The following is a 51,074-nucleotide window of genomic DNA, read 5'->3' on the forward strand; positions in this document are numbered from 1 at the left end:
GGTTCCCAGCGCCCGACTTTTGCACGGCCTCGTGGACCACAGTGCGACGACGTCGGCAGGCGACCTAACCCGATTTTCACCCCTCACCAACCCGCCCGCCAGGGCGGAAGACCGACTTTTGTACAAATTGCCCTCGTTGCAGGTTCAGTGTGTCAGGGCGCGGACGTCCCAGAGCCAGACGCCGTCGACGACGGTGGCGGGCTTGCGGAGCAGCAGTTCGACGGTGGTCCGCAACGCGTCGTCGTCGGGGCGGGGGATCAGCACGAGGACGTCCGCGCGCCAGTACCGCAGGTCGGCGAGGGCGCTGGCACGGTCTGTGTCGGACACCGGCGCGGCAGTGCCGGTCTGGTGGACGTTGTCGAGCATGGTCGCCAGTGGCCGCCCGGAGGCGCCATAGCGGCCGCGTTTGTCGGTCGAGCTGGTCGGGCCGACGAAGTATCCCTCGGGCATGCTGAACCCGAGGCCGGCGTCCATCTGCCAGTGCAGCGGTTCCGATTCACCACTGCCCGGCAACGGCACGGTGACCACCGTTCCGCCCGGTTCGACGTACTGGCGCCACGTGCCGTCCGCGAAGAACTGCGGAGTCTGCGGACGATCTTTCACCAGGTAGGCGGTCGGCGCGATCGGCAGCAGAACCGCCACCACCGCGCCAAGCCAGACCAGCCGAATGGGCAGCTTGCGTTCGTCGAACTCCTTGGCCGCGGCGAAAACCCGCTCGGTCGCGATGGCGAGTAGCCCGCCGATGGCGAACACGCAGCCCATGGCCAGCCGGGATTCCAGCAGCGACTCGAAAAGCGGTTTGTCGGCGAGGAGCTTCCACGGCCCGGGGAAGCCCGTCTGGTTGTGCGCGACGACGAGCTGCACGCCGGTGGACAGCCAGGCCATCAGGAACATCGAGATCGCCAGTGACCGCGCGACCACCGACCGCCACAACCAGATGCTCACCATGATCATGAGCACGATCAGCGGCCAGCCGAAGAACGCGTTCTCCTCGGTCCGGTTCATCGAGATGTCGGCGGCGGCGGTGGGGTCACCGGCGATCGACGCGGTGGCGAACCGGGTGAACGCCGCGGTGTCGTTGCCCGATGGGCCGTGTTGGAGCGCTTGGTAGCTCTGCGGGCCGAAGAACTGCCACCACAAGGGATACGCGACGATCACCAGCGCGACGGCGGCGGCGATGGGCAGCCCGATCGCGGCAGGCCGCAGCATCGCGCGTACCTCGACCCGCCTCGAAACGAGGTACGCAACGCCGAAGATCACGAAGGCCAGGACGCCGATGAGGAGCGGTTCCTCGCCGAGGAAGATCTGATAGGCCACCAAGAGGCCCAGGATCACCCCGTCGCGCACCGGATGCGCGCCCTGCACGAGCCGGATCGTCCGCACGATGATGAACGGCAGGACGAACCAGGCCACGAAGTTCGGGTGCGCGTTGCCGTGCGAGATCATCGACGGCGCGAACCCGCAGAACGCCCCGCCGATCCCGGCGCCCACCCTCGACGACACCAGATGGCGCGAGAACACCCAGTACCAGGCCGCCGCCGTCCCGGCGATACCGCCGGTGAGCGCGATGGCCCAGGTCACCGTCGGCCCGAACAGCAGTGTGATGGGGGTCATCGGCACGCTCAGCCCGAGCATGGCGGTGTTGGCCATCATGTTCACGCTGAGCGGGTAGTTCTGCAGGCCGGTGGTCAGCGGGTTCTGCCAGTGCGCGACGTTGCGCGCGGTGACGTCGAAGAACCACTCCCAGAGGTTCTGGTCCGACGCGCTGTTCCACAGGTAGCCATGGCTCAGGTTCAGCCAAAGCCCGCTGTAAAGGACCAGCGCGAAGAACAGGTACCCGGCCATGATGCCGACATCCGACGCCGTCCAGCGGCGGCCGGCCCGCTCGGGCGCGGGCTTCGCGGGATCAGCGAGAGGCGTGTCGGGGGCGTCCGGCTCCAGCAGCGCGGTCAGCTCGTCTTCGTGCAGGCTCACGTAGGAAAGGCCCTCACTGCGGTCTCCACTGGGTGTCCTCACGGCTCGACTACACGCGCGAAGAAGTAGACCATACCGGTGGTGGCGTGCCGCACCAGCAGCAGGAAAGGCCGGTCGACCACGACTTCGACCGGGTCGGCGCTGGTCATCGACATCGCCCGGAACATCACCGCGGTCGCGGCCGCGCCTTCCAATCCCTGCTCGTCGATCTTCAGCACGGCCTGGTGCAGGATCGCCGAGACGTAGACCCGCGGATCAGGTGTGAGCCCGGTCAGATCACCGCCGCGGGTGAACACCTCCCGGACACCCAACCCCTGACACACCTCGGTGAGGGGGGTCGACACGTCGAGCGAGAACTTCGGCAGCGACAGCCCGACGGTGTGTGTCTTCGGCGAGCTCAGCAGCGCCGCGAGCGACCGCTCGTCCAGTGCCGACTCCGCCTCGGCGAGGTCGCCGTCCGGTAGCAGGACGACCGCCTGCACTCCCCCGACCGCCGGCATCGCGACCACCTGCCAGCCGTCACGGGCGCCGTAGCCGAGCAGCTCGGACTGCCGCATCATGGGCACCTTCCGGACCCCGCCGGGCGCGTGGAAGTCGGCCGGTTCGGTCGCGCCGTCGGTGAACTTGTGGACCCACGCCGCGCGCAGGTACAACGCGTTGACCAGGCTCGCGACTGTTTCGGCGTCGACGGAGTCCGGGGGCAGCAGCTCGGGGATGAGACCGCGGGTGCGCTCGGCGACGTCGGCGTTGATCATCAGGCGGGCGCCCTCAGGATCGGCCGCGAACGGCGCGGAGGCGACCTGACCGCCCGGCCACGCGGCGAGTTCGGCGCGGAACCCGTCCTCGATCGGCAGCTCGTCGAGGGCCCAGAGCGTGTTGGACACGGCGAGCACAGGCTCGTCCCTGCCGTGCGGCTCGTCCAGCGTCGCGGCGCCGCGCAAGGACACCGCCAGTTTGCGCAACCCGTCGAAGTTCCGTGCCAGCAAGGACACGAGTTCGTCGGCTGTCTTGCCGCGCGCGGCACGGCTGAGCAACCCGAGCGCGCTGGCCACCGAATACGGCGAGAAACACGAGTTCTGCCCGTCTCCCGCCACCGCCGCGTGCAGCGTCAGGCAGAAGAGCAGATGGTCCGATGTGTTTTCGTCGAGCTCAGCCACACCGAGACGGTACCGGTTCCCCACCGCATTCCGCACTGCTCAGGGACGGGCTCAGCCATGACGTCCGGTATGCCATGAATGCCAGGCATGGGCCTGGGCGTCGGTCAGCGAAGCGACCTGGTCGACGACGACCCGCAGCCGTTCGGCGTCGCCGGGGGCGGTGTTCCAGGCGGGCAGGAAAATCGGGTCCAGCGCTTCCGGCGCCCGTTCGGTCAGCGCGTTGACCAGCTCGGCGAGCACCTGGCGCTGGCCGTCCTGCATGGCCAGCCGCCGCCGGTCGCTCATCACGTACCGCAGCGCGAGCGCCTTGAGCAGGGCGACCTCGGCAGCCACCTGCGCGGGTACCGCGAGCCGTGCCGAGTACCGGGTGAGTGGGCCTTCGCCGTAGGCGGCGCGGGTGCCCGTCACCGCGGCCGAAGCGAATCGGCCGACGAGCTCGCTGGTAAGCCGCTTGAGCGCGACCTGCGCGCCCAGTGAGGTGTCGTGGCTGTTCCCGGCGAGCGCGGCGACTACCGGCAGCTCCAGCAGCTCGCGCGCGGCACCCTCCAAAGTGGACACCGACTGGGCGGAAAAGTGCTTCGCGGCAGCCTCCGCGATGGCGGCGCGCTCCTGCGGGTCGGCGAGGACCCGCAACGAGATTCGTCCGGCGAGCATGCCGTCCTCGACGTCGTGCACCGAGTACGCCACGTCGTCGGCCCAGTCCATGATCTGCGCTTCCAGACAGGGAACGCGCTCCGGCGCGCCCTCGCGCATCCACTCGAACACGGCCGCGTCGTCGTCGTACGCGCCGTACTTGACCTGCCCCGGGCGACGCGGCCACGGGTACTTCGTGGTGGCGTCGAGGCAGGCTCTGGTGAGGTTGAGCCCGGCTACAGTGCCGTCCTCGGTGAGGACCTTCGGCTCAAGCCGCGTCAGGATCCGCAGTGTCTGCGCGTTGCCCTCGAACCCGCCACAGGCTTGCGCGACCTCGTTGAGCGCCTGCTCCCCGTTGTGCCCGAACGGCGGGTGCCCGATGTCATGTGCCAGCCCCGCGGTGTCGACGAGGTCGGGATCGGCGCCCAGCTCCTCGGCGATCCCCCGGCCGATCTGCGCGACCTCGAGTGAATGGGTCAACCGTGTGCGCGGGACACCGCTGACCTCGGCGCCTTCGCCGGGACCGACGACCTGCGTCTTGCCCGCGAGCCGGCGCAACGCGGCCGAATGCAGGACCCGAGCCCGGTCCCGCGAGAACGGGCTGCGCGCGTCTGACCGCGACCCGGCCAGTACCGCGCCCTTGTCCGGCTCGGTCACCAGGCGGGCCCGGTCGTGCCCGGAATACGCGTCGTCCACCCCACCAGCCTAATCACCCCCACCGACAGATTTCTCCCCGCCGAGTGCCACCGTTCGGCGGTTGGTTGTGGTGTCGGGGTGGTGTCGGTGTGACTGGTGAGGTTCTCGAGATTCGTGGGCCCGCGAGTCCCACGTTCAGATCGCCGAGTCCCACCGGACTGGGGCGGGCGAGTAGTCCTTGGCGGGCGCGAAGGCCGGCCGGGTTGTGTCGGTGTACGGCGAAAGCCGGTGTCCGGAGCTGGGTGTCGCCTGTGGTGTGGTCAGCCGACGCCGGTGCTGCCGAAGTCGTCGGCGGGGGTCATCGTGAGCCGGTAGAACAGGTACGCGCCGGTCTCCCGGATGATGTAGCGGGCCTGGATCGCCCTCGTCTGCACGATCGGCCCAGTGTGCGTCGGCGACGCCCACGCGTCGAGCCCGACGTCGTCGGCCATGGTCAGCGCCCGGAACTCGTGCCACGGGTCGCTGACCAGCACCGCGGTGTTCCAGCCGCGCTGTCGCGCCACGTCCGACACCGCGCGGAGGCTGCGCAGGGTGTCGCTGCCCTCCGGCACCGCGAGCGTGCTGTCGACGGGGACGCCGTGGCGCTGCAACCAGTTCGCGCCGGTCTGGCCCTCGGTGTAGTTGTCGTTGGTCTTCTTGCCACCGGTCGTCACGATGGTCGTCGCGACGCCCTCGTCGTAGAGCTCCTTGGCCTTGGCGAGCCGGGCTTCGAAGATCTCCGACGGCTTGCCGTTGTACTGCGCGGCGCCGAGCACGACGATGACGTCGGCGTGACCGCGGTCATCGGCGCGGCCGACCTGCCAGACCCGGAACCCCGTGCCGCCGATCACCAGCAGCGCGATGAGCACCGTCCCGGCCAGGCCGCGGCGCAGCCAGGTGCGCAACCCCGGCTTGGCGACCTCTGGCGTACTCACCTGGCCATCCTCGCAGAGCGTGCCCGAACGGCGACGCGGGGCGCGCCCACCAGCCGTTGCCGGATCTAGAGCCAGCCGCGTTCTTCCGCAAGTCGCACGGCCTCGGCGCGGGTCCGGGCGCCGGTCTTCCCGATCGCGGCGGACAGATGGTTGCGCACAGTTCCCTCGGACAGGTGAAGCGCCCGGGCGATGTCGGCGACCGTGCTGCCGTCCTTGGCGGACTTCAGCACCTCGTGCTCCCGCGTGGTCAGCGGGCTGGCGCCGGTGGCCAGCGACTCCGCGGCGAGCGAGGGATCGACGACCCGCAGCCCGCTGTGGACGCGGCGGACGGCGTCGACGAGCTGCTCCGGCGGGGCGTCCTTGACCACGAACCCGGACGCGCCGGCCGCCATCGCCCTGGCCAGGTAGCCCGGCCTGCCGAAGGTGGTGCAGATGATGATCCGGCACGACGGCATCGCCTTGTGCAGCTCGGCCGCGGCCTCCAGGCCGTCCTTGCCCGGCATCTGGACGTCGAGCAGCGCGACGTCCGGGCTGGTCTCCTTCGCCGCGGCCAGCACGTCGTCCCCCGAGCCGACCTGGGCGACAACCTCGATATCGGATTCCAGGCCGAGCACGGTGGCCAGTGCGCCGCGCACCATCGCCTGGTCGTCGGCGAGCAGGACGCGGATCAAGCGAGTCCTCCGGCGACTTCGGCGCGGGCCGTGACCGGCTCGGGCCGAGCCGCGGCTTCGACGGGCGCCTCGGCCCGCACCAGGAAGCCCCCGCCGGGCCGCGGTCCGGCCTTCACCGTGCCGCTCACCAGTGCCAGCCGTTCGTTCAGGCCGCGCAAGCCGTTCCCCGAGACCACGCCACCGGACGAGGACTCGCCGTCGTCCTCGATCTCCAACCAGGTGTCGCCGAAGCGCACCTTGACCCGGTGGGCACTGGAATGGCGGAGCACGTTGGTGACCGCCTCCCGCAGCACGTAACCGAACGTCGGTTGCAGCGACGGGTGCACGTTGTCCACCGCCTGCGGCAGGTCGAAGTCGATCTCGGCGGCCCGGAGCGCGGCCCGCGCGCCGACCAGCTCCGCCGACAACGACACCTCCCGGTACTCCGACACGGTCGCCCGGACGTCGGACAGCGCACTGCGCGAAAGCCCCTCGACCTCGCGGATCTCGAGGATCGCGCGGTCTTTGTCCGCTGAGCTCTCCAGCACCCGGCGGGCGAGTCCCGCCTTGACCGTGATGGTGGTGAGGCTGTGTCCGAGGATGTCGTGGAGGTCCCTGGCCATGCGCTCCCGTTCACCGGCGACCGCGAGCGTCGCGATTTCTTCGTTGGCCTGCCTGAGTGCGCGCATCGCCCTGACGAGCCTGCCCATGAAGAACAGCGCGCCGGTCACCGCGGCCACCGTGGTCAGGTTGCCCTGTATCCGGCCGAAGTTGCCGAGAAGCAGCTCGACCACGGCGAACAGGCCGAGGCTTCCGCCGTCGAGCACGACCACCCAAGCGGGTGGCAGGGCGAACGCGATGACAGCCGTGGCGTAGATCAACCCGTACAGCGAAGCGAACCCGAACATCGCGAGCACGCCCCAGCCGATTGCCAGCATCAGGACGCAGAACCCCAGTCGTGTATCGAACCTCGTCCTCGGCAGGACCAGCGGGAACGCCACGTAGCAGACGCTGTAAGCAGCGAGGAGAACCACGGCCAGCGTCTTCCACCACATCGCGTGGCCACCGGAGAACACTTCGTCGACCGCCGGGGTCAGGAGCGGCAGCAGGAAGGCGACGCTGATCAGGTACCACCGCCACAGGGACGACTGCGGCCCGTTCTCGCCGAAGTCCTCCTCGCGCCACGTCCAGCCGCCCGACGCCCAGCGCACGCTCTTCTCACTCACCGCCATCGCCTTTCGGTCTTCAGACCCGAGCCGAGTCTTTACGGTAGCGCCTGGCGACCAGCGCCATCAGGACCACGGTCCAACCGCCGAGCACCATCGCGGCGTGGCCGAAGCTGACGTTCAGCTCGTTCGTGACCACCGGCCGGACCAGCGCGGTGAGCCAGTAGCTGGGCAGGAACTGCGCCACGTTGTGTACCCAGGCCGCCGTGTCGATCGGGATCCACAGCCCGCCGAGGAAACCCATGCCCATCATCACCAGCATATTGACCGGCTGCATCGACTCCGGAGTGCCGAACTGGCCGAGCAGCAACCCGATCAGCACGAGTGGGACGGACCCGATCCAGATCCCGGCGATGATCTTCACCCAGCCGATGGCGTCGAGGTGCACGCCTTCGGCCACCCCGGCGATCAGCGGCACGAGGATCAGCGCGGGCAGCCCCACGAGCATGCCGGAGACCCCCTTCCCGCCGAGGTAGCCGGGACCGGACAGCGGGGTGAGACGCAGTTGCCGCTGCCAGCCGACGGAACGTTCGACGGACAGCCTCGCGCCGGTGGACATCGACGCGGCCAGCGTGCCGAACACCATCATGTTCACCATCACCACGCCGACCGCCGACGCCTTCTCCGCCGGGGTGACGCCGCTGAGGAAAAGGTTGGCCTGCAACAGGAACATCAGCACCGGGAAGGCAATCGCGAAGAGCACGAACCGGGTGTTGCGGAACGTCCGCCGGATCTCGGTGCGCAGGTAGGTGACACTCATCGCAGGTTCTCCTGGATCTGGGCGGCGGTAGCGGCAGCGGCGGCAGGGTTATCGGGGCTGGTGAGGGAAAGGAACGCGCCTTCGAGGCCGACCGCGGCGATCTCGATGTCGCGGGCACCGGGCTGGGTCGCCAGCAGTGCGCGCAAGGTGGCGTCGGAGTCGGTGCTGGAGATGGCGACCCGGTCGCCGCGGATTTCGAACTCGGCGATCGCGGGCAGACCCGCGATCGCCGAGCCGGTGACCCCCGGCACGACCGCGCGGACCGTGCGACCCCCTGCGAGCGCACGGACCTGCGCGACCGAACCGTCGGCCACGATCTTCCCCGCCCGCATCAGCACGACGCGGTCGGCGAACTCTTCGGCTTCCTCCAGATAGTGCGTCGCGAAGAGCACTGTCCGTCCGGTCGCCGTGTACTCGTACATGGACTTCCAGAACTCGCGTCTGGTTCCCACATCCATCGCGGCGGTCGGTTCGTCGAGGACGAGCAGGTCCGGGTCGCTGACGAGCGCGACCGCGAACCGCACGCGCTGCTTCTGACCACCGGAGAGCTTGTTGGCGCGCCTGCCTGCCAGATCGGCGATACCCGCACGGCTCAGCGCGTCCTTGACCGGCATCGGCCTGCGGTGCAGCGATGCCACCATCGTGACCATCTCGCCGACCGTGGAGTCGTCGAGCAGCGCGCCGCCCTGCAGCATCGCGCCGATAGCGCCGTGGGACACCGCGTCGCGCGGTGTGGAGCCGAAGACGGACACCGTGCCGTGGTCGGGTTCGGTGAGCCCCAGGAGCATGTCGACGGTCGTGGACTTGCCGGCGCCGTTCGGGCCGAGCAGCGCGACGACTTCGCCGGGCGCGATCGTCAGGTCGAGCCCATCGACGGCGCGCACGTCCCCATAGTGTTTGCGCAGGCCAGTGATATGCACGGCCGCACCGTCGGCGACCCCGGCGCCGGCGTTCGAAGTCTGCGTCTTGTTCATACCCGGAACTCTGCCGCCGGGAGGCCCGGCGCCCCTGGGCCGAGCGTCACGACGTGGCCATGACAAGTGTCAGGGGTCGGAAAACGGAAACGGGCCGTCCCCGGCGAAGTTCGCCGGGGACGGCCCGTTTCCGTGTCTGCGGTGAGCCCTGGTCAGCAGCCGATCAGGCGGGCAGCCAGGTAGGACTCGAGCTTGTCGATCGCGACGCGCTCCTGGGCCATGCTGTCGCGCTCGCGCACGGTCACGGCGTGGTCCTCGAGGGTGTCGAAGTCCACCGTGACACAGAACGGCGTGCCGACCTCTTCCTGGCGCCGGTACCGCTTGCCGATGGAACCGGCGTCATCGAAGTCGGTGTTCCAGTGCTTGCGCAGCATGTCGCCGATAGCCTTCGCCTTCGGCGTCAGATCAGCGTTGCGGGACAACGGAAGCACCGCGACCTTGTACGGCGAGAGCCGGTAGTCGAGCTCCAGCACGACGCGCTTGTCGACGCCGCCCTTGGCATTGGGAGTCTCGTATTCCCGGTAGGAATCGATCAGGAACGCCATCATCGACCGGCCGACACCCGCGGCGGGCTCGATCACGAACGGGCGGAACCGCTGGCCCGACGCCTGGTCGAAGAACGACAGGTCGACGCCCGAGTGGTTCGAGTGCGTGGTGAGGTCGAAGTCGGTGCGGTTGGCGATACCTTCCAGCTCGCCCCACTCCTGACCCGCGTTGAACGAGAACCGGTACTCGATGTCGACGGTCCGCTTCGCGTAGTGCGAGAGCTTTTCCTTCGGGTGCTCGAAGTGGCGCAGGTTCTCGGGATTGATGCCGAGATCGGTGTACCACTGCGTGCGCGCGTCGATCCAGTACTGGTGCCAGGTCTCGTCCTCACCCGGCTCGACGAAGAACTCCATCTCCATCTGCTCGAACTCGCGCGTGCGGAAGATGAAGTTGCCCGGGGTGATCTCGTTGCGGAAGGACTTGCCGATCTGGCCGATGCCGAACGGCGGCTTCTTGCGCGTGGTGGTCTGGACGTTGAGGAAGTTGACGAAGATGCCTTGCGCGGTCTCCGGGCGGAGGTAGGCGAGGCCTTCCTCGGTCTCGACCGGGCCGAGATGGGTCTTCAACATCATGTTGAAGTCCTTCGGCGCGGTGAACTGGCCGCGGTTACCGCAGTTGGGGCACGGCACCTCGGTCAGATCGTCCTCGCTGGTCTCCTTGCCGCTCCGCTCCGAGTAGTCCTCGGCGAGCTGGTCGGCGCGGAACCGCTTGTGGCAGGAGAGGCACTCGACGAGCGGGTCGGTGAAGACGTTGACGTGGCCGGACGCGACCCACACCTGGCGCGGGAGGATGACCGAGGAGTCGAGGCCGACGACGTCGTCGCGACCCTGGACCACCGTCTTCCACCACTGACGCTTGATGTTGTCCTTCAGCTCGACGCCGAGGGGTCCGTAATCCCACGCAGACCGGGTTCCGCCGTAGATCTCGCCAGAAGGGAAGACGAAGCCACGACGCTTGCACAGGCTGACGACGGTCTCGATGGTGTTAGCGGGCACTCCACGCTCCGAAGCATGCGGGGACGGATATGGGACTGAAAGGTCCACACTATCCGCCCCCTCCACCGAGTTCGCGAGGGGATTAGACGACTGTCAAGGGTGGGAGACGAGATCGGCGGTCACGATCCGGTTCTCGTCGTAGCCCTCGCTGCCGCCGACGTACTCGCCGCCACAGGTCACCAGCACCAGCCGGTGCGGTCCGTCCTGCCCGAACAGCTGGGGCGCGCTCTGGTCCAGCTTGGACTTGTCGATGGTCACGATGTCGGAGATCTTGTACACCCACTTGCCGCCGGTGGCGTCGACGACGTCGACCTCCTGACCGTCCTTGACCCGCCAAAGCTCGTCGAACGGGCCCTTCTGGCCCTTCCAGTTGACATGCCCGGACAGCAGCATCGCGCCCTGCGCGGCCCCGGCGTCCGCGCCCCACCAAGCGGCTTCGCCGAGGCTTTGCGGGATGGGCAGCGTGCCGTCGGCGGTGAGTTCCTGCTTGACCAGCTTCGCGATGCCGCCGCCGGGCAGCGTGACGACGCCGGGGATCTGGGACTGCAGCCCCTGCGGGACCGGGGCTGCCACGCTCTGCGTCGACGACGCCGAAGACGGCACCGGCGTCCCGCCCGCCACCGCGGAATCACTCTTTCCGGTGAACACGAGCAGCACGGCGACGAGCGCCGCGACCACCAGGAGCCCCGCGCTCAGCAGCCAGCGAGTCCGGGACGAACCTGGTTTCGGACCGCCGATTTGTTCCACCATCGAGACCTGCTCCTTCACTGCGGACGGGCACCTCACGCGGCGAGGTGCTGCCGCTAGACACGCCGTCGGCGAACAGGCGGGTTGCAGCGGGTTTCTGGGGCTGGTGGGGTCAGTGGGGCTGCTGTGGCTCAGCGCTACCTGGGGCGGGTGACGAGGTCGGCCGTGACGATGCGGTTCTCGTCGTAGCCGTCGGTGCCCCCGACGTAGTCGCCCCCGCAGGTCACCAGCACCAGGCGCGGCGGCCCGTCCGGGCCGAACAGGGTCCGCGCCTGCGCCGGCAGGGCGTCCTTGTGCAGGGTGACGATCGCACTGACGCGGTACACCCAGTGCCCGCCGGCGGTGTCGACCACGTTGACTTCCTGCCCCTGCCGGATCGACCAGAGCTGGTTGAACGGACCGGTCGTCCCCGCCCAGTTGACGTGGCCGGACAGCAGGGACGCCCCGTGGGCGGTACCCAGCTCGACGCCCCACCAGGCGGCGCGTTCGAGGCCTTGCGGGATCGGCAGGACCCCCTTCGAGGTCACTTCCTCACGCACGAGCTTCGCGGTGCCGCCGCCCGGCAGCAGGACCGTTCCGGGGTGCTGCGCGGCGCGCGGCACCTGGGGCGCCGTCGTGACGTCCGCCGGCAGTTCGAGCGGGGCGCCGGGCGAGGGCAGGGCGACCACGAGCGGGACCTCCGGCGGTGGCGCGCCCGGGGCTAGGACGGCGACACCCGCCACGGCAAAACCGCAGGCCAGCACGCCGATCAGCACGGCTAGCCACCTCCGCCGCGGAATGTCCATCGTGGCGCTACTTCGGCGTTCCCGGCGCCGCCCGGCGACGCCATATCGCCGCGGCGGCGGCCGCGAGCGCGACACCGGCGCCGACCAGCGCGAAGCCCCACGGCGAGCCGGTCTTCCGGTCGGGCGCGGCCGTCACCCCGGCGGGGATGTTCGTCGGCACGATGGGCTGCGCGCCTTCCGAGGTCGCTGTCCCGGCCGCGGGCCGCGCGACGAAGCCCTTCGGCAGAGAGCAGCTGACACCGCCGAGCACGATCCTGGTGTGCACATCCTGGACGCCGGCCGCGGTGACGACGTGCGTGACGACGTCGACCTGCCACCCCGAGGCGGCCGTGACGTCACCGCCGCGCCACGCGTCCTGCCGCAGCAGCTGGTCGAACGACGTCACCCGGGACACCGTGACGTCCGAAGTGGTCTTTGGTGGCGACGCGCCATCCACGGCGGACGGCGGGCCTGCCTTAATGCCCGTCATGATCGCCTTCTGCGTACCCGCGGGCACGGCGACCTGCACGAGCTGGTCCGTCGCGTCGCGCAGCCACAGCTTCGCCGCGCTCGCCGTCGACGTGACGGCGTCGACGGCGGCGCAGTCGACACTCGTCTTGGCATCGGAGAACACGACCACGGCGTCGTCCGAGGGTGAGGCTTTGCCTCGGCCGTTGTCGAGCAGCGCGTAGTTGCTTTCGGCGACCGCCGTGGGCACCGTGGTGGCCTCGAGCGAGGCGACGACGTGGTGGTCGGTGCTCTTGACCTCGGCCGGGAACGGGCTCGGGTCGCCGAACCTGCCCACGGCGAGCTTGTACTGGGGGCTGGTGCCGAGGGCGCCGCGCTCGCCGTCGTCCTGGGGCACCACGGTGCGGTCCTGGGACAACGTCGAAATGCCGGGCCGCAGCGGCGAACGCTGCGTTTCGGTGATGACAAAACCGCCGCCGGTGTCCGGGCCGACCTTGATCGCGGCGACGTTGGCGAACGACACCGGGCCGGTGTTCTCGTCGACCGGCGAAACCCCTTGCGCGGCCGCGATTCCCGGCAGGGCCACCACCGCGAGCACGGCGGTACCGACAACCAGCTTCGTGCCCGATCGCGTCATGTCTCCCCAGCCTCCGGTCGAAACTCCCGTCGCGGCTACAACGCTCTGTGACAGAGGTGGTGCTTGAAAAGCAAAATCCGTGTGAGCCACCCTAAGGGAGCAGCGGCCCGCTGCGCCACCGGGAGTAACCGGCCTGCCGGGCGCGGAACACTAGGATGGAAGGAGGCGTTGACGAATGGTAATGAAACCGGGTATCGAAATCAGGTCCGACCAGGGTGGAGAAGAGCATGGCGACGGTCAGCACCGCGGGATTGCCCGGCGGGGCGGAGCTGCACGCACCGCAACGCCCGCCCGCGGAGCCGCGCACCCCGAGTTCGGCGGCCGTGCTGTCGGACGCCGGTGACCTGCTCCGCGCGCTCGCCGCGCCGGTCCGGATCGCCATCGTGCTCCAGCTGCGCGACGAGGACAGGTGCGTGCACGAGTTGGTCGACCTGCTCGGGGTGGCGCAGCCGCTGATCAGCCAGCACCTGCGTGTGCTGAAGACCGCCGGGGTCGTGCACGGGGAGCGACGGGGCCGCGAAGTCGTCTACCGCCTGGTGGATGATCACCTGGCGCACATCGTGGTCGACGCGGTGGCCCACGTCCAGGAGGGGAAGTGACCATGAGTTCGGCGAGTTCCGCCACGGCCCGTGGCTCGGCACCGGTACCGGGCCGCCGGGCCACCAAGCAGCGCGCCGCCGTCGTCGAGCTGCTCAACGAGGTCGACGACTTCCGCTCCGCCCAGGAACTGCACGACGAGCTGCGCAAACGTGGCGACGGCATCGGCCTCACCACGGTGTACCGCACGCTACAGTCGCTGTCCGAAGCCGGCGAGATCGACGTGCTGCGCACCGGCTCCGGCGAGGCGATCTACCGGCGCTGCTCGGCACACCATCACCACCACCTCGTCTGCCGCGTCTGCAGCCGGACGGTCGAGGTCGAAGGCCCCGCCGTCGAGCGCTGGGCGGAGAAGATCGCCTCGGCCCACGGCTTCTCGGAGATCTCCCACACCGTCGAGATCGTCGGCATCTGCGACCGCCACTGACCCGAACGCGCCCCACGCGCGTCCGCGTGCACTTCACGCCCGTCCGAGCGCATTTCGTGTGCGCTCAAGCACGGTTCAGCGCTCTCCGGCGATCCGCTCGACGGCTTCCTTGGCGTCCTTGAGACCGGCGCCAGTGCTCTCGCGATACGCCTTGATGGCTTGGATCTTCTGCCCTTGCCGAAGGAATTCGTGAACCTCGTCGAGGCCGGGCTCCAGCCGCGGCAGTGGCGGCAGTCCAGGCGCGGCCACATCGAGGCCGAGATGTTCGATGACGGCGTCGAGCTTGCGCTCCACCTGGTCGAGTTTGCGCTCCACCCGCTGGATCTTGCGGCCCGCTCCCGCCGAACTCTGCATCCCGATCAGGATCACGACGAGGATTCCCAGCAACAGCCATCCGTAGTCCACGCCCGAGACCCTAGTGGCAGCGCTCAGTACTCGTACGGGTCCTGCGGGGCGGTGAGGGCGTGGATGTCCGACACGGTGAGGTCCGGCGTGTAGCTGTTGCCCGGGTTCGCGGTGTCGGGCACGGCCTGCCCGGTGACGCCGACCCACGCGTCGCTGGCGAACCTGGCCGAATCGTCGCCCCGCAGGCGCACGGTGACCGGGTACGCGTCGGCCGCGCAGCAGCTGATCACCATCCTGGCCAGCAGCGTGTCCCCGCCCGAATGAACGACGAACCCGGACAGCGTGACCGTTCGGCCGTTCAGCGCGCCGCTGCGGTCGTAGCCGGCCCTGGCGACGAAGGCGCTGACCGACATCGGCAGCACGGCGCCGCCCGGGAGCGGCGGGAAGGTGGCGGCCTGCATCGCCGCGGCGCCCTGCGGGGCCCTGGACGTCGTTCTGACGACCGAGTCGGCGCCCAGTGCGGGTGGGGCGACCAGGAACACCGCCAGCACCGGCACCATCAGCAGCCACGCCGACCGCACGGTGTGGCTGTGCCCGTGGCCATCGTCAGTGTGATCGTCAGTGTGAGCATTGGTGTGCGCGTGGGCCCGCGCCCCGGCCGACGCGCGGCGCGCGGTCGCCAGGTCGCGGCCGATCGCGATCGAGCCCAACAGCAGCATCACCGCGCCGCCGGCGATCACCCACGGCTGCTGGGACGGTTTCACGTACCGCAGGTAGTCGCCGTTGATCGCGATCTTCAGCAGCGCGCCACCCAGCAGGATCAGCAGGATGTTCTGGGTTTCCCGTTTCACGAACCACTCCCCAGCACCAGCAGGCCGGTGACGACCCCGCAGATCGTGGCCACCACGAAGGTGACCGGTGCGAACCGGACGGCGAACGCGCGGCCGAACGTGCCCGCCTGCAACGCGAACAGCTTGACGTCGATCGCCGGGCCGACGACCAGGAACACGAGCTTCGGCAACATCGGCAACGCCGTCAGCGAAGCGGCGACGAACGCGTCCGCCTCGCTGCACAACGCGAGCACCACTGCGAGCACCGCCATCACCAGCACGCCCAGCACCAGCTGATGTCCGAGCAGGCCGAACCACCGCTGCGGCACCAGGACACCGAGCGCGGACGAGATGAGCGCGCCGAGGACCAGGAAACCGCCCGCCTCGACCAGGTCGGTCCGCGCTGTTTCGACGAAGGTCTTCCACCGGTCGCCGGGCTCGACGTCGGGCATACGGCGCAGCGCGCGCTCGGTGATCCACGACAGCTTGCCCCAGCGCGCCCAGATCCAGCCCATCACCATCGCGGTGGCTAGCGAGCCGAGGAACCGGGCGAGCACCATCTCCGGGCGCCCGGGGAACGCGACCGCCGTGGCGACCAGTACCACCGGGTTCACCGCGGGTGCGGCCAGCAGGAACGTCAACGCGGCCGCCGGCGCGACCCCCTGACCGATCAGCCGGCGGGCCACCGGCACCGACGCGCACTCGCAGCCCGGCAGCGCGACCCCGGCGAGACCCGCCACCCCGACCGCGACATTCTGCTTACGCGGCAACACCTTCTCGAGCACATGGGCCGGCACGAACGCCGCGATCGCGCCGCTGATCAGCACGCCGAGGACGAGGAACGGCAACGCCTGCACGCAGACCGCGACGAACACCGTCGCCCCGGTGCGCAGCGCGGGCACGTCGAAGACGTTCTGCAGCCAGCCCTGCGCCAGGATCGCGATCAGCAAGATCGCGCACAGCACCTCGATCGAGGTGATCCGCGCGCGCCCCGCCCGTTTCCCTGGCCGGGTGGCTGTTTCCGGTTTGAGTCCCACGAGCAGTGATGATGCCAGGCAGGCCCGTCGGTCTCCGAACCGCACACAGCACGACCGGTACGTCTCGTAAGGGTATTTCGCTCTCGGCGGAACGGCGGACCAGAGCGGTCCCAGCCGATGACCGCAACTCGACGGCGAGTTGCGATCGCCCACGGCCCACCGACACGACGGAGGGCACTCTTGGACAAAAGTGCCCTCGTTGAGACTTCAACCAGGGCACAAAAGTACAAAAGTGCCTGCGTCAGGGGGTGTCTTCGGTCGTTTCCGGCTCGCTGGCGACGCTGCCCAGCAGGTCCGTGCGCAGCTGCGACGCCGTGGAGATGACCAGCATCAGCAGCGTACCCAGCGGCACCGGGTCCATTCCCTGCGCCGGGAACGCGTAGCGCAGCGTGATGTCCAGCCCACGGTCGGTGTGCACCACGCCGAGCGTGCCGAACAGGCCCTGACCAGCGCGTTCAGCGGCCGACGCGGCGATGCCCTGGTCCTTGGGCAGGTCCCACGCCACGACGCAGGTCAGGCTCAGCACGTTCAGGCCCTCGGCGAGCCGGGTCGCCTGGATGACGCACGGCACGTCCGCGTGCGAGAACGTCAACGCGCCGTCATCGTCGACGTGGACCTCGAGATAACGCTCCAGGGACTCCCTGGCCAGCGTCAGCAGCGCCGCGGTTTCGGCTGCTTCGTTCGTCACGGGGTGCCTTCCGAATTCACTACGGCCGCGGCTGAAGCGGCTGAAGCATCGACGGCAGCGCCAAACCGCCTGTCCCGCTTGGCGAAGTCCAGACACGCGCGCCACAGGTGCGTGCGGTCGAAATCCGGGAACAGGGTGTCTTGGTAGACGTACTCGGCGTACGCCGACTGCCACAGCATGAAGTTCGAGGACCGCTGCTCGCCCGAGGGCCGCAGAAACAGGTCCACGTCCGGCATTTCCGGCTGGTACAGGTATTTCGCGATGGTCCGCTCGTCGACCTTGTCGGGGTTGAGCTTGCCCTCGGCGACGAGCTGCGCGATCTTGCGGACGGCGTCACCGAGCTCGGCGCGGCCGCCGTAGTTGACACACATCGTCATGTTCAGCGCGGTGTTGCCCTTGGTCCGCTCTTCGGCGACCTGCAGTTCCTTGATCACGCTCGCCCACAGCTTCGGCCGTCGGCCTGCCCAGCGGATGCGGACCCCGATCGAACCGAGATAGTCGACCTGGCGCCGGATGGTGTCCCGGTTGAATCCCATCAGGAAGCGGACTTCCTCGGGGCTCCGCTTCCAGTTCTCCGTCGAGAAGGCGTACACCGACAACCACTTGACGCCCATCTCGACCGCGCCGCTGGCGACGTCGATCATCACCGCTTCGCCGCGCTTGTGGCCCTCGATCCGCGGCAGGCCCCGCTGGTTGGCCCAGCGGCCGTTGCCGTCCATGACCAGCGCGACATGCTGGGGCACGAGCTCGGCGGGGATCTCGGGGGGTCTCGCACCGGACTCGTGCGGCTCCGGGTCCCGGGTCTTCACGATCGGCGACAACGCCTGGACCTCGCGTCCCCTGCGTAACACCCGCTTACCTCCGCTATCCGGCAACCACAACGGGTCCGACCCTACTTGCCGGGTACGGGCGTATCCCGGGCACGCCTCTCCACCAGGGGCAGCGAGCGCAGCTGGCGCTCCAGATGCCATTGCAGATGGGCCGCGACCAGACCGCTCGCGTCCCGCCTCGAGCCCTGCTGAGAAGCCTCGGCGACGTCCCAGTCGCCGTGCAGCAGCGCCTCGAGCAGCAGCAGGACCTCGGGCGCGGGGTGCACGCTCCCGGGCACCCGGCAGTTCGTGCACATCGACCCGCCGGCGGCCACGCTGAACGCGTTGTGCGGCCCCGGGGCGCCGCAGCGGGCGCACTCGCTGATGGCCGGCGCCCAGCCGGCGAACGCCATCGCGCGCATCAGGAACGCGTCGAGGACCAGTGAGGCGTCCCGCTGCCCAGCGGCCAGCGCCCGCAGCGCCCCGGTGAGCAGGAGGTACAGCCGGAGCGAGGGCTCACCCTCCTCCGCGGCCAGCCTGTCGACCGTCTCCGCGATCGCGCTGGCCGCGGTGTAGCGCTGGTAATCCGCGACGAGCGGCAGCGCGAACGCGTCGACTGTCTCCACCTGGGTGATCACGTCGAGGGTGCGGCCGCTGTAGAACTGCACGTCGACATGGCCGAACGGCTCCAGCCGGGCGCCGAACCGCGACGAGGTGCGGCGCACGCCCTTCGCGACGGCACGGACCTTGCCGTGCCGCCGGGTCAGCAGGGTGATGATCCGGTCGGCCTCACCCAGCTTGTGCGTACGCAGCACCACCCCGGTGTCGCGATACAGGTTCACCACCAGGACATCGTCCCACTATCGGCCGACATCCGGTGGTAACGACCCTCGATCAGCAGTAGCTGCCGTAACAGTGGACCGTGCTGACGGCAAAGGCGAAGAAGATGATCCAGATCAGGAAGAAGGCCCAACCGACCGCACCGATGATCGTCGCGGTCAGGCACAGCGTCTTCGTCGTCTGCGAGGCCTGCTGCGCCATGGCGTAGTTGCCCTGCATCTTGTAGGTGTTGACCTCGTTGGACTTGATGATGGCGAAGATCGCGATGATCCACATCAGGAAGATGCAGCCGATCGCCCAGCCCTTGTAGTCCTTGATCTCCTGGCCGCCACCGGGCATGCCACCCGGCATCCCGCCGCCGGGCATGCCATACGGCGCCTGCTGGCCGTAGGGAGCGGGCTGGCCGTACGGCGCCGGCATCCCACCGGACGGCATCCCGCCGGCGGGCGTGCCATACGGCGGCTGCTGGCCGTAGGGCGGCTGGCCCTGGCCATAGGGCGGCTGCTGTCCATAGGGCGGCTGCTGTCCATAGGGCGGCTGCTGTCCATAGGGCGGCTGCTGCCCGTAGGGCGGCTGCTGCCCGTAGGGGTTGGTCATCGAAGGTTCCTCTTGGTCGGGTCGATCGCGGCGAAGACGCGATGGAGGTCAGATGCTGGAAGGCCGGTCACCCAGTGGAAGAACGCGGAGACGACGTACCGCCGGCCAGAACGCCCCCGGCCATGGTTACGAGTCACCCGAATCCCCCCTTGCTGCTGTTCGTCGCACCCGCACACCCCGCGGGTACCCGGTCTGAACTTACGTGATCACGGCGCAAAGGACAGCCCGGTGCGCGGGAGCGTACCTGGTCTGGTGAGGCGAGCCACCGTCAGGCGAGCCCCGGCCGCCTGGCCGCGGTTGGACGCAATCCGGCCGGCCGGGGTTCCGCCTCAGACGAACAATCCGCTGAAGGGTGCGAACGGCAGATTCCGCACAACGAACCAGCCCGCGAACGCGATCACGAAGACGATGGGGGTCCAACGCCACTGCAGCCAGGTGCCCACCGGACGCCCCCGCAACCGGCCGACGGTCCACGCGACGGCGCTCCAGCCGAGCAGCAGGAGGACTACCAGCGACAGCGCGTTGTAGTGCAGCGCGGCCCGGATGTCGCCGTGCAGCAGGCTGTACACCATCCGCATGCCGCCGCAGCCGGGGCAGTCGATGCCGAACAACGCCTTGGTGGGACACACCGGGAGCGGACCGCCGGGGGTGGTGGGGTCGCCGAGCAGCACCGCCACACAGCAGACCCCCGCGCCGCCGGCGACCGCGAGCGGTGCGCTCAGCGCGCGCATCCGCCCGCCGAAGCCGCGGGCGGGCACTCCCGTGTAGACGGTCGAGAACGTGTTCACGGCGTGATGCGGCTGAACGAAGTGCCGATGATCGCGAGCTTCACCACGATGAACACGATGCAGCGCATGCGCGTCCCTCCCCCAGCGTCGATGACGGACTAGAAACCCAAGCGCCGCAACTGCTTGGGGTCGCGCTGCCATTCCTTCGCGACCTTGATGTGCAGATCGAGGTAGACCTTGGTGCCCAGCAGCGCTTCGATGTGCTTGCGCGCCTCGATGCCGACCTTCTTCAGCCGCTCGCCCTTGTGCCCCAGGATGATGCCCTTCTGGCTCGGGCGCTCGACGTAGAGGAAGGCGTGGATGTCGATCATGTCGTCGCGGCCCTCACGCGGCACCATTTCTTCGACGGTCACGGCGATGGAGTGCGGCAGTTCGTCGGTGACGCCTTCCAGCGCGGCCTCCCGGATCAGCTCCGCGACCAGCGTCTGCTCGGGCTCGTCGGTGAGGTCGCCGCCGGGATAGAGCTGCGGCCCCTCGGGGAGCTTGCTCACCAGCAGGTCCTTCAGGGCGTCGACCTGGAAGTTGTCCACCGCGGACACCGGGATGAGGTCGGCGAACTCCATTACCTTCTGCAGGGCGAGCAACTGCTCGGCGATCTGCTCCGGCTTGACGAGGTCGGTCTTGGTGACCACCCCGACGATCGGCGTCCGCTTGGCGATCTTGGTCAGCTCGGCGGCGATGAACCGGTCCCCCGGGCCGATCTTCTCGTTGGCAGGCACGCAGAATCCGACGATGTCCACTTCGGACCAGGTCGAGTGCACGACGTCGTTGAGCCGCTGGCCCAGCAGCGTGCGCGGCCGGTGGAGGCCGGGGGTGTCGACCAGGATCAACTGGGCGTCGGGGCGGTGCACGATGCCCCGGATGGCGTGCCGGGTGGTCTGCGGCTTGCTGGAGGTGATCGCCACCTTGCTGCCGACGAGCGCGTTGGTCAGCGTCGACTTGCCGGCGTTGGGGCGGCCGACGAAACAGGCGAAGCCGGAGCGATGCGGTGGCAGGGGCGTGGTCATCCGCTCATTCTCGCTGATGGCCGCGCTGCCTGGCCGGGCGGTGTGGCTCAGCGCAGGACGTCGAGGACCGTGCCCGAGGGGTCGGCCCGGAAGATGGGCGCGGTTTTCGCCAGGTCGCGGACGGCCTGCACCGACGACTCCTGCACCAGCGGCGCCAAGCTGACGACGGCGGCCGCCTCGATGCCCTCGGCACCGCTGGACACCGCGGCCGCGATCGCCGCCTGCACCGCGGTGAGCTGGAACGACGGCTGGTCCACCGTGCTCGCCGCGTACGTGCGGCCGTCGGTGTCCCGGACCGCCGCACCTTCGGCCGCCTGGGTGCGGGCTCGTGCCGACCGGGCCAGGGTGACGATCTTCTGGTCTTCAGGATCGAGCTCAAGCATGGTCGCTCCTAGGTGTCACGGTCGGTCAGTTGTCTTCGTCGGCGGACTGGACCCGGATGCGGCGGCCCGAGATCCGGTCGTCGGAGGCGTGCACCACGACCGTGGTGATCCGCATCCTGCCACGCCGGTCCTTGCCGCCCTCGGCGTGCAGGCGCAGGCCGGCGACCTCGGCTTCGGCACCCGGCAGCGGGACGCGGCCCAGCCGCTCGGCCAGCAAGCCGCCGACGGTCTCCACGTCGTGGTCTTCGAGCTCGATCCCGAACAGCTCGCCGAGGTCGTCGATGCCGAGCCTGGCCGACACCCGCACGGACCGGTCGTCGAGGATCTCCACCGGCGGCCGCTCGTCGGTGTCGGACTCGTCGGTGATCTCGCCGACGATCTCCTCGAGCACGTCCTCGATGGTGAGCAGCCCGGCCGTGCCGCCGTACTCGTCGACAGCGATGGCCATGTGGTTGTGGGAGTGCTGCATCTCCTTGAGGAGCTCGTCGAGCCGCTTCGAGTCCGGCACGTAACTCGCCGGGTTCATCAGCTCCTTGACCTGGCGGGAGGCACCGCCTTCGGTCAGGTACACCGACATCAGGTCCTTGATATTGGCGACGCCCACGATGTCGTCGACGGAGTCGTCGATCACCGGCACCCGCGTGAACCCGGTGCGCAGAGCCAGCGCCAGGGCCTGGCGCACGGACTTCGTCTGCTCGATCCAGACGATCTCGGTGCGCGGCACCATCACCTCGCGGGCCACGGTGTCCCCCAGCTCGAACACCGAGTGGATCATTTCGCGCTCGGAGTCCTCGACGACCCCGCGTTCCTGCGCCAGGTCGACCAGCTCCCGCAGCTCGACCTCGGTGCTGAACGGGCCCTCGCGGAAACCCGCGCCGGGGGTGATCGCGTTACCGACGACGATCAGCAGCCTGCTCAGCGGGCCCAGCACCTTGCCGAGGATCCGGACCGGACCGGCCACCAGCGTGCCGACGCGGTACGGATGCTGGCGGCCGATCGTGCGCGGGCCGACGCCGATCAGGACGTAGCTCACCACGACCATCACCACCGCGACGACGAGCAGCGCGAGCCACACCGGGGAGACCCACCGCAGGAACACGACCGTGACCAGCACGGTCGACGTCAGCTCGCAGCCCATCCGCAGCAACAGCAGCAGGTTGATGTGGCGGCGGCGTTCGGCGATCACCATCGTCAGCTGGCGCGCGCCGAGCCTGCCCAGCCGGACAAGGCCTTCGACACGGGCCAGCGAAACCGTGCTGACCGCGGAGTCCGCCGCGGCGAACACCCCGGCGAGCAGCACCAGCGCGACGGCGATGACCAGCAGCGTCGGTGAATCGGCGCCGCCACCCGCGACGGTTGTCTCGAGCTGCGAGACGGCTTGCGCGGCGCTACCCATCAGCGAACTCGGAGAGCTCAGGCGGGTTCGACATCTTCGCCGGCCGGCGCGTCGAGCCCGGCCGTCCCCAGCAGCCTGTCGTCCGCGCTGCGCTGCGCACTCTGGCGCTGCACGGCGACGGTGGCGGCCTGGAACTCGGCGAGGATCCGGTTCTGCAGGCCGAACATCTCACGTTCCTCGGCGGGCTCCGCGTGGTCGTAGCCGAGCAGGTGCAGCACGCCGTGCACGGTGAGCAGGTGCAGCTCGTCGATCAGCCCGTGGCCGGCGGTCTTGGCCTGGTCCTTGGCGAACGCCGGGCACAGCACGATGTCGCCGAGCAGCGCCGGTGACGGGTCCGCGGCGTCGGGACGGCGCGACGAGTCGAGCTCGTCCATCGGAAAGGCCATCACGTCGGTCGGGCCAGGGAGGTCCATCCACCGGTCGTGGAGGTCTTCCATCACCTCGAGGGTGACGAGCATGACCGACAGCTCGGCCAGCGGGCTGACTTCCATCTTGTCCAGCGCGAACCGCGCGGCCGACACGATCGACGTCTCGTCGACCCCGACCCCGGACTCGTTGGCGATCTCGATACTCAAACTGTTTCCGCCTCCGCGGTAAGAAAATGCGATAGCGGTATCTGACGCCGCCTCTGCTGAGAAAAACACATCAGCGGTATTAAACAGCGCGTCAGCGACGCCCCTTCCAGCCACCCGTCGAGCCCGTGGCCTCTTCGGCGTCCTGGCGGGCCTGGTATTTCTCGTAGGCGTCGACGATGTCCCCGACCAGGTGATGCCGAACGACGTCCTGGCTGGTCAGCTGCGCGAAATGGAGCCCGTCGACGCCGTCGAGGATGTCCCGGACGACCCGCAGCCCGCTCTTCTGGCCGTTGGGCAGGTCGATCTGGGTGATATCGCCGGTGACCACGATGCTGGAACCGAATCCGAGCCGGGTGAGGAACATCTTCATCTGTTCGGGGGTGGTGTTCTGCGCCTCGTCGAGGATGATGAACGCGTCGTTGAGCGTGCGTCCACGCATGTACGCCAGCGGGGCGATCTCGATCGTGCCCGCCTGCATCAGCCGCGGGATAGTCTCGGGATCGACCATGTCGTGCAGCGCGTCGTAGAGCGGCCGAAGGTACGGGTCGATCTTCTCGTTGAGCGTGCCCGGGAGGTACCCGAGCCGCTCGCCCGCTTCGACGGCGGGACGCGTCAGCACGATGCGGGTGACCTGCTTGGCCTGCAGCGCTTGGACGGCCTTCGCCATGGCGAGGTACGTCTTGCCGGTACCGGCTGGGCCGATGCCGAACACGATGGTGTGCTCGTCGATCGCGTCGACGTACCGCTTCTGGTTCAACGTCTTGGGGCGGATCGTCTTCCCGCGGCGGGAGATGATGTCCATGCTGAGGACGTCGGCCGGGGAGTCGGAGTCGCCGGTGGAGAGCATCCCGACGGTGCGGCGGACGGTGTCCGGGCCGACGGGCTGGCCTCGTCCGGCGAGCGTGACGAGCTCGGCGAACACGCGCTCGCCGAACGCCACGTCGGCCGGGATGCCGGTGAGAGTGACTTCGTTGCCCCGGACGTGCACATCAGCCACGAGCAGTTCCTCGACGACGCGGAGGTTCTCGTCGCGGGATCCGAGCAGCGTGAGCGCGGCGGCTTCGGGGATGGGGAATTTGGATTGCGCCGACTGAGTCGCGACGCCCTTGGGGACGTCGGCTCGGGCGGCTCCACCCTGTGGAGTACCGGCCACGTGCTTTCGGGCCTGCTTTCTGCGCGATCGCTGATGCTGTCGTAAGAGCGGACTCCTCGATGCTAGCGGTTTCGGGGGTCCGAGCGCAGTCCGGTTTACCGCCCGGGGGTACTCACGGGGCGTGGCTGCCGAAGAACCCGAGCTGCTCGCCGCCGAGGACATGGGCGTGGACATGGAAAACCGTCTGCCCGGCATCGGCGTCGGTATTGAACACGACCCGGTACCCGGACTCCAGAATTCCCTCGAGCTCCGCGACCGTCTTGGCCGTCGCCACGACCGCCGCCAGCAACCCCGGATCCGCCGCCGCCAACTCGCCCACATTGCGATACCGCTTCTTCGGCACCACCAGCACATGCACGGCGGCCTGCGGGTTGAGGTCCCGGAACGCGAACGTCACCTCGTCCTCGAACACCACGTCCGACGGGATCTCCCCCGCCACGATCCGCTCAAACAACGTCTCCGCCGCGTCACTCATCCTCGAACCCTAACGGCTGCGGTGACGCCGAGCGGCCTCGCCTTCGTCGGTCTCGGCCAGGCCGAACAGTCGAGCCGGCCATGCTGCGCATGTCGATCGAGCGTGGCGACGTCGAATGGGAGGCCCGCGTGCGCGCGGCGCACCACCGGCTGGCCCGTACTCAGGTGTACCTGGCGGATGGGTCGGTGAACGCTGCCTGGTCAGCCGCCCACGGCGCTTTCCGCCGGGCACTGCTCGACGTCTGCGGCAACTCGGTGCTGCTGGATTCCTTCGACAGGATGTGGACGGCAAGCCAACTGGCCCGCCGCTGGTCCGGCCACCGCACCCTCGACCGCGACTACGTCGACGACCACCGACGCCTGGAGGAGGCCGCCCTGGCGCGCGACGCCGACACCGCCGCCGAGCTCCTCGCCGACCACGTGAGCATCACCGCCGACGCACTGACCCGGCCCGACGCGCGGTGACGTACACGCACGTGGTGGCCAGCAATGGGTTCGCGGAGCGGATCCGAGCGCCACCCCCGTCACGCGGTGGTACCAGCGGTACTGATGTGGCTGATGTGGTTGCTGAGACTTGCCGCGCCCGTTCCCATTCGTACCAGGGATCCCCTGAGCCAGGCGCTTTGGACGTCACCACGCCCGCCAACAGCTACGTGCCGCACCGTGGGGGTTTGGGGGCTCGGCCCCCAAGACAGGCCGAACCTCCCGCCTGCGAAGACGCGACAGCGTCGAGCAGACACGACGAGGAGGTGAGGCGGGGCGGTGGAACCCTGGGGGTGGCTCCACCGCCTCCGCGGCACCGCCGGGCTGAGGGGGAGGCGCCCGGCGGGGATCTGTGGTTGCTGCCCGACCGCGTTGTGTTGATCTGCTCTGTATCTTGATCAATCCGCTGGTCGGCTGCCACGTTTCACCGTTGTTAACAAGGGTAACCGGTCGGAGCGTGATCACGCCATAACTGGGCGCGAATTTTCCTGGTGGTTTTCTCAGTCTGGCTCAGGTCCAGCGGGTGGTGAGGGCGCCGAGTGCGCCAAGGGCGACGGCGGCGGCGGTTGAGGTGCGGAGGACGGTGGGTCCGAGGCGGACGGGGGTGGCGCCGGCTTCGGTGAAGGTGGTGAGTTCGTCGTCGGTGATGCCGCCCTCGGGGCCGATGACGAGGATGAGGTTTCCGCTGTCCGGTAGTGCGACATCGGCAAGTCGCTCGGCCACGCCGGATTCGAGGACGAGGGTGACCGCGGAGGCGCGAATCAGGTCGACGAGGGCCGCGGTGCCGACGGGGCCGGGGATTTCGGGGACGCGGCCGCGGCGGGCCTGTTTGGCGGCCGAGCGGGCGGTGGCGCGCCAGCGTTCGAGGGCTTTGTCGCCGCGGGCGCCGTCTTCCCAGCGGGCGACGCTGCGGGCTGCGCGCCAGGGCAGGACCGCGTCCGCTCCGGCTTCGGTGGCGAGTTCGACGGCGAGTTCCCCGCGGTCGCCTTTGACCAGCGCTTGGGCGACGACCACCCGCAGCGCGGGGGCTGGTTCGGTCCACCGCTCTTCGACGTCGAGCCGCACGGACGCGTCGCGGCCCGTCTGGACGGCCGTGATCACGCAGCGGGCCAGCTCACCTTCGCCGTCGGAAAGGATGAGGCGTTCGCCGACGCGCATGCGACGGACGGTGGCGGCGTGCCGGGCCTCCTCGCCTTCGAGTAGTGCCTCACCTGCGGTGGGCAGCTCGTCGGCGAGGAAGACCGGCAGGGTGGTCTCCGGCACTGCGTCAGCGGTGGTTCTTGGTGCGCCGCTTGGAGAACAGGCCACCGTGCTTGGTGCCGTTGCTGGCCAGCGTCGGCACCTCCTCGCCGCGTTCCTTCGCGAGCTGACGCATCAGTTCCCGCTGGGTGTCGTCGAGCTTGGTCGGCACCACGACGTCGATGTGCACGTGGAGGTCGCCGCGGCCGTCGACGCGGCCCGAAGAACGCAGCCGCGGCATGCCCTTGCCGGTGAGCACCAGCTCCGTGGCCGGCTGGGTGCCGGGCTCGACGTCGAGCTCGTAGTCACCGTCGATCAGCGTCTCGATGGGCACGCTCGCGCCGAGCGCGGCCGTGGTCATCGGGATGCGGAAGTTGCAGTGCAGGTCGTTGCCCTGGCGGACGAAAACCTCGTGCGGCTCCTCGTCGATCTCGACGTAGAGATCGCCCGCTGGGCCGCCGCCGGGGCCGACCTCGCCCTGGCTCGACAGGCGGATCCGCATGCCGTCGCCGACACCGGGCGGGACCTTCGCGGTGACGTTGCGACGCGCACGCACGCGGCCGTCGCCACCGCACTGGCGGCACGGGTCGGTGATCACTTCGCCGAACCCGCGGCACACCGGGCACGGCCGGGCCGTGACGACCTGGCCGAGGAAGGAACGCTGCACCGACTGGATCTCGCCGGCGCCGCCGCAGGTGTCACAGGTCTGAACCGTCGCGCCGGGCGCCGTGCCCGCGCCGCGGCACAGGTCGCAGACGATCGCGGTGTCGACGGCGATCTCTCTGTCCGCGCCGGTGGCGCATTCCTCGAGGGTCATGCTCAGCCGGATCAGCGCGTCGGCACCGGGCTGGACGCGGCTGCGGGGACCTCGTCCCCGGCCGCCACCACCGCCCTGGCCGCCGAAGAAGGCGTCCATGATGTCGCCGAGCCCGCCGAAGCCGGCGAACGGGTCGCCACCTCCGCCGCCGCCACCCCCGCGGCCGCTGTCCATCGGGTCGCCACCGAGGTCGACGACCTTGCGCTTCTGCGGGTCCGACAGCACCTCGTAGGCGGTCGTGACCTCACCGAACTTGTGCTGCGCGTCGTCGGACGGGTTGACGTCCGGGTGCAGCTCGCGGGCGAGCTTGCGATAGGCGCGTTTGATCTCCTGATCGGTCGCGTTCTTGGCCACCCCGAGAGTGCCGTAGTAGTCCCTCGCCACCGTCTTGCCTTCTCCTCTGTGCTGTTCCTAGAGCATTTGCGCTGTTCCTAGGACATTTGCCCTGTTCACGGCGCTCTGTGTGCCGCGCCCGGCCTCACCTGGCGGACAGGATCTGCCCTACGTAGTTCGCCACGGCGCGCACCGCCGCGATCGTGCCCGGGTAGTCCATCCTGGTCGGCCCGACGACCCCCATCCCGCCGAGCAGCAGGTCGTCCATGCCGTATCCGATCGACACCACCGACGTGCTGCGCATCTGCTCGTCCTCATTTTCCTCACCGATGCTCACCGTGATCGCACCGGGGTTGCGGACGGCGGCCAGCAGCTTCAGGACGACGACCTGTTCCTCGAGCGCTTCGAGCACCTGCCGGAGCGATCCGGGGAAGTCCGAGACGTTGCGGGTCAGGTTCGCGGTGCCGCCGAGGACGAGCCGTTCCTCCGGATGGTCGACCAGCGACTCCACCAGCACGGTACAGATGCGGATGAGCGCGTCGCGCAGCTCACCGGGCGAGGAGTCGGGCAGTTCGGCGACGTTGACCGCGGCCTCGGACAGCCTGCGGCCGGCCAGCGCGGAGTTCAGCAGGGCACGAAGCCTGCCGACGGACTGCTCGCTGACGACGTCGCCGAGGTCGACGATGCGCTGGTCGACGCGCCCAGTGTCGGTGATGAGCACCAGCATGAGCCGCGCCGGGGTGAGCGGGACGACTTCGAGGTGGCGGACCGTGGAGTTCGTCATCATCGGGTACTGGACGACGGCGACCTGCCTGGTCAGCTGCGCGAGCAGCCGGACGGACCGCCGCAGGACGTCGTCTACGTCGGTGCCGCTGTCGAGGAAGTTCGTGATCGCGCGCCGCTCGGCCGAGCTCAGCGGCTTGACCTCGGCGATCTTGTCGACGAAGAGGCGGTAGCCCTTGTCTGTCGGGATCCGGCCGGCGCTGGTGTGGGGCTGGGTGATGTAGCCCTCTTCTTCCAGCGCCGCCATGTCGTTGCGGACAGTGGCGCTGGACACACCCAGGTTGTGCCGGTCGACGATGGCCTTCGACCCGACGGGTTCCTGGTTGGAGACGTAGTCGGCGACGATCGCGCGCAACACCTCGAAGCGTCGCTCTTCCGAGTTGGCCACCCTCGCACCTCCGTCCGCGCACGCTCGTCCCACAAGCCTTCACAACGAGCTTACGGACTTCCGCGTTCCCGGCACTCCAGCGGGCACGCTGACGCCGAAGTGACGCCGCGGTGACGGCCTGCCGGAAAGATTACGGGCTCTCAGCGGCGACCGAGGAGAAGGCATGACACGAGCAGGTCATACCCACCCGAAAAACACCCCCCGGAACGCGCCGCCCATCGTCGGCTCGGTCGTGCGCTCGCCAGGGGAGGCGCTGGACGAGGAGACCGAAGCGGCGATGACTTTACGCTTCGGACACGACTTCAGTCAGGTCCGCGTGCACACCGATGCCCGCGCCGCCGAGTCCGCCGAGGCTGTGGGCGCACGTGCTTACACCGTCGGGCCGCACGTCGTGTTCGGCGCGGGCCAGTACGCGCCCGGTTCGGCCGCCGGGCAGCGCTTGCTCGCCCACGAACTCACGCACGTCATCCAGCAGGGCGCCCGGCCAGGCGGTGTCGCACCGGGCACCGATCTGAAGGTCAGCAGACGGAGCGACCCTGCGGAACGGGAGGCGCACCTCGGCGGGCCGGCGTCCGCGGGAACCGTCGGTGTCATGGTCCAGCGTGACGACCTGGGCCATGACACGGACGACGGACCGAAGGACGCCGGCGTACCTGGTGGGGTGTCGACGCCCCCGACGGTTTCCGCGGCACCCGCTGAGCCCGAGCCCCCACAAATCCGGCAGGGCCGGATCGGCGAGCTCGTCGGCCACCTACCGGACTGGAACTTCCTGCCGACCCGGGGGTTCGTCAAACCGGTACTGGCCAAGGCAGCCGAGGCGAGGCTGCTCTCCGCGCTGCTGATCCCCGAGCTTGGCGTCTCCGTGGACGTGCGTGGATCCGCCGGAGCCGACGCCGCTTTGACCGGCAGCTATGAAGGTTGGCTGCGCAACATACAGGTCGGCGTTTCGCGCGAGCAGGCCGACGAGATCGCCCTGAACAACCCGTTCATCCTGCTGCAGGGACTGCCGCGGACGCTCGACGACGTCGCCCGGGTATCCACCGAGTTCCGCGGCCTCGCCGACCTCGACGTGTCCGGCCGGTTCGGGGGACGTCTGCACCTGGGCGCCGCGCTGGAAGCCGTGGCCTCGGTCCCGAAACTGTTCGACATCGCGAAGATCGGGGCCGGGCTCGGCGCCGACGCCGAGGTGGAGGCCGAACTGCGCTTCCATGATCGGGTCGGGATCTACGGTTCGGGCCACCAGTACCACTTCCGGGATGCCAAGTCCGCCAGCCTCACCCTCGCGCTCCACTTCAACCTCGCCGCGTTCCTGGAAGCCGGGCTGCTCGGCGCGACCTGGCGGCGGGACTGGAACCTGGCACGGTTCGACAAGAACTGGACCATCGGCACGAAGCTCGACCTGCACTACGACAGCGGCGGCCCGCAGGTGACGGACGTGACCCTCACCGAGCAGACGCTGGACGTCATCGGCGTCGTCAGGGAAATGCTGACGGCGGCCACCACGCAGGCGCATCTCACCGGAGCCCCGGGAGGGCCTGGCGCGCCCGCCGCGCCCGGTGGGCGGCCACCGACCGGCCGGACGAGCGCCGATCCGATTCCGATGACCTGGTACAAACCGCCGGGCCTCTACCCGGCGTCGATCACCCTGGGCGGGCAGCAGTACTTCTTCATCCGGCCCCGCTGGCTGACCGTGCCCAACACCGCAAAATTCGCGGATGTGCGTCGCGAGGCCACCACCGACAGCCGCGGCACTCCGCGGATCGAGATCGGGGTTTCGCCCAGCAGCAAGTTTTATCCGAAGATCGGCGGTGAACCGTGGCCGAGGGTCGAGGTGAAACGGGTTCGGGGCAAGGTCAAGCAGGACCAGTTCAGAAGGCTGCTGAGGGCGCACGGGTACGCCTGGGGCACCAAGGAGGCCGATCACGTCCGAGATCTGCAGTGGCGAGGAGAAGACGCCTACGAAAACCTGTGGCCGCTCGAAGAGTCCGACAACCTCGACGCCAACCGGATCCTCACCCAGTTGGTCACCTATACGGATTCGACCGGCGCGCCCCGGACGGCCCGACTCGGCGACACCCCACTGGGCCTGTACTTCCGAATACGCAATTTCGCCTGACCGGCGTCAGGAGTTGCGCGGGAAGCCCAGGTTGACGCCGCCGTGAGAGGGGTCGAGCCAGCGGGACGTGACGACCTTGGTCCGGGTGAAGAAGTGGAAGCCTTCCGGCCCGTAGGCGTGGGAGTCGCCGAACAGCGAGTCTTTCCACCCGCCGAACGAGTAGTACGACACCGGCACCGGGATCGGCACGTTGACGCCGACCATGCCGACCTCGACCTCGTTCTGGAACCGCCGGGCCGCGCCGCCGTCGTTGGTGAAGATCGCGGTGCCGTTGCCGTAGGGGTTGGCGTTGATGAGCGCCAGTGCCTCGTCGTAGCCCTCGGCGCGCACGACCGCGAGCACCGGGCCGAAGATCTCGTCGGTGTAGATCGACATCTCCGGGCGCACGTGATCGAACAGGGTCGGGCCGAGCCAGAACCCGCCTTCGCCGCCGTCCGCCTCGACGCCGCGTCCGTCGACGACGAGCGTCGCGCCGGACGCCACCCCGGCATCCACATAGGACTCGACGCGCGCGTGGTGCGCGGCGGTGACCAGCGGGCCCATCTCGGACTCCGGGTTGCGGCCGTCGCCGACCTTCAACGCCGTCATCCGGTCGGTGATCTTGCCGACCAGCTCGTCGCCGGCCGGGCCCACCGCGACCAGCACCGACACCGCCATGCACCGCTCCCCCGCCGAACCGAACCCGGCCGACACCGCCGCGTCGGCGGCGAGGTCGAGGTCGGCGTCGGGCAGCACGATCATGTGGTTCTTCGCCCCGCCGAGCGCCTGGACGCGTTTTCCGTTGCGGGTGCCCGTTTCGTAGACGTACCGCGCGATCGGCGTCGACCCGACGAACGAGATCGCCTTGACGTCGGGATGCTCCAGCAGCCCGTCGACGGCGACCTTGTCCCCGTGCAGCACGTTGAGCACGCCGTCAGGCAACCCCGCCTCGGCGAACAGTTCCGCGATGAAGTTGGCCGCGGACGGGTCCTTCTCACTCGGTTTGAGCACGACGGTGTTGCCGCACGCGATCGCGTTGGGCACGAACCACAACGGCACCATGGCCGGGAAGTTGAACGGCGAGATCACCCCGACGACACCGAGCGGCTGGGCGATCGAGTAGACGTCGACGCCGGTCGACACGTTCTCGCTGAAGCCGCCCTTCAGCAGCTGCGCGGCGCCGCAGGCGTATTCGACGTTCTCGAGCCCTCGCGCGATCTCACCGGCGGCGTCGGACTCGACCTTGCCGTGCTCGCTGGTGACGATCTTGGCGAGCTCGTCCCGGCGCGCCGCCAACAGCTCGCGGAACGCGAACATCACCCGCGTGCGACCGGCCAGCGAGGTCCCGCGCCACCCGGGCAACGCGCGCTTGGCGGCCGCGACGGCCTCGGAAACCTCGTCCTGGGAAGCGAAATCGACCTTCGCGGCGACCTCGCCCGTCGCGGGGTCGAAGACGTCCCCCGAACGTTCGGCGATACCCGAGAACGGTTTCCCGTCGATCCAGTGGCTGATCCGTCGTGTCACTTGGTGCGCTCCTCGTGTGCCCGTGCGATCGACTCACCGAGAATTTCCAGTGCCTCGTCGGTTTCTTCGTCGGTCAGCGTCATCGGCGGCGCCAGGCGGATCACGTTGTTGTGCAGCCCGCCCTTGCCGACGAGCAGTCCGCGCGCCTTCGTCGCTTCCATCACGACCCCGGCCGCGGGCGGGCTCGGCTCCTTGCCGCCGGGCTCGACGAGTTCGACGCCGATCATCAGGCCCTTGCCGCGCACGTCCCCGACGACGTCGTAGCGGCTCGCGATGTCACGCAAGCCGTTCAGCAGCTTGTCGCCCAGCTTGGCCGCGTTGCCCTGCAGGTCGTGGTCCAGCAGGTAGTCCAGCGTCGCCTTCGCGCCCGCGGTGGACACCGGGTTCCCGCCGAAGGTCGAGATCGAGTTCGCGTTCAGGCAGTCCATCAGGTCGCCGCGCGCGATGACGCCACCGATGGCGAGCCCGTTTCCGAGGCCCTTCGCGAACGTCATCGCGTCCGGGGTGACGCCGTGTGCCTGGATGCCCCAGAAGTGTTCCCCGGTGCGTCCCCACCCGGTCTGGACCTCGTCGGAGATGAACAGGATGCCGTGCTCGTCGAGCACCTCCTTGAACCCGGCGAGCAGGCCGTCCGGTGGCACGTTGAACCCGCCGACGCCCTGGATCGGCTCGACGATCATCGCGGCGACGTCCCCGGACGTCGTGGTCTGCAGGATGTCGCGCAGGTCGTCGACGCAGGCGGCGATGTAGTCCGCGTCGGAGTATCCGGCGAACGGTCCGCGGTAGCGGTAGCCGCCATGCACGTAACTGACCTTCACCGGCGAAAGCGAGCTCGCCGACCAGCCGCGGTTGCCGGTGATGCCGATCGTGGCGAATGCCCGGCCGTGATAGGAGTTCCGGATCGCCAGGATCTGGTTGCTGCGGCGGAACTGCGTCGCCAGCATCAGCGCGGTCTCGTTGGCTTCGGTCCCCGAGTTGGTGAAGAACACCTTGGCGTCCGGGATGCCCGAGAGCTCCGCGATCTGCTCGGCGAGCTCGACCTGCTTGCGGATCAGGTACAGCGTCGACGTGTGCAGCACGCCGGTGTCGAGCTGCGCGCGGATGGCGCCAGAGATCTCCTCGACGTCGTAGCCGATCGCGTTGGTCAGGATCCCGGCGAAGAAGTCCAGGTAGGTCTTCCCTGCCGAGTCGGTGACCCGCCTGCCCTTGGCGCTCACGATCTCGATCGGCTCGTCGTAGTACAGCGCCAGCCAGTTCGGCATGACCGCCCGATGCCTGCTCACCAAGTCGTCGCTCATGGTTGATGAGTCTCCGGCGGCGCGGCTCGCGGGCGCGACCGGCAACATGTATCGAGTCCCGCCCACGCCCGTACAGTCTGTGTCCTATGTACCCGACAGTCGCGGAGGTGCTGGCCCTTCCGGTGCTCCGGCACGGCCGGCCGCACGTCGTCGCGGGCGCCGCCGGACTCGACGCGCCCGTGCGCTGGGTGCACGTCGCCGAGGTTGCCGACATCGCGCACCTCCTCAAGGGCGGCGAGCTGGTGCTGACCACCGGGATAGCCCTGCCCGACGACGCGGCCGGGCTAACGGCCTACATCGACGAACTGGCCGCCGTCGGCATCGCCGGGCTGGTCTTCGAGCTGGTCCAGCGCTGGAGCTCGCACCTGCCCCCGGCGCTGCTCGAAGCGGCCGAGAAGCACGGCGTCCCGCTGATCACGCTGTCGCGGGAGACCCGGTACGTCACGATCACCGAGACGGTCAACGGCCTGATCGTGGACAACCAGGTCACCGAGCTGAAGGCCGCCGAGCAGATCCACCGGACGTTCACCGCGCTGACCGTCTCCGGGGCGGAGCCCGCCGTCGTGCTGCGCGAGGTCGCCCGGATCACCGAGCAGCCCGTGGTGCTGGAGACGCTGTCGCACGAGGTCCTCGCCTACGACGCGGCCGGCACCGACCCGGGTGAGCTGCTGACCGGCTGGCAGGCGCGGTCGCGCGCGATCGGGCTCGGTGAGCGCACCGGGTACCACGGCGGCGCGGGCTGGCTGATCACGATCGTCGGGGCGCGGGGCCACGACTGGGGGCGCCTGGTGGTCGTCTGCGCCGACGAGCCGCCGCACCGGCACCTGGTCGTCGCCGAGCGTGCCGCCTCCGCGCTCGCCCTGCACCGGCTGATCACCCGCGACTCCGACAGCCTCGAACGGCAGGCGCATCGCGGCGTGCTCTCCGAGCTGCTCGGCTCCCGCGTCCCCCCGGCCGAGCTGCTGGCGAGGTCCTCGGCGCTGGCCGTCGAACTCACCGGACGGCGCCTGATCGGCGTCGCACTGAGGCCCCGGCTGTCCACCACCGCGAAACCCGCGCTGTCGGCGCCCCCGGTGTTGCGGGAGCTGGCCGAGGCGACGGCGCTGGCCGCCCGGCGGGCCCGGGTGTCGCTCCTGGTCGCCGACATCGACGGAACCTGCGTCTGTGCCCTGCTCTCGCTGTCCCCCGAGGCCGCCGCCGAAAGCGTGCTGCACCGCCTGGCGACGGATATCCACGAAGCCCGCACGGGCGCGCCGGCCGTGGTCGCCGTCGGGACGGTTGTCGACAGCCCGGCGGACGCCCGCCGCACTCTGATGGAGGCGCTGCAAGTGGCGTCGGCCGCATTGCGTGCCGGCTCCGAGCGGGTCTTTCACCGCCTCGACGACGTCCGCCTGCGCGGCCTGCTTCAGCTGCTGACCGACGACGAGCGGCTCAAAGCCTTCTCCACGCGCGAACTGGGTCCGCTACTCCAGCGGGATGCCTCTTCGGGCAGCCGATTAGTGCAGGCTTTGAGGCACTACTGCGAACACGGCGGCAACAAATCGGCGGCGGCCGCGGCCGCGCATATTTCCCGGACCGCCTATTACCAGCAGCTCGCCCGCATCGAACAGATTCTCGGCATTCCGCTGGAGGATCCCGAGTCCATGCTCTCCCTTTACGTCGCGTTACTCGCCCACGACATCCGGGTGACCGACCGTGAATGATCTTCCCTTGCTGTCACCGAAACAGCATCTGCGTGACGCCCGTTAGGCCACTCGCAGGCAGCACCGAACGACCCCGTGCTCCATCAGGGTGATGACGGAGTGAAGGGCAAGACATCCCCCCGAGTGCCGTATATCGTGGCTTCCAGCAGCGCGGCACGCCGCTGATTTAGAGCGTCCTCGGGGGTCGTCGGTAATCACGTGATCAACGTTGATCACACCTGTTCACAAGTTATTGTTCACGAGTGCCGTGATTCACAAACATTCAGTCATGATCACTGCTGCCCAAAACACCGTGACTTAATTCCCGATTAATCCAGACCGGGAGATGGAACATGCGAAAAACGCAGGGCTCGACGAGCATCGCCGAACGCGGCAAAGGAACGCGAGCGGTGATCGAACCCGCCGATGTGCACCGGACACTCGGCCGCAACACCCTGGTCGATGGTTATGATTTGGTCCTCGATCTCGCGGCCAGCAGTGGATCGTGGCTGGTCGACGCGGTCACCGGCACCCGCTATCTGGACCTGTTCTCCTGCTTCGCCTCCTCCCCGCTGGGCACCAGCCCACCGGAATTGATCGAAGATCCGGAATTCCTGGCCCAGCTCACTGCCGCCGCGGTGAACAAACCCGCCAATCCTGATCTCTACACGGTCGAATACGCGCAGTTCGTCTCGGCATTCGCCCGGGTACTGGGTGATCCGGAACTACCTCATCTGTTCTTCATCGACGGCGGTGCGCTCGCGGTGGAGAACGCGCTCAAAGCGGCCTTCGATTGGAAAGCCCAGCGCGCCGGCACCGCCGGCGGCGACTACCAGGTACTGCATCTGGAAGGGGCCTTCCACGGCCGCAGCGGCTACACACTTTCCCTGACCAACACCGAGCCCGCCAAGACCGCGCTCTTCACGAAGTTCGACTGGCCGCGAATCCCGTCCCCCGCCTTGAAATTTCCGCTCACCGAGCATGCGGCGGAGAACGCCGACGCCGAGCGTAAGGCCTTGGCCGCCGCGCGAGCCGCCTTCGAAACCGCCGGCGGCAAGATCGCCTGCTTCCTCGCCGAACCGATCCAGGGCGAAGGCGGGGACAACCACCTCAGCGCCGGATTCCTGCGGGGCATGCAGGAGCTGTGCGTGGAGTACGACGCCCTGTTCGTGCTCGACGAGGTCCAGACCGGCTGCGGCCTGACCGGCACTCCCTGGGTCTACCAGCAGCTCGACCTCGAGCCGGATCTGGTGGCGTTCGGCAAGAAGACGCAGGTCTGCGGGGTCATGGGCGGCCGGCGCACGGACCTGGTGGCGAACAACGTCTTCGCCGTCTCCTCCCGGATCAGCTCCACCTGGGGCGGCAACTTCACCGACATGGTCCGGGCGACCCGAATCTTCGAGATCCTCGACGAGGACGGGCTCTTCGACGCCGCCGCGGAGCGGGGAAAGCACCTGCTCACTGGGCTCGAGAACCTGGCCGCCCGGCATCGGGGCGTGGTGCGGAACCCACGCGGACGCGGTCTGATGTGCGCGTTCGACCTGCCCGACACCGCCACCCGCGACGACCTCGTCCGCCGGATGTACGCCGACGAACAGGTGATCGTGCTCCCCTGTGGGACCACCGGTCTGCGATTCCGCCCGGCGCTGACGATCACCGAAGAACAGCTCGACGTCGGCCTGAGCGCGCTTGACCGCTGCCTGAGCGGCGTCGCGGCCACCGCCGCCTGAAATCCGTCATCCTTGAGGAGTAAGGAAAACAGATGACTGTCGTCGAACCGTCCCCCCGGACCGCGCCCGGTTTCCGCCCCGCTCTTGGCACCGCGCTGGAGGCCATCGGCAACACACCGCTGGTCCCGCTGCTGCGCCTGACCGATGGCCTGCGGGCGCGGATCCTGGTGAAGCTGGAGTACTTCAACCCGACGGGCAGTTATAAGGACCGCATGGCGCTGGCGATGATCGAGGAGGCCGAGAAGCGCGGCGAGATCACCCCCGGTAAGACCACGATCGTCGAATACACCGGCGGCAGCACGGGTTCCTCGCTGTCGTTCGTCTGCGCGGTCAAGGGGTACGCGCTCCGGATCGTCACCTCCGACGCGTTCAGCGAAGAGAAGATCCGCACGATGACGTCGATGGGCGCCGAGGTCGTCATGGTGCCCAGCGTCGGCGGCAAGATCACCCCGGACCTGATGCCCAGGATCATCGACCGGACCCGCCAGCTCGCCGAGGTCGCGGGCACCTACTGGACGGACCAGTTCAACAACAAGGACAACGCGGTCGGCCAGCGCACCATGGGGCGCGAGATCCTGGCGCAGACCGGCGGCGACGTCGACGCGTTCGTGGCCAGCGTCGGCACCGCGGGCTGCGCGATGGGTGTCGCCCGGGTGCTCAAGGATCACAGCCAGGACATCAAGGTCTTCGTGGTCGAGCCGAGCACTTCGGCGGTGCTCTCCGGCGGAGAGCCCGGTACCCACGGCATCGAGGGCATCGCGCTCGGCTTCACGCCTCCCTTGCTGGACAAGGAACTCTACGACGACGTGCTGGTCATCGACGAGGGCGAGGCACGTGATATGGCCCGGCGGCTCGCTGTCGAAGAGGGGATTTTCGCGGGCACGTCGACCGGGGCCAATGTGCTGGCCGCGCGGCGCGTCGCCCAGGAGCACGGCGGTGACATCACTATCGTCGTCCCTGCCGTGGACAGCGGTCTGAAGTACATCTCGACCGATCTGTTCCCGCGCGCAATCTGACGAATCCCTCAGTGCAAGGAGCAGGAATTCATGGGGCGTGGCAACATCATTCTCGGAATACTCGTCGCGATCATCTGGGGAGGCAACTTCGTCGTCGCCGATCAAGCGGTGGCGAGCGTCCCTCCATTGCTACTGGTGGCCTTGCGCTACCTCGTGGTCGCGATCGTGTTCCTGCCCTTCACCCGCCGCAACGGCCTGCCGTGGAAGTACATCGCTGCAGTCGGCCTGCTCTACGGCGTCGTCCAGTTCTCCGGGCTCTTCCTCGGCCTGCACCTCGGGGTCGGTGCCGGCGTCGCGGCGACGGTGATCCAAGCCCAGGCGCTGTTCACCATCATCCTTGCCAAAGTGTTCCTCAACGAGTCCTTCGGCAAGCTCAAGTGGGCAGGCCTGGTGGTCAGCGGGGCAGGTCTCGCGCTCATCGCGCTGTCGGGCGGGGGCGCGGCACCGCTGGGCGGCGTGCTGTGCGTACTGCTCGGCGCCGCCGGCTGGGCCGGCTCCAACATCGTGCTGAAGAAGGCGGGCAAGATCTCCGCCTGGACGATGACGGTCTGGCAGTCCGTCGCGGTGATCCCCCCGATGCTGCTGATCTCCGGGGTCTTCGAGAGCGGCCAGCGCGCTTCGGTGACCGGGATGTCGTTCGGCACGATCGCCGCCATCCTCTACATCGCCCTGCTGGCAACGGGTTTCGGGAACTACGCCTGGTACCGGCTCATCCAGCGGGTCGGCCCGTCGCGCACCGCGCCGTTCTCGCTCCTGGTGCCGGTGGTCGGCGTCCTGGTCAGCTGGATCGTGCTTCACCAGTCGCTGACCCCGCTGCAGTTCACCGGGGTCGCGCTGAGCCTGGTCGGGTTGACCGTGATCGTGCTGGCCCCGCAGCTGATCAGCCGGTTCGGAAAGCCCGTCCCCGCCCCGGCCCCGGCCGTCGAGAGCACTCCGTCGGTCACATCAATCCCAGAGAAAGGTGAGGTCTCGTGATTACCACTCAGGAGAAGAAGGTCGTCAGCCAGATCGACTACGCCGGGCTCGACCTGGCCGAATTCAAGAGCCTGCTCGACGAGAACGGCTACGTCTACCTGCACGGGGTCCCGGAGGACTTCGACCACGTCGGGTACCTGAAGCAGATCGGCCCGCTCATGCCGCAGTACGACGGCGAGCTGATCTGGTCGATCAAGGCGCAGGAGCGATTCGACAACCTGTACCACTCGCTCAACACCAAACCGCTGATGCCGCACACCGAGTGCTACGAGTTCCTGGGCCTGCCGCCCAAGTACCTCGCGCTCTGGTGCCTGGTACCCGCGGCCGACGGCGGCGGCCAGACCACCCTGGGTGACCTGCACAAGTTCCTCGAAACCCTCACCGACGAGGAGCGGGGCAAGCTCGCCGAAACGAAGTTCCCGTTCGTCTCCAGCGCCGGTGTGCAGGACATGGGCCTTGGCAAGACCGCGGTGCACCCGCTGCTCGAACTGCGCGAGGACAAGGCGCCGGTGATGCGGTTCAGCTACAACTGCGTCGTGCACGAGGACGACGAGTTCCTGCTCAACCTGCGCGAGCGGGTGCTCGAATTCTTCACCGAGACCCACATCACGGCCGACTACGAGCCAAACTCGCTGCTGATCTGGAACAACCACCGGATGGTGCATTCGCGCACCGGCTACACCGACCGCAACCGCCACCTGCGGCGGATCTGGCTCTCCGAAGAGTGACCGCCGGGAGGGGGTCGCGGCCATCGGCCGCCACCCCCTCTCCGCTTTTCGATCTCCTCCCCGCTCGATCGCATTTTTCCCGAAAGTACCTGGGGGACAACCATGTCCAAGGTCAGGGTCGTGCACGAAATCGGTGAAGTATCCGAAGAATCCTGGGACGCGGCCGTCTCCCGGTACGGCGGTTCGGTCTACCACCGGCACGCGTGGCTGCGTTCGGTGGAGGCCGCCGAGATGGTCGACATCGAAGCCCGCCATCTGGTCCTGGAGGACGAAGGACGGATCGTCGGCCTGGCGCCGCTGTACCTCACGCGCCACTGCCCCAAACTGGAGATGTTCCGGAAGCACTACGTCACCGCGGGCATCGGGGACGCGCCCATGCTGATCGGGCACAGCATGTACGCCCAGTCGAGCGAGCTCCTCGCGGCGGGCGAGCACGAACGCGGGCTGCTACTGGACGAAATCCTCGCACTGTGGCAGGCCGAAGCGGCCGATCGGATTCTCGCCTTTCCCTTGGTGCCAGGCGATTCCCCGCTGCTGTCCGATCTTCGGCGGCACGGCTTCACCACCGGGCTGCTGTCCTGCACGAACCTTCTCGAGACCCCGTGGGACACCTTCGAGGACTACCTCGCGCATCTGCCGGGAACCAGACGCCGCAACATCACCAAGGGCATCCTGCGTAGCGAGCGGGCCGGGGTCACCGCCGAAGTACAGCGTGGCTGCGCCGACCTCGAGCTGCTCGCGTCGATGGTGCGCCGGACGGCCGAGCATCACGGCAGCCCGGTCTTCTTCGACACCGGCTTCCTCACCGCGGTGGTCGAAGCCTTCGGCTCGTCGGCCGTCACGATCACCGTCCGCGGCCGGGGAGAGCCGATCCTGACCTGCCTCGCGCTCGACGCCGGGGGCGAAGTGGCGCCGTGGTGCATCGGCTTCGACTACACGTCGCTGGGTGAATTCGGCCAGTACAACTACCTGTACGCCACGCTGATCCGCTTCGCGGTCGAAAACGGGCGTCGGCAGGTGAACTTCGGCCGCAGCACCTACTACATCAAACGCAAGTACGGCTGCCGCCAGCGTCCGGTCTACGCGGCGATGGCGGCGCCGGCGGCGGCTCGGCGCACGGTCGAGGACTGGGTCTCGGCCATCGACGCCCACGCCCGTACCGAACTGGCCGAGGTCGGACTGCCCGCTCCGGCGCACACGGAACTGCTGAGGGCGACATGAGCAGGACGAACGCAGCGCGGGGTTCGACGGACGACCTGATCGCCGAGGGGTTCGCCAAACAGCGCGCGCACCGCAGGGAGTTCGAGGCGATAGCGCCGGAAGAGCGCAGGCGGTGGGCCGAGCGCGCGGTCCGCACGCTGGCCAGGCGGCTGCGTGAAGAGAACCCCGGGTACGCGCGCTTGTACGAGACGGCGTCGGACTCACTCCAGCTGCCGGTGCTGGAGAAGTCCCGGCTGGGTGCGTCGTTCGACGAGTTCGCCGCCGGAACGGGGGCGACTCGCGCGTCGATGACCGCCTTCGCGGCCAAGCCGTTCAGCCTGGGTAGCAGGCTCGATACGAAGCACCTGGCGTTCAGCTCGTCGGGGTCGTCCGGCGAGCCACTCCCCGTGCTGCACCACGTCCGGGACTTCGGACGCAGCCTCGAAGCGTTCGTCGCGCGGGGTGTCCGCGGCGCGCGTCCGGGTGCCGAGCGGCTGCTCTACATCGGACTGCTGGATCGGCACAACGGCGGCAATGCCTGGATGTACTACCTCGGTGGCCATCTCGACGTCGTCCTCGCCGACGTCTTCGCCGAGCCGGCTTCGTTGCTGGACGTCGTCGGCGAACACCGGCCCGACGTCGTGCTGACCCGCCCGCACCTGCTTCGCGCGCTGGCCGCCGCGGCGGCCGAACGGGGCGTGGCGCTGCCCCAGGCGCACCTGCTGAGCGTCGGTGAAGGGCTCCAGCCCGAGCAGCGGCGGGAGATCACCGCGGGCTGGGGATCACCGCCGCATAACAGCTACTCCACTGTGGAGACTGGCCCGCTCGGCTACCAGGAGGATCCGGCCCTCGACGAACTGACCGTGTATGACGATCTGCACCTGGTCGAGCTGCTCGACGCGGGCGGCGTGCCCGTCACCGAGCCCGGCGTTCCGGGCCGGCTCGTGGTGAGCACGCTGTACCGGGACGTGCTCCCGCTGATCCGCTACCGGGTCGGCGATGTGGCCAGCTGGCGGAACGCGGAGCTGACCCGGCTGAGCTTTCCCCATGGGCGTGACACCACGGTGGTACGGCTGAGCTGCTCCGGCGGCGTGATGGAGATGCCCGAGCTGCCGCTGTGGTCGATCGTGGTGCCGGGCGTCCGCCAGTACCAGGTGGTGCAGACGGGCCCGGATTCACTTCTGGTGCGCTACGAACCGTCCGGTACGTCGAGTAGCACCACGGGCGCCGCGCTGCGCGACGCCGTCTTCGCCAAGCTGGCGGGCCAGAGCTGCGACAACGGGGTGCGGGTCACCACCGAGCTGGTCCCCGCGCTGCTGCCTGACCGGGTCAGCGGCAAGATCAAGCGCGTCATCCCGTGGCTGCCCCAGCGCTAGCGCATTACTGCGTGTTGCCCACAGAGGACACAAGGGCAACTCGTCCGAGTAAGATCTTCACTCCGGTGAGTGACGAGCTGCCCCCGCGAATCAGCCGATACCTTTTATATGCTTCTCTTCCCGTTCGCTCCGGCAGCCGTGGCCGCGCTCTCTCTCGCGTACCTCGGTGGCCCTTCACCGCAGCCCGGTTCGTCGTTCCACCTCAGTGAGCGCGCCTACGGCGGCCAGGTCAGCGAGGCCTCCCTGACCTGCGATCCAGCCGGTGGCAGCCACCTGGACAGCGCCAAAGCCTGTGCGGTCATCCAAGGCGCCAACGGCGACTTCCAGCGCCTGCCGACCCGCCATCAGCTCTGCTCGGCGCTCTACGCCCCGGTCGACGTCGTGGTCGCCGGTTTCTGGCGCGGCACGCCAGTGTCGTTCCAGGCAACCTATGCGAACAAGTGCTCCGCCAACGCGGAATCGAGCGGCGTCTTCGGCTTCTAGACCCGGGCCATGCTCCTCTGTGGAGTGTCCGGGCGGCATAACAGCGCATAAGCGCGGTTTGCGCAATCGGCAGCATGCGTTGTTACCGGTGTAAGAGTGAACACTCTGCCAGTGCCCGGCGCGGGCGGTGGCGCGCAGGATTCCGCAATGGAGCCGAAGCCACTTGTATCCCAGATCGTGCACAGCGACGGCCGGGTGGAACTCGGCGACGTCACGTCCGTCGAAGGCAGCCGGTTCTTCAATCCCGAGCTGGCCCCGGTGCCCGTCGGGAAACGGACGTGGAGCACCTACAACTACTTCGCGCTGTGGATGGGGATGGCGCACAACATCCCCAGCTACGCGCTGGCCGCGTCGCTCATCGCACTGGGCATGAACTGGGTGCAGGCGCTGATCACCATCACGATCGGCAACATCGTGGTGCTGGCGCCGATGCTGGCGAACAGCCACGCCGGCACGAAGTACGGCATCCCGTTCCCGGTGTTCGCCCGCGCCTTCTACGGCGTGCGCGGCGCGAACTTCGCCGCGCTGCTGCGGGCGTTCATCGCGTGCGGCTGGTTCGGTATCCAGACCTGGGTCGGCGGTGAGGCCGTCTACATCATCGTCGGGCGGCTGACCGGATCCGGCTGGCGGGACGCGGCTGTCATCGGCGGTCAGCACTGGACGCTGTGGCTGTCGTTCGGGTTGTTCTGGCTGCTGCAGATGCTGATCATCTGGCGGGGCATGGACGCGATCCGCCGGTTCGAGAACTGGACGGCGCCGCTGGTGTCGGTCGGCTTCCTGATCATGCTGGCCTACGTGCTGATCAAGGCCGGCGGGTTCGGCCCGATCCTGGCCGAGCCGGGCAAGCTCGGCTGGGGACCGTCGTTCTGGAAGGTGTTCGCGCCGTCGCTGATGGCGATGATCGCGTTCTGGTCGACGCTCTCGCTCAACATGCCGGACTTCACCCGCTTCGGCGGCAGCCAGCGCAAGCAGGTCCGCGGCCAGATCCTCGGGCTGCCGACCACGATGACGTTCATCGCGATCGTGGCGATCCTGACCACGTCCGGCGGCCACGTGCTCTACGGCCAGGACATCTGGGACCCCGCGCAGCTCGCGGACAAGTTCTCCAGCCCAGCCGTGGTCGTCGTCGCGCTGATCGCGCTCGTGCTCGCGACGATCTCGGCGAACCTCGCGGCCAACGTCGTCAGCCCGTCCTACGACTTCTCCAACGCCTTCCCGAAGAAGATCACCTTCGCCGTCGGCGGCCTGATCACCGGTGTGATCGGCGTCCTGATCCAGCCGTGGCGGCTGTATTCGGACCCGAGCATCTACATCTTCTCGTGGCTCGGCTTCTACGGCGGCATCCTCGGCGCGGTGGCCGGGGTGCTGGTCGCGGGCTACTGGGTCATCCGGCGCACCAAGCTCGACCTGCAGGGCCTGTACACCGAAGGCGGGACGTACTGGTTCAAGGCAGGCTGGAACTGGCGCGCGGTCGCGGCGACCCTCATCGGCGCGGTGCTCGCCGTCGGCGGCGCGTACGGCGGCCCGTTCCCGGCAGGCGGACTGATCGGATTCCTGAAACCTTTGTACGACTACAACTGGGTGGTCGGCCTGGTCGGCGCGTTCGTGGCCTACCTGGCGCTGACCGCCCTCGCTCCGGAACGCGGTGTTTCGGCAATCAAGGAGGAACCTAGTGAGCGACGTGGTACGAGCCGGACTGATCCAGCAGCGGTGGACGGGTGACAAGGAGTCCATGATCGCCGCGGCCGTCGACGCGATCGGCAAGGCCGCGTCGCAGGGCGCCCAGGTCGTCTGCCTCCAGGAGCTGTTCTACGGACCGTACTTCTGCCAGGTGCAGGACCCGGACTACTACTCCTACACCGAGCAGATCCCGGACGGTCCGACGACGAAGCTCCTGCAGGAGGTCGCCGAGCGGCACAGCGTCGTCATCGTCGCGCCGATGTACGAAGTCGAGCAGCCGGGCGTGTACTACAACACGGCCGCGGTGATCGACGCCGACGGCACCTACCTCGGCAAGTACCGCAAGAACCACATCCCGCAGGTGAAGGGATTCTGGGAGAAGTTCTACTTCCGCCCCGGCAACACCGGCTACCCGATCTTCGACACCGCGGTCGGCCGGATCGGCGTCTACATCTGTTACGACCGGCACTTCCCGGAAGGCTGGCGCGCGCTCGGACTCGCCGGAGCGAAGATCGTGTTCAACCCGTCGGCGACCAGCCGGGGCCTGTCGGAGTACCTGTGGCGGCTCGAGCAGACGTCCGCGGCGGTGGCGAACGAGTACTTCGTCGGCACGATCAACCGCGTCGGTGTGGAAGAGCTGGGAGACAACGAGTTCTACGGCCAGACGTACTTCGCCGACCCGCGCGGCCAGCTCATCGGAGACGCCGCGTCGGACGTCGACGAAGAGATCGTCATACGCGACCTGGACATGGGCAAACTCACCGAAGTCCGCGACCAGTGGGCGTTCTACCGCGACCGCCGCCCCGACAGCTACGGCCCGCTGACGGAGGCCTGAGCCCATGCGGACACTGATCAAGGGCGGCACGGTACTGAGCAGCACCGGGAGTTCGGTCGCCGACGTGCTCGTCGACGGCGAGACGATCGCCGCGGTCGCCGCGCCCGGCGTCTTCGCCGATGACGCTGCCGACCAGGTGCTCGACGCGACCGGAAAATACGTGCTGCCCGGCGGGATCGACGCGCACACGCACATGGAGATGCCGTTCGGCGGCAGCTTCTCGAACGACACCTTCGCCACCGGCACCACGGCCGCGGCCTGGGGCGGGACGACGACGATCATCGACTTCGCCGTGCAGGCCAAGGGCACCTCGCTACTGTCCACTCTGGACAAGTGGCACGAGAAGGCCGACGGCAACTGCGCCATCGACTACGGGTTCCACATGATCGTCTCCGACGTCAACGACACGTCATTGAAGGAGATGGACGCCTGCCTGGACGGCGGGATCAGCAGCTTCAAGATGTTCATGGCCTACCCCGGGGTGTTCTACTCGACCGACGGCGAGATCCTGCGCGCGATGCAGAAGGCGCGCGGCAACGGGTCGACGATCATGATGCACGCCGAGAACGGCATCGCGATCGACCAGCTCGCCGCGCAGGCCGTGGCGGCGGGCCGGACGGACCCGGTGGAGCACAGCCTCACCAGGCCACCGGAGCTCGAGGGCGAGGCGACGTCGAGGGCGATCACGCTGGCCAAGGTGACGGGCTCGCCGCTCTACATCGTGCACCTTTCGGCCGCGCAAGCGCTTGCGGCCGTGGCCGAGGCGCGTGACGCGGGGCAGAACGTCTTCGCCGAAACGTGTCCGCAGTACCTGTACCTGTCCATTGAGGACATGGCCAAGCCGAACTTCGAGGGCGCCAAGTACGTCGCCTCTCCCCCGCTGCGGGAGAAGTCTCACCAGGCCGATCTGTGGCGCGGGCTGCGGACGAACGACCTGTCGGTGGTCTCGACCGACCACTGCCCCTTCTGCTTCAAAGACCAGAAGGAGCTCGGCCGCGGCGACTTCCGGGCCATCCCGAACGGGATCCCCGGCGTCGAGCACCGGATGGATCTGCTGCACCAGGGCGTCGTGGCGGGTGAGATCTCGCTGGAACGCTGGGTGGAGACGTGTTCGACCACGCCGGCCCGGATGTTCGGGCTGTACCCGCGTAAGGGGGTCATCGCGGCCGGGGCGGACGCCGACGTCGTCATCTACGACCCGAAGGCGAAGCAGACGCTGTCCGCCGAAACGCACCATATGAATGTCGACTATTCGGCGTACGAAGGCTGGGAAATCGCCGGAAAAGTCGACACGGTGCTGTCTCGGGGAAGCGTCGTCGTTTCGCCGTCCGGGTTCAGCGGCAGTACGACCCACGGCAAGTTCCTGCCCCGCGGGCTCAACCAATACCTCGGATAGGGGACGGACATGGATTTCGGACTCGTGCTGCAGACGGACCCGCCGGGGCGCGAGGTCGTGCGGCTGATGAAAGCCGCGGAGGACAAGGGCTTCCGCTACGGCTGGACGTTCGACTCGTGCGTGCTGTGGCAGGAGCCGTTCGTCATCTACTCGCAGGTCCTCGCGCAGACGTCGTCGCTGATCGTGGGGCCCATGGTGACCAGCCCGGGGATGCGGGACTGGTCAGTGCTGGCGTCGATGTTCGCCACGCTCAACGACATGTACGGCAACCGGACGGTGTGCGGCATCGGCCGGGGCGATTCGGCGCACCGTGTCATCGGCAAGCCACCGTCCACTTTGGCCACTGTGCGCGACGCGATGCACGCGATCAAGGAACTGGCCGAGGGCAGGGAGACGCTGCTCGGCGACACCGCCGTGCAGATCCCGTGGGTCCGTGACGGACGGCTCGAGATGTGGATGGCCGGGTACGGTCCGAAGGCGCTGAAAACGGTCGGTGAACACGCCGACGGGTTCATCCTGCAGTGCGCCGACCCGGCGATCGCACGCTGGACGATCGGCGCGGTCCGCGAAGCCGCCCGCGCGGCCGGACGCGACCCGGCGGGCATCACCGTCTGCGTCGCGGCGCCGGCGTATGTCGGCGAGGACCTCCCCCACCAGCGTGAACAACTGCGCTGGTTCGGCGGGATGGTCGGCAACCACGTCGCCGACCTGGTGACGCGCTACGGCGACTCGGGCCCGGTCCCGCACGAGCTGACCGACTACATCAAGGGGCGCCAAGGCTACGACTACGCCCACCACGGCCGCGCCGGCAACCCGTCGACCGACTTCGTCCCCGACGAGATCGTCAACCGCTTCTGCCTGCTCGGCCCGGCCGGCGCACACGTCGAACGGCTGGAGGAACTCGCCGAGCTCGGTGTCGACCAGTTCGCGCTCTACCTCATGCACGACGAACGCGAGCAGACCCTGGACGCCTACGGCGACAACGTGATTTCGAAGCTCACGTCGTGAGGCGCAAGGGCTCGTGAGCGTTGCGGCCGGTTAGAACCGTCCGCAATGCTCACCAGCCTGGAGGCTAGGCCCAGAGCCGACGCCTGGCGATCGTCAACGCGGAGTGCAACGCGCCGGCGCGAACTCCGTTGCCGGGCAACGCACTCAGCGCCAGTCGCGGCTGCGCGACGGCGAGTTCGGCGAGCTCTTCCCGGATGAACGCCAGCAGTGCTTCGCCGCCGGCCTCGGGAATTTCCCCGCTGAACACGACGAGCTCGGGGTCGACGACGCAGATGACAGCGGCGAGACCCGTGGCGAGCCGGGTCGCCAGCTCGGCCAGGAAGCCGCTGTCGGCGTTTCGAACGGCCTCCGCGGCGGTCTTCCCGGGGATGCCCCGGGTGCGTGCGAGGTCGAGCACGGCGTCGCCGCCCGCCGAGCGCTGGAAGCCGCCGTGTCCGCCACGCCCGATCTCGCGGCTCAACGGGACGTCCGCGATCGGCAGGTAGCTGACCTCCCCCGCGGCACCATTCGCACCGCGGCGGATCCGACCGTCGAGCACGACGGCCATCCCGAGCCCGTCGCCCGCCCACAGCACGACGAAGCTCTCGACGCCCCTCGCCGCACCCGTCTGCATCTCGGCGACCGCGGCGAGGTTGACGTCGTTCTCGACGTCAACCGACACCCCCAACTCGGCGCGGAGCCCGTCGACGACGTTCTCGTGGTGCCAGCCGGCCATGTGCGCGGCGTACCAAAGGGCGCCGTTGTGCCTGTCGATCGCGCCCGGCGTCCCGAGCACGATGTGTGCGAGATCGGCGACGCGCAGCCCGACCTGCCCCACAGCGCCCTCGATCGCCGCGCGCACTCGCGAGCGCGAACCGGCCATCTCGTACTCCGCGACGACTTCGCCGGTGATGTCGGCGATCGCCACGGACAGTCGGGACGGCGTGACATCGACCCCGGCGACGTAACCCGTGCGCGGGTTGGCGGCGTACAGCTTGGCGTTGGGCCCACGGCCCCCGGCATGGATCCCGGCCGGCACGACGAGCCCGCCTGCCTGGAGCCGCCCCATCAGCTGGGTGACAGTGGGCTGGGCCAAGCCGGTGAGCTCGGCCAGCCGGCTACGGGACAGCGGGCCGTGCACGAGCAGCAGCTCGAAGGCTGCCCGGTCGTTGATCGTCCGCAGGAGCGCAGGTCGCCCCGGGATGGCGGTCACACTGCCCCCTACAAACGTTTCCTTACCTATTGCAAGCCACCCTAGTCGGCACCCCTGACGACGTCCAGCCCCCAAAACTGCAGCTCACAGCCTTCTCGCAGGTGCCGACCCGAATAGGAAGGCTTACTTTGCATTGTGGCATCGTGCGCGTTGCGGCCGGTAAGAACCGGCCGGAACACTCACGAGTCCTAGACCGCCTTGACCGCGGTCAGGAGGGCCGCGAACGCAGAAACCGGGACGGCGATGGTGCCACCGTCCCGGTCTTTCGTGTCGCGGATCACGGTCCCCGTCGACGTCTGCGCGAGCTCCACGCAGTTGTTCTCGGGGCCGCTGTAGCTGCTCTTACGCCATGCCGTCGTGCTCTCGGTCATCGTTCCTCAGTCCGTCCAGTGCTGCCCGGATCAGCAACGCGGACTCCTTCGGCGACAACGCCGCCTTTCGGCGGATGTCCTCGAACGTGTCCACGAATGCCTGTACGTCCTGAGGATTCTCCACCGGCGACCCACAGCAGACCTTTGACATCAAGGTGCCGCCCGGTGACGTGTTCTTCGCGGGCGACACTCGCAACAACGCGGTGGACTCACGCATGAACATCCACACGCCCACGGACGGCGCCATCCCCGAGCAGGACATCGACAGCCTCGTCGTCGGCACCGGCACCCTGGGCTCGATGCGGGATCTCACCCCGACCTCAGCGCTCACCAAAGCCGGGCTGCCCGGCGCACCCAGCTCCGTCACCGGCTACTCGCGTGACCGCACGTCCGTCCCCGTCGGCCTCGCGCTCTACGCCCTCGGCATCGTCGGCGTGATCACCGTGTCCGTCCTGCGCCACCGCCGTCGGCGCGTACTGCCGATGCCGTGACAGAGCCAGATGAGCACGTGCGCTGGCAGCAGTACCGGCACACGTTGAGCGAGGCCGCGGCAGCGGAGGAAATGGCCGTGGTCAGCGAAGTCCTCGCCGATCCGGACACAGCAATGGCTTCGTCCGTAGTGGTCGCGCACGTCGATGTTCGCGCCGCGGCGCTGCTTCGCGAGTCCGACTACGTCGCCTGGGCCAGCCGAATTTCTGACGCCGCCAAGGACCATCCGCTCGTCGTCCAGCGGGTGCTGGAATGGTCGCCGTACAGAGAGATCACGATAGGTCTGCCGTGGACTGCGGAAACCCTGGTGGCGGCGTCGGATTGGTTGCAGCGCAAGGTCTCCGAGGATTCGTCGTCCCCGGAGGCCTTGGCTGTCCTCGCCACCTCCGGCCACACCCGGCGCATCCGCAACGCCGCATTCGGCCGGAACTGATCGGTCGACCCGGAGGTTGAGGTTGATGTGCCCAGATTAGCGGTGGGGTTTCGAGCTGGTGCCGGATGGGTGTTTCCGCTCCACGTAAGGGCTCTGGTGGTGTTCGGCAGCGGAAACACCCACCCGGGACGGAACCTCCGGTCACCACGCGCGCGCAATCACGTCCCTCAGCGAAGTCTCCACCGAGGTGTGTCGTGGTCGGTGTCCTAGATCCGTTGGTGGAGGGTGTTGCGGCGTGGTGTGCGTGTCGGGTCAAGGAATGCTGGTGGGATGAACTCCGGGAGCCCGTCCCGCGCGATGCGGACTCGCCATTCCGAGTAATGCATGAGATTGTGGTGCGCGGCGCAGAGGAACACGAGGTTCGAGATGCGTGTTTCCCCGTGGTGGGCCCACAAAACGATGTGGTGCCCGATGCATCGCTGCGGTGGTGCAT

At 68.6% G+C, this 51,074-nt stretch carries 53 protein-coding genes; 18 read left to right on the top strand and 35 right to left on the bottom strand.

Annotation, left to right across the window (positions count from 1 at the left end):
* Positions 1-144 precede the first annotated feature (144 nt).
* From JWQ81_RS25545 to JWQ81_RS25600, 12 genes are all read right to left on the bottom strand, one after another.
* A complete protein-coding gene (locus JWQ81_RS25545; RefSeq protein WP_297545392.1) occupies positions 145-1,974 on the bottom strand; it encodes a DUF6541 family protein in 1,830 nt (609 codons plus the stop codon).
* A 38-nt stretch (positions 1,975-2,012) separates the two neighbouring features.
* The gene (locus JWQ81_RS25550; protein ID WP_297545311.1) at positions 2,013-3,131 is read right to left on the bottom strand and encodes a serpin family protein; all 1,119 of its coding nucleotides are present in this window, start codon (positions 3,129-3,131) and stop codon (positions 2,013-2,015) included.
* A 51-nt stretch (positions 3,132-3,182) separates the two neighbouring features.
* On the bottom strand, positions 3,183-4,460 hold the full coding sequence (locus JWQ81_RS25555; RefSeq protein ID WP_297545312.1) for a deoxyguanosinetriphosphate triphosphohydrolase: 1,278 nt from the start codon (positions 4,458-4,460) through the stop codon (positions 3,183-3,185).
* Positions 4,461-4,720: 260 nt separating this feature from the next.
* The gene (locus JWQ81_RS25560) at positions 4,721-5,374 is read right to left on the bottom strand and encodes a YdcF family protein (protein WP_297545313.1); all 654 of its coding nucleotides are present in this window, start codon (positions 5,372-5,374) and stop codon (positions 4,721-4,723) included.
* A 65-nt stretch (positions 5,375-5,439) separates the two neighbouring features.
* Entirely contained in the window at positions 5,440-6,045 is a 606-nt protein-coding gene (locus tag JWQ81_RS25565) for a response regulator transcription factor (protein ID WP_297545314.1), read from the bottom strand.
* Positions 6,042-7,166 carry a sensor histidine kinase gene (locus JWQ81_RS25570; protein ID WP_297545394.1) on the bottom strand — a complete coding sequence of 375 codons (1,125 nt, stop codon included), beginning with the start codon at positions 7,164-7,166 and terminating at the stop codon, positions 6,042-6,044. Before JWQ81_RS25570 ends, JWQ81_RS25565 begins: the two co-directional genes overlap by 4 nt.
* 103 nt (positions 7,167-7,269) lie before the next feature.
* Complete coding sequence (locus JWQ81_RS25575) at positions 7,270-8,010, bottom strand: ABC transporter permease (protein WP_297545315.1); 741 nt, start codon at positions 8,008-8,010, stop codon at positions 7,270-7,272.
* Positions 8,007-8,984 (bottom strand): ABC transporter ATP-binding protein, encoded by a 978-nt coding sequence (locus JWQ81_RS25580; protein WP_297545316.1) that lies wholly within the window; start codon positions 8,982-8,984, stop codon positions 8,007-8,009. Before JWQ81_RS25580 ends, JWQ81_RS25575 begins: the two co-directional genes overlap by 4 nt.
* Before the next feature lie 152 nt (positions 8,985-9,136).
* Positions 9,137-10,525, bottom strand: coding sequence for a glycine--tRNA ligase (locus JWQ81_RS25585; RefSeq protein WP_297545321.1), 1,389 nt, complete (start codon positions 10,523-10,525; stop codon positions 9,137-9,139).
* Positions 10,526-10,618: 93 nt separating this feature from the next.
* Positions 10,619-11,275: a class F sortase gene (locus tag JWQ81_RS25590; RefSeq protein WP_297545322.1), complete on the bottom strand. Its 657-nt coding sequence runs from the start codon at positions 11,273-11,275 to the stop codon at positions 10,619-10,621.
* Between the two features lie 134 nt (positions 11,276-11,409).
* The gene (locus JWQ81_RS25595; protein ID WP_297545324.1) at positions 11,410-12,057 is read right to left on the bottom strand and encodes a class F sortase; all 648 of its coding nucleotides are present in this window, start codon (positions 12,055-12,057) and stop codon (positions 11,410-11,412) included.
* A gap of 7 nt (positions 12,058-12,064) precedes the next feature.
* Positions 12,065-13,141: a hypothetical protein gene (locus tag JWQ81_RS25600; RefSeq protein ID WP_297545326.1), complete on the bottom strand. Its 1,077-nt coding sequence runs from the start codon at positions 13,139-13,141 to the stop codon at positions 12,065-12,067.
* 227 nt (positions 13,142-13,368) lie between these two features.
* Here JWQ81_RS25600 and JWQ81_RS25605 point away from each other — a divergent pair, with 227 nt between their 5' ends.
* Both JWQ81_RS25605 and JWQ81_RS25610 read left to right on the top strand, forming a co-directional pair.
* On the top strand, positions 13,369-13,740 hold the full coding sequence (locus JWQ81_RS25605; RefSeq protein WP_297545328.1) for a metalloregulator ArsR/SmtB family transcription factor: 372 nt from the start codon (positions 13,369-13,371) through the stop codon (positions 13,738-13,740).
* 2 nt (positions 13,741-13,742) lie between these two features.
* Complete coding sequence (locus JWQ81_RS25610; RefSeq protein WP_297545396.1) at positions 13,743-14,165, top strand: Fur family transcriptional regulator; 423 nt, start codon at positions 13,743-13,745, stop codon at positions 14,163-14,165.
* A 75-nt stretch (positions 14,166-14,240) separates the two neighbouring features.
* On the opposite strand, the gene JWQ81_RS25615 is transcribed toward JWQ81_RS25610, so the two are convergent.
* The 14 genes from JWQ81_RS25615 to JWQ81_RS25680 form a co-directional block, all read right to left on the bottom strand.
* Positions 14,241-14,570, bottom strand: a complete 330-nt coding sequence (locus JWQ81_RS25615; protein ID WP_297545330.1) for a ribosomal protein L7/L12 — start codon at positions 14,568-14,570, stop codon at positions 14,241-14,243.
* Positions 14,571-14,593: 23 nt separating this feature from the next.
* On the bottom strand, positions 14,594-15,361 hold the full coding sequence (locus JWQ81_RS25620) for a TIGR03943 family protein (RefSeq protein ID WP_297545332.1): 768 nt from the start codon (positions 15,359-15,361) through the stop codon (positions 14,594-14,596).
* On the bottom strand, positions 15,358-16,377 hold the full coding sequence (locus tag JWQ81_RS25625) for a permease (RefSeq protein WP_297545334.1): 1,020 nt from the start codon (positions 16,375-16,377) through the stop codon (positions 15,358-15,360). The genes JWQ81_RS25620 and JWQ81_RS25625 overlap by 4 nt, the downstream gene beginning before the upstream one ends.
* Before the next feature lie 241 nt (positions 16,378-16,618).
* Positions 16,619-17,065: a hypothetical protein gene (locus tag JWQ81_RS25630; RefSeq protein ID WP_297545336.1), complete on the bottom strand. Its 447-nt coding sequence runs from the start codon at positions 17,063-17,065 to the stop codon at positions 16,619-16,621.
* Positions 17,062-17,916, bottom strand: a complete 855-nt coding sequence (locus tag JWQ81_RS25635) for an isoprenyl transferase (protein ID WP_297545339.1) — start codon at positions 17,914-17,916, stop codon at positions 17,062-17,064. The genes JWQ81_RS25630 and JWQ81_RS25635 overlap by 4 nt, the downstream gene beginning before the upstream one ends.
* A gap of 41 nt (positions 17,917-17,957) precedes the next feature.
* Positions 17,958-18,719: a DNA repair protein RecO gene (recO, locus tag JWQ81_RS25640; protein ID WP_297545341.1), complete on the bottom strand. Its 762-nt coding sequence runs from the start codon at positions 18,717-18,719 to the stop codon at positions 17,958-17,960.
* Between the two features lie 49 nt (positions 18,720-18,768).
* The gene (locus JWQ81_RS25645; RefSeq protein WP_297545342.1) at positions 18,769-19,311 is read right to left on the bottom strand and encodes a CD225/dispanin family protein; all 543 of its coding nucleotides are present in this window, start codon (positions 19,309-19,311) and stop codon (positions 18,769-18,771) included.
* 329 nt (positions 19,312-19,640) lie between these two features.
* Positions 19,641-20,042 carry a DUF2752 domain-containing protein gene (locus JWQ81_RS25650; RefSeq protein ID WP_297545398.1) on the bottom strand — a complete coding sequence of 134 codons (402 nt, stop codon included), beginning with the start codon at positions 20,040-20,042 and terminating at the stop codon, positions 19,641-19,643.
* A gap of 155 nt (positions 20,043-20,197) precedes the next feature.
* Entirely contained in the window at positions 20,198-21,106 is a 909-nt protein-coding gene (era, locus tag JWQ81_RS25655) for a GTPase Era (protein ID WP_297545344.1), read from the bottom strand.
* 47 nt (positions 21,107-21,153) lie between these two features.
* A complete protein-coding gene (locus JWQ81_RS25660; protein ID WP_297545346.1) occupies positions 21,154-21,489 on the bottom strand; it encodes a cytidine deaminase in 336 nt (111 codons plus the stop codon).
* 25 nt (positions 21,490-21,514) lie between these two features.
* Positions 21,515-22,885: a hemolysin family protein gene (locus JWQ81_RS25665; RefSeq protein WP_297545348.1), complete on the bottom strand. Its 1,371-nt coding sequence runs from the start codon at positions 22,883-22,885 to the stop codon at positions 21,515-21,517.
* A gap of 17 nt (positions 22,886-22,902) precedes the next feature.
* Positions 22,903-23,460, bottom strand: a complete 558-nt coding sequence (gene ybeY, locus JWQ81_RS25670; protein ID WP_297545350.1) for an rRNA maturation RNase YbeY — start codon at positions 23,458-23,460, stop codon at positions 22,903-22,905.
* A 91-nt stretch (positions 23,461-23,551) separates the two neighbouring features.
* Entirely contained in the window at positions 23,552-24,613 is a 1,062-nt protein-coding gene (locus JWQ81_RS25675; protein ID WP_297545352.1) for a PhoH family protein, read from the bottom strand.
* A 112-nt stretch (positions 24,614-24,725) separates the two neighbouring features.
* Positions 24,726-25,088 (bottom strand): histidine triad nucleotide-binding protein, encoded by a 363-nt coding sequence (locus JWQ81_RS25680; RefSeq protein WP_297545354.1) that lies wholly within the window; start codon positions 25,086-25,088, stop codon positions 24,726-24,728.
* An 89-nt stretch (positions 25,089-25,177) separates the two neighbouring features.
* Between JWQ81_RS25680 and JWQ81_RS25685 the strand changes: the two genes are divergently transcribed.
* A complete protein-coding gene (locus JWQ81_RS25685; RefSeq protein WP_366942336.1) occupies positions 25,178-25,552 on the top strand; it encodes an FCD domain-containing protein in 375 nt (124 codons plus the stop codon).
* A gap of 528 nt (positions 25,553-26,080) precedes the next feature.
* Here the strand turns inward: JWQ81_RS25685 and JWQ81_RS25690 are convergent.
* From JWQ81_RS25690 to hrcA, 3 genes are all read right to left on the bottom strand, one after another.
* Positions 26,081-26,833 carry a 16S rRNA (uracil(1498)-N(3))-methyltransferase gene (locus tag JWQ81_RS25690; RefSeq protein ID WP_297545356.1) on the bottom strand — a complete coding sequence of 251 codons (753 nt, stop codon included), beginning with the start codon at positions 26,831-26,833 and terminating at the stop codon, positions 26,081-26,083.
* A 4-nt stretch (positions 26,834-26,837) separates the two neighbouring features.
* Complete coding sequence (gene dnaJ, locus JWQ81_RS25695) at positions 26,838-28,010, bottom strand: molecular chaperone DnaJ (protein WP_297545357.1); 1,173 nt, start codon at positions 28,008-28,010, stop codon at positions 26,838-26,840.
* A 94-nt stretch (positions 28,011-28,104) separates the two neighbouring features.
* The gene (gene hrcA, locus JWQ81_RS25700) at positions 28,105-29,130 is read right to left on the bottom strand and encodes a heat-inducible transcriptional repressor HrcA (protein WP_297545360.1); all 1,026 of its coding nucleotides are present in this window, start codon (positions 29,128-29,130) and stop codon (positions 28,105-28,107) included.
* A gap of 163 nt (positions 29,131-29,293) precedes the next feature.
* Here hrcA and JWQ81_RS25705 point away from each other — a divergent pair, with 163 nt between their 5' ends.
* On the top strand, positions 29,294-31,246 hold the full coding sequence (locus JWQ81_RS25705; protein WP_297545362.1) for a DUF4157 domain-containing protein: 1,953 nt from the start codon (positions 29,294-29,296) through the stop codon (positions 31,244-31,246).
* Positions 31,247-31,252: 6 nt separating this feature from the next.
* Here the strand turns inward: JWQ81_RS25705 and JWQ81_RS25710 are convergent, their stop codons facing one another.
* Positions 31,253-32,749, bottom strand: coding sequence for a CoA-acylating methylmalonate-semialdehyde dehydrogenase (locus JWQ81_RS25710; protein ID WP_297545364.1), 1,497 nt, complete (start codon positions 32,747-32,749; stop codon positions 31,253-31,255).
* Positions 32,746-34,047 carry an aspartate aminotransferase family protein gene (locus JWQ81_RS25715; protein ID WP_297545366.1) on the bottom strand — a complete coding sequence of 434 codons (1,302 nt, stop codon included), beginning with the start codon at positions 34,045-34,047 and terminating at the stop codon, positions 32,746-32,748. Before JWQ81_RS25715 ends, JWQ81_RS25710 begins: the two co-directional genes overlap by 4 nt.
* Positions 34,048-34,133: 86 nt before the next feature.
* On the opposite strand from JWQ81_RS25715, the gene JWQ81_RS25720 reads away from it, so the two are divergent.
* The 12 genes from JWQ81_RS25720 to JWQ81_RS25775 all read left to right on the top strand — a co-directional run bounded on the left by JWQ81_RS25720 (position 34,134) and on the right by JWQ81_RS25775 (position 48,156).
* On the top strand, positions 34,134-35,750 hold the full coding sequence (locus JWQ81_RS25720) for a PucR family transcriptional regulator ligand-binding domain-containing protein (protein ID WP_297545367.1): 1,617 nt from the start codon (positions 34,134-34,136) through the stop codon (positions 35,748-35,750).
* Positions 35,751-36,082: 332 nt separating this feature from the next.
* Complete coding sequence (gene lat / locus JWQ81_RS25725; RefSeq protein ID WP_297545368.1) at positions 36,083-37,459, top strand: L-lysine 6-transaminase; 1,377 nt, start codon at positions 36,083-36,085, stop codon at positions 37,457-37,459.
* Positions 37,460-37,491: 32 nt separating this feature from the next.
* A complete protein-coding gene (locus tag JWQ81_RS25730; RefSeq protein WP_297545369.1) occupies positions 37,492-38,475 on the top strand; it encodes a PLP-dependent cysteine synthase family protein in 984 nt (327 codons plus the stop codon).
* A 30-nt stretch (positions 38,476-38,505) separates the two neighbouring features.
* The gene (locus JWQ81_RS25735; protein WP_297545370.1) at positions 38,506-39,450 is read left to right on the top strand and encodes an EamA family transporter; all 945 of its coding nucleotides are present in this window, start codon (positions 38,506-38,508) and stop codon (positions 39,448-39,450) included.
* Entirely contained in the window at positions 39,447-40,178 is a 732-nt protein-coding gene (locus tag JWQ81_RS25740; protein WP_297545371.1) for a TauD/TfdA family dioxygenase, read from the top strand. The genes JWQ81_RS25735 and JWQ81_RS25740 overlap by 4 nt, the downstream gene beginning before the upstream one ends.
* 102 nt (positions 40,179-40,280) lie before the next feature.
* The gene (locus JWQ81_RS25745; protein ID WP_297545372.1) at positions 40,281-41,399 is read left to right on the top strand and encodes a GNAT family N-acetyltransferase; all 1,119 of its coding nucleotides are present in this window, start codon (positions 40,281-40,283) and stop codon (positions 41,397-41,399) included.
* The gene (locus JWQ81_RS25750; protein WP_297545374.1) at positions 41,396-42,754 is read left to right on the top strand and encodes a hypothetical protein; all 1,359 of its coding nucleotides are present in this window, start codon (positions 41,396-41,398) and stop codon (positions 42,752-42,754) included. The genes JWQ81_RS25745 and JWQ81_RS25750 overlap by 4 nt, the downstream gene beginning before the upstream one ends.
* A 108-nt stretch (positions 42,755-42,862) precedes the next feature.
* Positions 42,863-43,237, top strand: coding sequence for an SSI family serine proteinase inhibitor (locus JWQ81_RS25755; protein WP_297545375.1), 375 nt, complete (start codon positions 42,863-42,865; stop codon positions 43,235-43,237).
* A gap of 147 nt (positions 43,238-43,384) precedes the next feature.
* Positions 43,385-44,959, top strand: coding sequence for an NCS1 family nucleobase:cation symporter-1 (locus tag JWQ81_RS25760; RefSeq protein WP_297545400.1), 1,575 nt, complete (start codon positions 43,385-43,387; stop codon positions 44,957-44,959).
* Entirely contained in the window at positions 44,910-45,752 is an 843-nt protein-coding gene (locus JWQ81_RS25765; protein WP_297545376.1) for a nitrilase-related carbon-nitrogen hydrolase, read from the top strand. The genes JWQ81_RS25760 and JWQ81_RS25765 overlap by 50 nt, the downstream gene beginning before the upstream one ends.
* Positions 45,753-45,756: 4 nt before the next feature.
* Positions 45,757-47,148 carry a dihydropyrimidinase gene (gene hydA / locus JWQ81_RS25770; protein WP_297545378.1) on the top strand — a complete coding sequence of 464 codons (1,392 nt, stop codon included), beginning with the start codon at positions 45,757-45,759 and terminating at the stop codon, positions 47,146-47,148.
* A gap of 9 nt (positions 47,149-47,157) precedes the next feature.
* A complete protein-coding gene (locus tag JWQ81_RS25775) occupies positions 47,158-48,156 on the top strand; it encodes a TIGR03842 family LLM class F420-dependent oxidoreductase (RefSeq protein WP_297545380.1) in 999 nt (332 codons plus the stop codon).
* Between the two features lie 64 nt (positions 48,157-48,220).
* Here the strand turns inward: JWQ81_RS25775 and JWQ81_RS25780 are convergent, their stop codons facing one another.
* From JWQ81_RS25780 to JWQ81_RS25790, 3 genes are all read right to left on the bottom strand, one after another.
* Positions 48,221-49,348: an ROK family transcriptional regulator gene (locus JWQ81_RS25780; protein ID WP_297545382.1), complete on the bottom strand. Its 1,128-nt coding sequence runs from the start codon at positions 49,346-49,348 to the stop codon at positions 48,221-48,223.
* Between the two features lie 188 nt (positions 49,349-49,536).
* A complete protein-coding gene (locus JWQ81_RS25785; protein ID WP_297545384.1) occupies positions 49,537-49,719 on the bottom strand; it encodes a DUF397 domain-containing protein in 183 nt (60 codons plus the stop codon).
* The gene (locus tag JWQ81_RS25790; RefSeq protein WP_297545386.1) at positions 49,691-49,843 is read right to left on the bottom strand and encodes a hypothetical protein; all 153 of its coding nucleotides are present in this window, start codon (positions 49,841-49,843) and stop codon (positions 49,691-49,693) included. Before JWQ81_RS25790 ends, JWQ81_RS25785 begins: the two co-directional genes overlap by 29 nt.
* 91 nt (positions 49,844-49,934) lie before the next feature.
* On the opposite strand from JWQ81_RS25790, the gene JWQ81_RS25795 reads away from it, so the two are divergent.
* The gene (locus JWQ81_RS25795; RefSeq protein WP_366942337.1) at positions 49,935-50,210 is read left to right on the top strand and encodes a hypothetical protein; all 276 of its coding nucleotides are present in this window, start codon (positions 49,935-49,937) and stop codon (positions 50,208-50,210) included.
* A complete protein-coding gene (locus JWQ81_RS25800; protein ID WP_297545390.1) occupies positions 50,207-50,641 on the top strand; it encodes a hypothetical protein in 435 nt (144 codons plus the stop codon). The genes JWQ81_RS25795 and JWQ81_RS25800 overlap by 4 nt, the downstream gene beginning before the upstream one ends.
* 206 nt (positions 50,642-50,847) lie before the next feature.
* On the opposite strand, the gene JWQ81_RS25805 is transcribed toward JWQ81_RS25800, so the two are convergent.
* Positions 50,848-51,074, bottom strand: a 227-nt coding sequence (locus tag JWQ81_RS25805) for an HNH endonuclease (RefSeq protein WP_297544047.1), incomplete at its 5' end; no start/stop codon positions are given.

The organism is Amycolatopsis sp., from assembly GCF_025464955.1.
GTDB lineage: Bacteria > Actinomycetota > Actinomycetes > Mycobacteriales > Pseudonocardiaceae > Amycolatopsis.

What these genes read in the sequence shown, in the direction of transcription:
- JWQ81_RS25575 (WP_297545315.1), bottom strand. Translation starts at nt 8,010, where the DNA reads ATGAGTGTCACCTACCTGCGCACCGAGATCCGGCGGACGTTCCGCAAC.
- JWQ81_RS25580 (WP_297545316.1), bottom strand. Translation starts at nt 8,984, where the DNA reads ATGAACAAGACGCAGACTTCGAACGCCGGCGCCGGGGTCGCCGACGGT.
- JWQ81_RS25590 (WP_297545322.1), bottom strand. Translation starts at nt 11,275, where the DNA reads ATGGTGGAACAAATCGGCGGTCCGAAACCAGGTTCGTCCCGGACTCGC.
- JWQ81_RS25595 (WP_297545324.1), bottom strand. Translation starts at nt 12,057, where the DNA reads ATGGACATTCCGCGGCGGAGGTGGCTAGCCGTGCTGATCGGCGTGCTG.
- JWQ81_RS25600 (WP_297545326.1), bottom strand. Translation starts at nt 13,141, where the DNA reads ATGACGCGATCGGGCACGAAGCTGGTTGTCGGTACCGCCGTGCTCGCG.
- JWQ81_RS25605 (WP_297545328.1), top strand. Translation starts at nt 13,369, where the DNA reads ATGGCGACGGTCAGCACCGCGGGATTGCCCGGCGGGGCGGAGCTGCAC.
- JWQ81_RS25610 (WP_297545396.1), top strand. Translation starts at nt 13,743, where the DNA reads ATGAGTTCGGCGAGTTCCGCCACGGCCCGTGGCTCGGCACCGGTACCG.
- JWQ81_RS25645 (WP_297545342.1), bottom strand. Translation starts at nt 19,311, where the DNA reads ATGACCAACCCCTACGGGCAGCAGCCGCCCTACGGGCAGCAGCCGCCC.
- JWQ81_RS25650 (WP_297545398.1), bottom strand. Translation starts at nt 20,042, where the DNA reads ATGCGCGCGCTGAGCGCACCGCTCGCGGTCGCCGGCGGCGCGGGGGTC.
- era (WP_297545344.1), bottom strand. Translation starts at nt 21,106, where the DNA reads ATGACCACGCCCCTGCCACCGCATCGCTCCGGCTTCGCCTGTTTCGTC.
- JWQ81_RS25660 (WP_297545346.1), bottom strand. Translation starts at nt 21,489, where the DNA reads ATGCTTGAGCTCGATCCTGAAGACCAGAAGATCGTCACCCTGGCCCGG.
- JWQ81_RS25665 (WP_297545348.1), bottom strand. Translation starts at nt 22,885, where the DNA reads ATGGGTAGCGCCGCGCAAGCCGTCTCGCAGCTCGAGACAACCGTCGCG.
- JWQ81_RS25680 (WP_297545354.1), bottom strand. Translation starts at nt 25,088, where the DNA reads ATGAGTGACGCGGCGGAGACGTTGTTTGAGCGGATCGTGGCGGGGGAG.
- JWQ81_RS25685 (WP_366942336.1), top strand. Translation starts at nt 25,178, where the DNA reads ATGTCGATCGAGCGTGGCGACGTCGAATGGGAGGCCCGCGTGCGCGCG.
- JWQ81_RS25705 (WP_297545362.1), top strand. Translation starts at nt 29,294, where the DNA reads ATGACACGAGCAGGTCATACCCACCCGAAAAACACCCCCCGGAACGCG.
- JWQ81_RS25715 (WP_297545366.1), bottom strand. Translation starts at nt 34,047, where the DNA reads ATGAGCGACGACTTGGTGAGCAGGCATCGGGCGGTCATGCCGAACTGG.
- JWQ81_RS25720 (WP_297545367.1), top strand. Translation starts at nt 34,134, where the DNA reads ATGTACCCGACAGTCGCGGAGGTGCTGGCCCTTCCGGTGCTCCGGCAC.
- lat (WP_297545368.1), top strand. Translation starts at nt 36,083, where the DNA reads ATGCGAAAAACGCAGGGCTCGACGAGCATCGCCGAACGCGGCAAAGGA.
- JWQ81_RS25730 (WP_297545369.1), top strand. Translation starts at nt 37,492, where the DNA reads ATGACTGTCGTCGAACCGTCCCCCCGGACCGCGCCCGGTTTCCGCCCC.
- JWQ81_RS25735 (WP_297545370.1), top strand. Translation starts at nt 38,506, where the DNA reads ATGGGGCGTGGCAACATCATTCTCGGAATACTCGTCGCGATCATCTGG.
- JWQ81_RS25745 (WP_297545372.1), top strand. Translation starts at nt 40,281, where the DNA reads ATGTCCAAGGTCAGGGTCGTGCACGAAATCGGTGAAGTATCCGAAGAA.
- JWQ81_RS25750 (WP_297545374.1), top strand. Translation starts at nt 41,396, where the DNA reads ATGAGCAGGACGAACGCAGCGCGGGGTTCGACGGACGACCTGATCGCC.
- JWQ81_RS25755 (WP_297545375.1), top strand. Translation starts at nt 42,863, where the DNA reads ATGCTTCTCTTCCCGTTCGCTCCGGCAGCCGTGGCCGCGCTCTCTCTC.
- JWQ81_RS25760 (WP_297545400.1), top strand. Translation starts at nt 43,385, where the DNA reads ATGGAGCCGAAGCCACTTGTATCCCAGATCGTGCACAGCGACGGCCGG.
- hydA (WP_297545378.1), top strand. Translation starts at nt 45,757, where the DNA reads ATGCGGACACTGATCAAGGGCGGCACGGTACTGAGCAGCACCGGGAGT.
- JWQ81_RS25775 (WP_297545380.1), top strand. Translation starts at nt 47,158, where the DNA reads ATGGATTTCGGACTCGTGCTGCAGACGGACCCGCCGGGGCGCGAGGTC.
- JWQ81_RS25785 (WP_297545384.1), bottom strand. Translation starts at nt 49,719, where the DNA reads ATGACCGAGAGCACGACGGCATGGCGTAAGAGCAGCTACAGCGGCCCC.
- JWQ81_RS25795 (WP_366942337.1), top strand. Translation starts at nt 49,935, where the DNA reads ATGAACATCCACACGCCCACGGACGGCGCCATCCCCGAGCAGGACATC.